Origin of the sequence: Pseudooctadecabacter sp. (genome assembly GCF_965657175.1) — a bacterium.
Classification (GTDB): domain Bacteria; phylum Pseudomonadota; class Alphaproteobacteria; order Rhodobacterales; family Rhodobacteraceae; genus Octadecabacter.
The window spans coordinates 113,985-156,606 of sequence record NZ_CBFHNH010000007.1 but is presented as its reverse complement, the minus strand read 5'-3'; the positions used below and the strand labels follow the sequence as shown (position 1 = coordinate 156,606).

The window sequence follows — 42,622 nt, the reverse complement described above, 5'->3', positions numbered from 1 at the left end:
TGGGACAAAGCCTGACAGACATACAGCTAGGTGCGCTTCTGGATGCTTTCATAGACAAACACCCTCAGTTCAAAGGAGTTCTGAATACAGGGCAAGCCTTAAGGTTAATGAACATAGATAGTCAGATAGCGAACATGGTTATTGACCACTTCACGCAAAAGGACATTCCAGTTCTCTGCATCCATGACAGCTTCATAATACAATACGACAAGGAACCTGAACTTCGCCGTATCCTAGATCAAGCTACTCATCAGGTTACCAATTACACCATTAACCACGACATCAAGAATGAACGTAACAGCCATCACGGAAAGGTAACTGGTAACATAAGGGGATATGAAGAACCTGTAGTGGTTGAATACCATACGCCTATCCGTATTGACCCAACCAGTCAGTATTTTGATAGGAAGGCTAAGTTCACTAAATGGCTAGAACTATCTGAGTGTAAACAGAGTGAGTAGTGCTAGTAAGAGTAAGGACTTAAAGGCTGTCTCCTATGCCTCTCCCATTACTAGAGGAAATAGAGATTGTCGTTATAACACAGAGCAATGAGTTGCAGATAAGGATTGGGAAATGACCACTAAAGGCAATACAACCGATCTTATGCAATTCATCTCAAAACAGATGCGGATGGCTCAGGTTTACCAACCTGTCATGATTAAGGCTTTGTTGGAGAACGGCGGGGAAGCTACGACGGAAGAGATTGCAACAAGTCTGCTCTCTTACGACCAGTCTCAAGTTGAGTATTACACACTGCGCACCAAGAATATGGTTGGCAAAGTCCTGACCAAAAATGGTGTTGTTGAGCCAATCAAAGATGGTCGTCAGATTACAGGTTATCGCCTGACTGAAGCGACCCACACAGACGCCCAGAGAGCCTCCCTACAAGCCATGTGTGATGAAGCTATCAACGCATACATAAGCAAGCGTGGTGAGGCCATATGGGGCCATAGAGGGCCAGACAGTGGCTATGTATCAGGCAGCACCCGTTACAACGTACTTGAACGTGCAAAACACCGCTGTGAGCTATGCGGAGGACATGAGGATCAGGTCGCCCTTCACGTCGATCATATCATTCCAAGGTCTAAAGGTGGCCCCGACCTCTCTTTTAGAAGTTCGGAGCTCCCCCCACACTATCTCATGTTATGCCAATACAGGTAATTCATTAGGTGTTCCTTGCAAACTGCCGGCTTAATGAAACTTGGAATGATAATGCCCCTCGCCGTTACATTAGCGTCACCTTACCGGTGGAAATGTCGTACATCGCACCGACGATGGCAAGCTCACCCGCTTCAACCATGCCAGATAGAACTTCGCTTGAGTTGAGGATGTTCTGAACTGCTATCGCCACATTTTTATCCGCAACGCGCTGCACGAATTCGCCATCTGAAGAGCTGCGCACTGCCACGGGGCCTGCTGCTGCGACGGCGGGTTCGATGTTCTTCAGCGTCGCTGTAAGGTTTCCCAGTTCGACTTGATCAACCGCGCCCTTGACCGCACCACATTCCGTATGGCCCAGCACGACGATAGACTTGGCACCGGAGACAAAGCAGGCAAATTCTAGACTGCCTATAATGTCGGTATTAACGAAGTTACCTGCGACACGAGCGGTAAAAATGTCACCGATATTTTGGTCGAAGACCAACTCCGGCGGCACTCTGCTGTCAATGCAGCCTACGATAGCTGCAATTGGGTGCTGTCCTTCGGAGGTTAGCCGTATCTGGGCGGCGAGGTCGCAATTAACCATGTTGCCTGACACGAACCGCGCGTTGCCCGCCATCAATTCATCCACTACGCCTTGTGGCGTGAGGGAAGCCTGCCGTTCTGCCGTTGGCATCGTGCACACATTTGCCTTGGCCCGTGTGGCAGTTAGTCCCACGGCAGTCGCCGCAACGGTGTTGTAGAAAAAGTTGCGTCTTGAAATACCCATTTTGTATGTTTCTCCGCGTGTTACTAGAGATGATGTTTGCTCACGATTATACCAACCGTTATGAAGCCCGGGCAGCAGGTACGCTAACGGGCTGTTAGAAATAGTGTCTATACGTTCCTTGTTATGTCAAGCTTTTCGAGTGTGCTAACGTTAAACACGCCAACCCTGACCTCCCACCACCGTGCAAGTCGATCAATGAAATAAACGACAACAATGCAAATGAAAGGGCCATTAGAGCCGCTAAGCGAGTGTATGCACGTTTGTGAAAACCTGTGAGCTAGGTCACAAAGTTTCACAACAACGGAATGCCTCACGGTAGTTAGCTGTTTCACGCGCTGGGCAAGCTAGGGGCGTTCATGTTTAAAACGGTTCAATAGCATTTTGTTGGGGGCGTGTGTGGGTAAAGCGTGTGGGTTAAACGTGTGGGTAAGTCCATTCGACACCAGCCACGAATCCCTTTGTTTATATGGCAAATGTAATCATACAGGGGTTGTGGCGGAGGCTCAGGGATTCGAACCCTGGGAGGACTTTCACCCTCGTCGGTTTTCAAGACCGGTGCATTCGACCACTCTGCCAAGCCTCCGCTGGTGGCCATCTTTAGGGGCTGTTGTTTGATTCTAAAAGGTTGAACATGCACCCCATGATGCAGACAGCGTTCAGTGGGGAAATCCGCCGAAATAGCTGGCAAACCCTTCCCTCGCAGGGGCTTGGACGCTAGTGTTTGCGCAAGGTACGCATCAACTCGTTCAAATCGACAATGACAGGGGTCCGTCAAGGGCACAGCGAACGGGCAAACCGGCGCAAATATGAGGGCAAATTATGTCGGGCAAGACATTGGTATCTTTGAATAAACTTGGGGCGCCCCTGGCGCTTGTGTCGGTCATGGCCCTTGCGGCGTGTGATGAGAACGGCGAATTCGCCTTCCCCACCTTGGGCCAAGCTGCGGAAAACGAAACCGCCGTAACGACATCCCAAAGCGTGCAATTGGTCGAACGCGACGTCGAAGCACCCGATGCCTTTCAGGTCACCGAACCGGGCCTGTGGGACGGTCGCCCATCGCTGGGCGGCGTCTGGGTGGCGCATCCCGACGTCTCCGAACCGGAACGCGTAATCATCCGAAACCAGACCAATGGCACCTTTGTCATTGGTGCGCTGTTCCGGCGCGAACGTGAAAACCCCGGTCCGGCCTTGCAGGTGTCGTCTGATGCGGCCTCCGCGCTGGAGATGCTCGCCGGGGCACCCGCCACGTTGCAAGTCACCGCGTTGCGTCGCGAAGAAGTTGCCGAACCCCCGCAAGCGCAGGCTGTGTCCGATTTTGAGGCCCCGACTGACATCGCGGCCCCCGCCGTGTCCGCCGCACCGCTCGATGCGCCCGATCCGATCGCAGGCGCTGCCGCGGCGATTGATGCGGCTGAGGCGACGGTGCCGACTGCATCTCCGGCCCCGGCCCCCACACCCGCCCCTGCGCCGACCGCGTCCAACCTTGCGAAACCGTTCATCCAGCTTGGCATCTTCTCAGTCGAAGCGAACGCCACCGGCACCGCCGACCGCATGCGCGCCAATGGCATTTTGCCCACGGTGCTGGAACAAACCAGTCAGGGCCGCACGTTCTTCCGCGTGATTGTCGGCCCCGCCACATCCGAGGCGGAGCGCGCAGAACTGCTGCGTCAGGTCAAAGCGCAGGGCTTTGAAGACGCCTATTTCGTAACCAACTGACCCTAGAGACGAGGTTTCATGCTCCGTTTTCTTGCTGCCCCCCTTGCTGCCCTCGCGCTGACCACGTCTTCGGCCCATGCGCAGGCCTTCGACACCCGCGCCACGGCTGCCTTTGTGATGGACCAGACGACCGGCACAGTCCTTCTGGACAAAAACGCGGATGAGCCTTTGCCGCCAGCGTCCATGTCGAAACTGATGACGACCTATATGGCGTTTGAGGCGATTGCCGATGGACGGTTGAGCGTTGATGAACGTCTGCCGGTGTCCCAGCACTGCATGGATTACGGCGGTTCAACCATGTTTCTGGACACCACCGACAGGGTTCGGGTTGAGGATCTGCTGCGCGGTGTGATCGTGCTGTCGGGCAATGACGCGTCATGCGTGCTGGCCGAGGCGTTGTCGCCCGTGGGCACCGAAGCGGGTTTTGCCGCGATGATGACCGACCGCGCACGGCAGTTGGGCATGATGAATTCCACCTTCGCCAATTCCAACGGCTGGCCTGCGGTCGGCCACCGGATGTCCATGCGGGACCTTGGCATTTTGTCCAGCCGTCTGATCACTGACTATCCGACGTTCTATCCGCTTTTTGCGGAAGAAACCTTTGACTACGACGGCGAACACCCCGCCAATGTGCGCAACCGCAATCCGCTGTTGGGCCTTGGCATCGGCGTAGACGGGTTGAAAACCGGCCACACCCAAGAAGCCGGTTACGGCCTTGCCGGATCGGCCAAGCAAGGGGACCGGCGCGTGATCTTTGTCATCACCGGTCTGGACAGCGCGCAGGCGCGTGCCGAAGAAAGCGAACGTATCGTCAATTGGGCCTTCCGCCAATTTGCCCAGCGTGATCTGGCACAGGGCGGCCAGCGCCTCGCCGAGGCCGAGGTCTGGATGGGCGAAGCCACCACCGTAGGCCTTGCCCTTGTGGACGATTTGTCCTTGCTCGTGCCCAACACCGGAAACGCCACGATTGAGGCTGAGGTGGTCTATAACGGCCCCGTCGAAGCCCCGATTGCCGCAGGCGACACGTTGGGTGAACTTGTCATCCGCCTTGAAAACCTGCCCGAAACCCGCGTGCCCTTGGTGGCTGACGCCGATGTGGCCGCCGGCGGATTCAACACCCGTTTGCGCACCGCGGCTGAGGTTCTTGTGGCGCGCATGATGGCCGACGACGCCCCCACAGCCGAAGCTGTGGCGGACTAATCCCGTGGCGCGCAGCGGCCATTCTGGTCTGTTCATCTCCTTTGAGGGCATCGACGGGTCCGGCAAATCCACCCAATCGCGCCTGCTGGCCGACCGGCTGCCCGATGTGCTCCACACCCGTGAACCGGGCGGCAGTGCGGGGGCCGAAGAAATCCGCGCCCTGCTGCTAACGGGCGATCCCGACCGGTGGTCCGCTGAAACCGAAATCCTGCTGTTCACAGCGGCCCGTCGCGATCATCTGGAAAAGACGATCCAGCCTGCCTTGGACGCTGGCCGCACCGTCATTTGTGACCGCTTTGCCGACAGCACCCGCGTCTATCAAGGCGCCACGCGCGGCGATCTGCGCGCCACGGTGGACACCCTGCATTCCGTGATGATCGGGCGCGAACCGGATGTGACATTCATCATCGATATGGATCCCGAAACGGCCCTCGCACGTGGTTTGGCGCGCAAATCCGGCGAAGACCGGTTTGAAGACATGGGGCTGGCCTTTCAGGAAACCCTGCGTCACGGGTTTCTGGCCTTGGCCAAGGCCGACCCCGACCGCTGCATCCTCATCGACGGCAACCGTGAACCCGCCGCCATCGCCGCCGAAATCGCAGCCCATGTGGCCGACCGTGTGGCACTTGCCTGATGGCCACCGCCCCCGAAGACCGCCCCCTGCCCGACCAGATCGAAGGCGCCCCCCATCCGTCTGAAACCGCCATTCTCTACGGCCAATCCCGCGCCGAGGCCGATTTTCTTGAGGCGTTCACCACAGGGCGGCTTCATTCCGGCTGGCTGATCACCGGCCCCCAAGGCGTGGGCAAGGCGACACTGGCGTGGCGCATGGCCGCGTTTTTGCTATCCCAACCGCTGGTGGCCGAGGACGACATGTTCGGCGCACCGCCCCCGCCCACGTCATTGGACGTGGACGACGCCCACCCTGATATGGCGCTGATCCGATCAGGCGCGCACCCCCGTCTGTTCACCCTGCGCCGCGCCTGGGACGACAAAACCGACAAATTGAAATCCGTCATCACCGTCGACGAAGTCCGTAAGCTGAAGAACTTCTTCGGAATGTCCGCCACCGATGGCGGCCGCCGTGTGGTGATCGTTGACCCCGCGGATGACATGAACGTCAACGCCGCCAACGCGATCCTCAAACTGCTTGAAGAACCACCCGCTGATGCGGTGATCTTGCTGATTTCCCACGCGCCGTCCCGCCTTCTGCCCACCATCCGGTCGCGCTGTCGCGAATTGCGCTGCGGCCTGCTGTCCGCCGAAGACATGACGACCGCCCTTGCCCAATCGGGCATCAACACCGACGCGGGCGAAGCGCTTGCCGCATTGTCCGGCGGGTCCGTGGGGGAGGCGATCCGCCTGACCAATCTGGACGGCTTGTCGGTCTATTCCAACCTCGTCTCTCTCTTCTCAACCCTGCCCAATTTCGACCGCCCCCGCGCGTTGGCCATGGCCGACAAATGTGTCGGCAAAGCAGGGGCCACGCGGTTTGAGTTGACGCTGGATCTGATCGACAAATTCCTCACCCGAACAGCGCGCGCAGGCCTGCACGGCCCCCCCGATATTCAGGCTGCACAGGGCGAGGCGCTCTTGCTGTCGAAACTCTCCCCCAACGATTTCGCCGCACGCCGCTGGGCGCAGGTGGCGCAAACCGTGTCCGACCGCACCCGCCATGGCAAGGCGGTCAATCTTGACCCTGCCGCGCTGGTCCTAGATACGCTGTTTAGGATCGAAAAAGCCGCGCTGGACGTGGCTGCCGTTTAGGGACCCCCATGACCACACCGCAGATCGTCGACAGCCACTGCCATCTGGATTTTCCGGACTTCGACGACGAACGCGCCGCCGTGATTGACCGCGCCGTGGCCGCAGGGGTCGCGCGCATGGTCACCATCTGCACCAAACTGCGCCTTGAACCACAGGTCCGCGCCATCGCGGAGGCCCACGCGCCCGTCTTCTATGCCGCAGGCACCCACCCCATGTCCGCCGCAGACGAACCCTTGGTGTCGGCCGAGGATTTGATCGCGCTGGCCGCCCACCCGAAGTTCATAGGCATCGGCGAAAGCGGGTTGGATTACCATTACACCGCTGACACGGCTGAGGTCCAAAAGACCTCGCTCAAAATCCATATCGAAGCCGCTCAAGAGACCGGCCTGCCGCTGATCATCCACAACCGCGCCTCTGACGATGATATGATCTCCATCTTGACGGACGGCATGGCCGCAAAGCCCTTTTCCTGCGTGATGCATTGTTTTTCCAGCAGCGCGAAACTGGCCGAAGCCGCCATCGACATGGGCTTTTACCTCAGCATGTCGGGCATCGCCGCCTTCCCCAAATCCAGTGATCTGCGCGACATCTTCGCGAAGGCCCCTGTGGACCGTATCTTGGTGGAAACCGACAGCCCCTATCTGGCCCCGCCGCCCCACCGTGGCAAACGCAATGAACCGGCCTTTACCGCCCACACCGCACAAGTCGGCGCAGAGGTGTTCGGCCTCGACTACCCAGACTTCGCCGCCCAAACCACCGCCAACTTCGACCGCCTGTTTTCCAAAGCGGCGGAGTGGCGACCATGACCACAACCCTCCGCATCTTAGGCTGTGGTTCTTCGGGCGGCGTGCCCCGCTTGGGCGGTCACTGGGGCGCATGTGATCCGAAAAACCCCAAAAACGTCCGCAAACGCTGTTCCCTTCTGGTCAGCCGCGAAGGCCCCAACGGCACAACCCGCGTCCTCATCGACACCTCACCCGATCTGCGCCAACAGCTGCTGGATGCTGACGTCGGCGAACTCGACGCGCTGGTCTACACCCACGCCCACGCCGATCATGTCCACGGCCTCGATGATATCCGCATGATCGTCTACAACATGCGCCAACGCCTGCCCGTCTGGGCAGACGGCGACACCGGCAACCAACTGCTGGCGCGTTTTGGCTACGCCTTCGTGCAACCCGCAGGGTCCAGCTATCCCCCGATTTGTGACCTCAACACAATCAAGGGCGACGTCACCATCGACGGCGCCGGCGGCCCCATCACCCTGACACCGTTTGAAGTCGAACATGGCAACATCGACGCCCTTGGTTTTCGCATCGACAACGCAGCCTACCTGCCAGACGTCTCCGACATCCCAGAGAACGTCTGGCACCATCTCGAAAACCTCGACCTGTGGATCGTGGACGCCCTGCGCCGCGACCCGCACCCGACCCACGCGCACCTTGCAAAAACACTTGAATGGATCGACCGCGTTCAGCCCAAACGCGCCGTCCTCACCAATATGCACATTGATCTGGACTACCAGACCTTGGTTGATGAAACCCCCGACCACATTCAGCCCGCCTATGACGGTCTGACCCTGACCCTTGCGGACTAGCACCGCCCCCCGTCTTCATCTGGCCCGAAAAACTCCCCCCGGAGGGCCGGCCAGCCACAACCACCGCCCTCCCGGACAGCACCGCCAAAATTACATAATTTTGCCCCCCCGCCCGCCGCAGGCGCAATCGGGCCCGCCGCTGGTGCTGACATGACCGATATTCTCACCATTATCCTCCCGGTCTTTATCGTCTTGGCCTTCGGCTACGCAGCCGTTTGGGGAAAACTGTTCAGCGACGATCATGTCGATGGCCTCATGCGTTTTACGCAAAGCTTCGCCATCCCCTGTCTTCTTTTTCGCGCCATCTCGACCCTCGATCTGGGGCAAAACTTCAACGCGCCTATTCTGGTCAGCTTTTACACAGGCGTCGTTGCGGCCTTTCTTCTTGGCCTTGCCGCCGCGCGTCTTCTTTTCAACCGCACATGGGAAGACAGCGTCGCCATCGCGTTCTGCTGCCTGTTTTCCAACAGCCTCCTGTTGGGCCTGCCCATCACCAAACGCGCCTATGGCCCCGATGCACTGCTGGGCAATTATGCGATCATCGCGATCCACGCGCCCTTTGGCTACATGCTGGGCATCACCGCGATGGAGCTTGCCCGTGCCCGCGGCACGGCCCTGCATCATCTGCCCGCCAAGGTCGGGCGGGCCATGTTCTCCAATGCGCTGGTCTTGGGCATAACTGCGGGCCTTATCGTCAATCTGGGCCAAATCCCCCTGCCGTCCGTTTTCACTGAAGCCGTTGATCTGATGACCCGCGCGGCCCTTCCGGCGGCGCTTTTCGGCTTGGGCGGCGTCCTCTACCGTTACCGACCCGAGGGCGACATGCGCACGATCCTGTTTGTCTGCGTTGTGTCCCTCATCGTGCATCCAACCATCACCTACACGCTTGGCACAACCGCCAATCTGACCACCGACGCGCTGCGGTCGGCGGTCGTCACGGCCTCCGTGGCGCCGGGCATCAATGCCTATGTTTTTGCCAATATGTATGGTGCCGCAAAACGGGTCGCGGCCTCATCGGTGCTGATCGGGACAGCACTTTCGATCATAACCACATCCGCGTGGCTGACGATCCTGCCTTAACTGCGAAAACCGCTTTATGTTACCGCAAACAACGCTATGTAGCGGGCAACTTCAACGACTCACGCAGAGGGGGCAGCCATGACCGATTGGTGGCGCGACGCGATCATTTACCAAGTCTACCCGCGGTCCTATCAGGACAGCACCGGCGACGGCGTGGGCGACCTGAACGGCATCACCCGCCGCCTGCCCCATATTGCCGATCTGGGCGCCGACTGCGTCTGGCTGTCGCCCATCTTCATGTCCCCGCAAAAGGACATGGGCTATGACGTCAGCGACTACTGCAAAATTGACCCTCTCTTTGGCGATCTGGATGATTTCAAACGTCTGATCGACACGGCCCATGATTTGGGTCTGAAAGTCATCACCGATCAGGTGCTGTCCCACACCTCAGACCAGCACGACTGGTTCAAAGCGTCGCGCAAGGACCGCACCAACGCCAAGGCCGATTGGTATGTCTGGGCCGATCCGCTTCCCGATGGATCCCCCCCGACCAACTGGCACAGCCACTTTGGCGGACCCGCGTGGGAGTTTGATCCAGGGAGGGGGCAGTACTACCTGCACAATTTCCTTGCCTCCCAACCGGATCTGAATTTCCACAATCCGGACGTGGTCGATGCCATCCTTGAGACGTGTAAATTCTGGCTCGACTTTGGGCTGGACGGGTTCCGTCTGGATACAGTGAACTACTACTTCCACGACCAAAAACTGCGTTCCAACCCCGCCGCCAATGCGGCCCCACAGGTCATGGCCACCGACCTTTATGGGATGCAAAAGAACATCTACAACAAGACGCGCCCAGAAAATCTGGGCTTTCTGGAACGTCTGCGCGCACTGACGGATCAGTACGACGACATCATGATGGTCGGTGAAGTGGGCGAAATGGGCGATCGGTCGATTGAGATTATGGGCGAATACACCCAAGGCACCGACCGGCTGCATATGGCCTATTCCTTTGCGATGCTGGGCCCTGATTTCAACGCCAAACACTTTCGGAATTGCATTGAAGGCTTCCAAAAAGGCGCGCCTGACGGCCACCCCTATTGGTCGTTCTCAAACCATGACGTGCCGCGCCATGTCACCCGCTGGCTGGACCACGCCACGGATGAGGACGCCATCGCGCGTATGGCCGTGGCCATGTTGATGTCGTTCCCCGGCACCATCGGCATCTATCAGGGGGAGGAGTTGGGTCAGACCGAAACCGACCTCACCTATGATGAGCTGACCGATCCGCCAGCCCTGCGCTATTGGCCCGCGGTCAAAGGCCGTGACGGGTGCCGCACGCCGATGGTCTGGGAAAAGGACGCGAAAAACGCCGGATTCTCGGACGGCACCCCGTGGTTGCCCGTCAAAGCCCCGCAGGCGGCCAATGCGGTCGACCAACAGGGCGACAAGAGCGTGCTGGCCTACTACATAGACGTCATTGCCTTCCGCAAAGCCTCCGCCGCGCTGTCTGGCACCAAGACAACCTTCATCGACTTGGACGAACCTCTGTTGGCGTTCCACCGCATCAGTGACTCGGAAACGCTGACCTGCGTGTTCAACCTGTCCGCAGATGACCATAGCCTAGCGGTCAGCGACACGGAGATCACTGGCCCCAACAACGCTAGCCTCGACGGCACAACGCTCACTCTGCCAGCCAATGGCTACGCTTATCTGACGGGCAAAGTGACGCTGATTTAGGTTATTACGTCAGGCGCTGAGCGGCCGGTCATTGCGGCCAGATCGGACAGTGCCAAGGCGGCCTCGTTGATGGGCTTCAACACCTCAGCGGGGTCAAGACCGAAGCGGCTGGCGTCGGTTTCCAGCTGTTCGAGGTAGAGCCGGATCGTGGCCCCCACGGTGCCTGTGCCGGACAAGCGGAACACCGCACGGCCCCCGCCCACAAACCCGATCCGCAATCCTTGGGCCGCCGCATGGCTGCCATCCACCGGATCGTCATAAGCAAATTCATCGGCCCATTCGACGGTTTGGCCTGCCACGTCGCTGCCCGCCAAACCGGGCAGTTTGTTGCGCAGGGCGTCAAACATTGCGTTGGCTTTCTCAGCCTCAACATCTTCGTAATCATGGCGGGTGTAGTAACACCGCCCGTAGTCGCGCCACATCTCATCCATCAGGTCGGCCACGGACATCTTGGTTTCTGCCAGAATGTTCAGCCACAACAGCACCGCCCACAGCCCGTCCTTTTCACGGACATGGTCGCTGCCCGTGCCTGCGGATTCTTCCCCACATAGCGTGACCTTGCCCGCATCCAGCAGCGTGCCGAAAAACTTCCACCCCGTGGGCGTTTCATAACAGCCGATCCCCTTGGCCGCCGCCACCCTGTCCACCGCACCAGAGGTCGGCATCGACCGCGCGACCCCAGCCAGCCCCTTGGCATAGCCCGGTGCCAGATGCGCCTTGGACGCCAAAAGCGCCAATGAATCAGACGGCGTCACATAGGCACCACGCCCCACGATCATATTGCGGTCGCCATCCCCGTCGGAGGCCGCGCCAAAATCTGGCGCATCATCGGCGTACATCACGTCCATCAGATCTTTGGCCCATATCGGGTTGGGATCAGGATGGCCGCCGCCGAAATCCTCGGACGGGACGCCGTTCATGACCGTGCCCTTGACAGCCCCCAAACGGCCTTCAAGGATGGCGGTGGCATAAGGGCCGGTCACCGCGTGCATGGCGTCGAATTTCATGGCGAAGCCACCGGCGAACAACGCAGCGATTGCGTCGAAATCGAACAGGTCTTCCATCAAGGCGGCGTAGTCGGTGACCGGATCGACGATCTCAACCACCAGATCGCCAAGGTGGCTTTCACCCAAAGTGCCAAGGTCCGCGTCCGTGGCCTCAAGAATGTGGTATTCCGCGATGTCCTGCGTGCGCGCGAAAATTTCAGCGGTAATTTTCTCACTCGCTGGGCCGCCGTTTGCGCCGTTGTATTTCAGCCCGAAATCCGCGTCCGGCCCACCAGGGTTGTGGCTGGCCGAGAGGATCAGACCGCCGCTGGCGCCCCGCTTGCGGATCAGGTGCGACGCTGCGGGGGTGGACAAAATCCCGCCCTGCCCCACGATGCAGCGCGCCGCACCGCCCGCGGCCGCCATGCGTAAAATCACCTGAATGGCGCGGTCGTTGAAATACCGCCCGTCACCGCCCACGACCAAGGTCTTTCCAGCCACACGACCGGTGCCGTCAAAGATCGCCTGCACGTAGTTTTCAAGGAAATGCGGTTCCATAAACACCTTCGTGCGCTTGCGCAGCCCCGACGTTCCCGGTTTCTGGCCTGCAATGGGCTGGGTCGTAACGGTCGTGTGGGTCATGGTCGTCTCCTTGGGATTATGGGTCGTCTGCGCGGGCCTCTACAAAGACTACAACAGAATTTGCAGCGATTGTCGTGCCTTCAAAGCGACCAATGGTATCGGGTTCGGCGGTGTCGAAGGCACGCTGCCACATGAAATCGTCGCGCGCCTGCGGCAGGGCCACATTCACCGCGTCGCCTGCGTTCATCACCACCAGCAGCGCGCCTTCGCGTTCAACGTATTCGGGCGTGCCCGAGGCTGTGCGCAATTCAGCCACGATGGACTTCAAGCTGGCGTCGTTCCAATCGGCGGCCCCCATGGGTTCGCCGTCCATACGGCGCCAGAACAAATCCGGTGCCCCGTCAATCAGGCGGGGGCGCGAATGCAGGAACCGGCGCTGGCGCAGGATGGCGTGGGATTTGCGAAAGGCGATGGCCTTTTGACAAAAGGCCAAAAAGTCGGGGTCGGCGTCGGACCAGTTCACCCAACCGATCTCATTGTCTTGGCAGTAGGCGTTGTTGTTGCCGCCTTGGGAATTGCCCAATTCATCCCCCGCCAGCAGCATGGGCGTGCCTTGCGACAGCATCAGCGTGGCGATCATGTTGCGCCGGCGGCGCGCGCGCGCCTCCGCCAGATCACCCGACGGGCCTTCGTGGCCCATATTGTCGGAATGGTTATTGGAATGGCCGTCGCGGTTGCCTTCGCCATTGGCGTCGTTGTGTTTGTCGTTGTAGCTGACCGTGTCCATCAGCGTGAACCCGTCATGGGCCGTCAGAAAATTGACAGATGCCGTGGGCGCGCGCCCGTCGTGGTCGAAATACGGGGCCGAACCTGCAAGCCGTTCCGCCATGGCGCGCACCATCCCGCCGTCCCCACGCCAGAACTGGCGGGTGTCGTCGCGGTATTTGTCGTTCCATTCCACGAAAGGTGCGGGATAGGCACCCAATTGGTAGCCGCCTGGCCCCAGATCCCACGGCTCCGCGATCAGTTTCACGCGGTTCAACACGGGATCCTGCCGGATGGCGCGAAAGAACGGCCCGTCGCGGTCAAACTGCCGGTCCGTGCGTCCCAGCGAGGAACACAGATCAAAGCGGAAGCCATCAACGCCCATGACTTCGACCCAATAGCGCAGGCTGTCCATGACAAGCCGCAGGGCGAAGGGGTTTTCGAAATTCAACGTGTTCCCGCAGCCGGTGAAATCCGTGTAGAACCGTTTGTCGTCTTCCAACAGGTAATAGCTGGCATTGTCGAGGCCACGGAACGACAGGGTCGGCCCCAACTCATTGCCCTCGGCGGTGTGGTTGTAGACCACATCCAAAATCACCTCGATCCCGGCAGAGCGGAACCGCGCAACCATCTGTTGAAATTCCGCGATCTGGGCGTGCTGCATATAACGCGGATCGGGGGCGAAGAACCCGTAGGTCATGTAGCCCCAGTAATTCGTGAGCCCTTTGTTGACTAAGAACTGGTCATTCAGGAACGCCTGCACGGGCAGCAATTCCACCGCCGTCACGCCCAGTTTTGTCAGGTGATCCAACATCGGCTCGGACGACATGGCCAAAAATGTGCCTGGTGCGTTCACGTCGCGGCGCTCAGCGGTCAGGCCTTTGACGTGGGCCTCATAAAACACGGTGTCGGACATGGGCGTCTGCGGGCGTTGCGCGCCGCCCCATGTGAACGCAGGGTCCACGACCACACAGCGGGGCATATAGGGCCCGCTGTCGGTGCGGTCCATCACCATGTCCTTCGTCTTGGCCTTTAGGTCATAGCCAAACAGCGCATCATTCCACGTGGGATGACCGGTCAGCTGTTTGGCATAAGGATCAATCAGCAGCTTGAACGGATTGAACCTGTGACCCTCTTCGGGCTTATAAGGCCCCTGCATCCGAAACCCGTATTGCTGGCCCGGACGCATCCCCGGCAGGTAGCCGTGCCAGACGTGGCCTTCGCGTTCGGGCAGCCGCACGATCTGGCTTTCATTGCCGTCTTCGTCGAACAAACACAGGCTGACCTGCGTGGCATGGCGCGAAAAGACGGCGAAGTTCACCCCATCCCCATCGAATGTCGCACCAAGGGGCGAGGAGACCCCCGCGCGGATGGCAAAATGACCTGACATATTTAGCCTTTCAGGGCTGACCTGTACAAAGCGGCGTAGGCTGCGGCGGAGGTTTCCCAACCCACGGGCTGTTTCATCCCGTTGCGCTGCAGCATCGTCCACGTTGTTTTGTCTTTGAACAGATCGCAGGTGCGCGTCAATGCGTTGGCAAAGGCATCCGCCGTAATCGGGCTGAATTGAACACCCGTTGCTGCTTTTGCAGCCAAAGCGGCTGGATTTGCGGTGATGACGGTATCGGCCAGCCCACCGGTCAGGGCCACGATGGGCACCGTTCCATAGCGCAGCCCGTAAAGCTGGGTCAGCCCACAGGGTTCAAACCGAGACGGCACCAAGATCGCGTCGCCCCCCGCCATCATCCGGTGCGACAGCCCTTCGTCATAGCCGATTTTCACCGCCACGTTGGGATCATGGGTTGCGCGTTCCAGCAAGGCGACCTCAAGCTCCGTATCGCCAGACCCTAGCAACGCAAGCTGTCCGCCCCGCCCGGTCAGCGCGCCCAGCGCCTGAAGCAGCAGGTCGATCCCTTTCTGGTGCGTCAGCCGCGACACCAACACGCACAACGGCCCGTCGCTGTCGGGCAGTCCGAATTCCGCGCGCAAGGCGGCCTTCGCTTTGGCTTTGCCTTTGGGGGCTGTGTAATTGGCGACCTCAGGATCGGTGGCAGGGTTCCAGACCTCGGTGTCGATCCCGTTGACGATGCCCGACAGATCATCTTTGCGCGACTGCAGCACGCCATCCATGCCCATGCCGAAATGCGGCGTCATCAGTTCTTCGGCATAGGTGCGCGACACGGTGTTGATTTTCGCAGCCCCCGTCAGACCCGCCTTCAGCGCGGACACCTGCCCCCAGAATTCAAACTTGTCAGACGAAAACCGCCAGTTATCAAGGCCCAGTGCGCCCATACGGCTGGCATCCGTGTTGCCGTGAAAAGCGATGTTGTGGATGGTGAAAACAAAGGGCACCGTGCTGCCCATTTCATGCAGGTATTCAGGCGTCAGTCCCGCCTGCCAATCGTGCCCGTGCACGATGTCCGGCGTCCAGCCCGCAGCACCTTGAACGGCAATATGGGCCGCCGCAAAACACAAGGCCGCAAAGCGCGCGTCGTTGTCTTTATGATCGCGCCCTTCCTCGGTCACGTAAGGCCCGCCGGTGCGGTCGTAAAGATGATGCGCGTCCAAGATCAGCAGATCAAGCCCCGCGACCTTGGCCGCCAGAACCCGCGCAGGCCCGCCAAACAAATCCTTGAACGACACGACAGCCTTGGCCTTGCCGACCTTGGCCATCACCGACGGATAGCCCGGCAACAAAGTGCGCATCTCAATGTCTTGCACTTTCAGCGCGCCGGGCAATGCACCGGCCACATCGGCCAACCCGCCCGTTTTCACCAACGGCGCACATTCTGATGCGACCGAAAGAACCCGTGTCATTGTGCAGCCGCCCTCGCATCCAGCATGTCTTGGGTGATCAGGGTCACGCCCTTGTCGGACACGCGGAACCACTTGGCGTCTTCCTTGGGGTCTTCGCCCACCACGAGGCCCTCAGGGATGGTCACATCGCTGTCGATCACCACTTTGCGCAACCGCGCGTGGCGGTTCACCGTCACGTTGGGCAGCACCACCGCGTGATCCAAAACCGCGTAGGAATTGGTGTGCACATTGGTGAAGAGGCACGAATTGCGCACCTCGGTCCCCGAAATAATGCACCCGCCCGAAATCATGCTTGAAATCGCCATGCCGCGCCGGTCTTTTTCATTGTGAATGAATTTGGCGGGCGGCACGCTTTCGCTGTAGGTCCAGATGGGCCAGTTTTTGTCCCACAGGTTCAGGTCCGGCGTGAAATCTGTCAGGTCGATATGCGCCTCCCAGAAGGCGTCAACCGTGCCGACGTCCTTCCAATAAACCGGCGCGCCCTCGGACCGCACACAGCTTTCGTCATAGCGGTGCGCCATGGCCTTGCCGGATTTCACAATATCAGGGATCAGATCGTGCCCAAAATCGTGTGAGCTTTCGACATTGCTGTCATCATCCGTCAGCAGCTTGCGCAGGAAATCCCAGTTGAAAACGTAAATCCCCATGGACGCCAGCGCCTTGTCCGGGTCTTCGGGGGTGCTGGGCGGATCGGCGGGTTTTTCCAGAAAGGACGTGATCTGGCCTGTGTCGTCCGTGGCCATGACGCCAAAGGCCGTAGCCTCCATTCGTGGCACGGTGAGGCACCCGACAGTCACATCCGCCTTGGTTTCAACATGCTGGCGCAGCATGATTTCATAGTCCATCTTGTAGATGTGATCGCCCGCAAGGATGATTACGTAATCCACATCATAGCTGTCGATGATGTCGATGTTCTGGGTCACCGCGTCCGCCGTGCCCTGATACCAGTTTTCATTGTTGCCCCGCTGGGACGCGGGCAAAACATCAAGAAATTCATTCCGTTCCGCACGAAAGAACGTCCAGCCACGTTGCAAATGCCGGATCAGGCTGTGTGCCTTATACTGCGTGGCAATCGCCATCTTGCGGATGCCGGAGTTGAGCGCATTGGACAGAGCAAAGTCGATGATCCGCGCCTTGCCGCCAAAGGGCACAGCCGGTTTCACGCGGCGGTCGGTCAACTCTTTCAGACGGCTGCCGCGCCCTCCGGCCAGCACGAACACCATGGACCTTTGTGTCAGTCGTTTCTGTTCCATCTCGTTTCCCCTCCAAGGTTATTGTTTGGCGTGGCGCAGGACCACCACGCTCAAAGGTGGCAGGACGATCTCGACCGAATGGTCATGACCGTCGCGCGGTTCGGGGCGCGACCTGACGCCGCCCAGATTGCCGCGATTTCCGCCGCCGTAATTTGCTGAATCGCTGTTGAGGACTTCGTCCCATTGACCCGGCTGAGGCACGCCGATGGCGAACCCCTCACGCAACACAGGTGTGAAGTTGCACATCACCACCACCGGCGCGTCGCCGTCGTGGCCGTAGCGCACATAGCCCAGCGTCGATTGGCCTGCATCGCCGTTAAGCCAAGCAAACCCCGACGGGTCACAATCCTTTACATGAAGCGCAGGTTCGGACGCATAGAGCCGGTTCAGATCACGCACCAATTCGCGGACACCTGCATTGGCGGGCTGATCGGCAGCCCCCCAGTTCAGTTCGGCGTTGTGGTTCCATTCCTCAGGCTGGGCAAATTCGCAGCCCATGAACAAAAGCTTCTTGCCCGGATGGGTCCACATATAGGCATAATAAGCCCGCAGGTTGGCGAAAGGGTCATCCCCCTCACCGGGCATCTTTTCAATCATTGACCCTTTGCCGTGCACGACCTCATCATGGCTGATGGGCAGAATGAAATTCTCAGAATATTGCCACATCAAGGGGCGGGTCAGATCGTCGTGGTGATACTGGCGATAGATCGGGTTCTTTTCGATATAGGACAGGGTGTCGTTCATCCACCCCATGTTCCATTTGTACCCGAACCCAAGGCCGCCTGTGTCGACGGGCTTCGACACGCCTGGAAAGGACGTGCTTTCCTCGGCCACAGTCATGACATCAGGGTGTTCGCCGTAAACGGTCGCGTTCATCTCTTGTAGAAAAGCGATCGCCTCATAATTCTCGTGGCCGCCGTCCTTGTTGGGGACCCACTGCCCCTCTTCGCGCGAATAATTGCGGTAAAGCATGGACGCCACGGCATCCACGCGCAGGCCATCCAGATGGTATTCTTCCATCCAGTAAAGCGCATTGGCGACCAGAAAATTGCGGACCTCCGTGCGGCCATAATTGTAGATCAGCGTGTTCCAGTCTTGGTGGAACCCTTCGCGCGGATCGGCATGTTCATAAAGGTGCGTGCCATCGAAATGGGCGAGACCATGTGCGTCGGTCGGGAAATGCCCCGGCACCCAATCGAGCAACACGCCAAGGCCCGCCTTATGCGCGGCCTCAACGAAATCGCGGAACTCATGGGGCGGTCCAAAACGGATCGTGGGCGCATAAAGCCCCACGGGCTGATAGCCCCATGATCCGTCAAAGGGAAATTCGGAAATGGGCAGCAGTTCAATATGGGTGAACCCCATGTCCTTCACGTAAGGCACCAGATCACGGGCAAGTTCCTTATACGACAGCGGCCTGCCGCCATCGTCATACCGCCTGCGCCACGACCCTAGGTGAACCTCATAAATCGACACGGGCGCATCGACTGCGCCTTTGGCGCGCCGCTGAGCCATCCAATCGCCGTCGTCCCAGCCGTAGCCGTCGATATCGCGCACGACGCTGGCCTGTTCAGGGGGATGTTGCGACCCAAAGCCCACCGGATCGGCCTTTTGCACCAGCGACCCGTCGGCCCCCAGAACCTCATATTTATAAAGGTCCTGATCACCCACACCGGGTAGGAAAACCTCCCACACGCCAGAATTGCCCAAGGGCCGCATCACATGGCGGCGCCCGTCCCAAATGTTGAAATGCCCCACGACGGACACCCGCCGCGCATTGGGGGCCCAGACGGCGAAATGTGTGCCTTCGACGCCCTCATGGGTCATCACATGCGCGCCCAGCGCGCGCCAAAGCTGTTTGTGAGTGCCTTCACCGATCAGATACTGGTCAAAATCGCCCAAGACAGGGCCGAAGGCGTAAGGATCGGCGGTCATGACCTCCGTCCCATCTGCATACCGGATCACCAGTTCATAGGCTTTGCCGGGCACGGCGGCGGCAAAGACATCGCCCGACACACGGGCCAGCGGCGTGTCTTTCGCACCCACACGGGCTGTAACCTCAACCGCATCTGGCTGAAAGGTGGTCACCCAGCGTCTGTTCTTGAATTTATGGGGTCCAAGGACATCAAAGACCCGTCCATGACGGCCCGCGCCCAGCGCGTCCAATGCCTCAGATGTCAGATGATCTGGCAAGGCCTGATCGCGTGTCGTGCCGGTCGTCGCAGGTTTTGAACCTGTCGCCATAGTGCCCCCGAGGTCTTCATGTACAATTCATGAAACGCCACGCTACACAGAAAAGTTCCGTCGCGCAAAGCAAGCAATGCGTCTGTCGGACCTGTAAGGGGGATGGTGCGGTCGGGGGGACTCGAACCCCCACGAGTGTTACCTCACAGCGACCTCAACGCTGCGCGTCTACCAATTCCGCCACGACCGCACAGTCTTAGGCTAGGTGGGGGTGCTTTAGACAAACCTTTCCCCCACCTCAAGAGCAAAATGCCCACGCTTTGGGAAATGAACAACTGGCCTTCAAGCGGCAAGATGATTGACAGACCTCCGCTGCCCGCAAACCCGTCCCCGCATCGCCTGCGCCGATGTTGATCGGGGCCTGAAGGACCGGACGTCTGGACTTGATATGACCTTTCGAATTGGCGAAGTCGTTTGGATTGCCTATGTCTTGACGAACCCGATGCCTGACCTTCCAACAGGCGTGCCCAACTGGCGGATGTGCTATGTGAATGGCTTGACTTCGTATCCCGCGTTTCGAAACGTGTTGGCCCAAATGACCCGGGTTGCGCAGGTAACGAATGTCACGCGGCTGGCGCTTCACGTTTTATGCGCCTCAGGCGACACCGCTTCTGAGGAGATGCCTGTCGACACTGCCAATGTGGCCAAGTTAAAGGAGGCGGGGCTGCTGCCCTGCAGATAAATGGTAGAATGGATCACCACCGACGGGCTGACCCCCTACGAGGACGCCGTCGCCTTCATGGAAGCCCGCGCCGATGCCATTGCCCAAGGCGAGGCCGATGAATGCGTCTGGCTGGTTGAACACCCCCCCCTTTACACCGCCGGAACCTCGTCCAAGGCGGCGGACCTGACGGACCCTGACAGGTTTCCCGTGCACATCACCAAACGCGGTGGGCAATATACCTACCACGGGCCAGGCCAACGGGTGGCCTATGTGATGCTGGACGTGGGCAAACGCGGGCGCGATGTGCGCCGCTTTGTGCAAGACCTTGAACATTGGGTCATCGCGACGCTCGACCGTTTTAACGTCAAAGGCGAAATCCGCGAAGGACGCGTCGGCGTTTGGGTCCAGCGCGAAGACAAACCGCTGACCGCATTGGGACCGGCAGAAGACAAGATCGCCGCCATCGGCATCCGTTTGCGCAAATGGATCAGCTTTCATGGCATCTCAATCAATGTCGAACCCGATCTGGACCATTTCAGCGGCATCGTGCCCTGTGGGATCACGGACCACGGGGTCACATCACTGGTTGATCTGGGGCTGCCTGTGACCATGGCCGATGTGGACGTGGCCCTGCGTCAGACCTTTGAGGACGCCATCACCCCGCGTGACGCGGACGAGGACGGCGGCCCTTGACGGGAACAGATTTTCCCGAACGGCGTTAATAAACGAAGCCAACCGAAAGTCCCCGCCATGACGCTTGCCGAACTGCTCTTTAAGGTGTGTGTTTTCGTGCTTTTGGTGCTGACATTCGTGCCGTTCCTTAAATATCCCCACGGCCTGATCCGCGGGCCGGAATTTGTCCGCCTTCAGGTGATGTTGGCGGCCCTCGGGCTCGCCGTGGTGTCGCCCTTCGTGCTGGCGGGGCGTGCGTTGATCGTTGCCGATGCGGTGCTGGTCGTTTGCATTTTGGTCAACCTGATCTTTGTTCTCAAATTCACGCCGCTGTGGCCCAAACAATCCGCTACGGCTGATGCGAAACTGATGCGGGACACAGACCGGCACCTGACGGTGCTGACGGCAAACGTGAAGATGTCCAACCGTGACTACGGTGCAACGTTGGACTTGGTGCACCGCGAACGCCCTGACATTCTGGCCTTGATCGAACCGGACCAGAAATGGATCGACGCCATGGCCCCGCTGCGCGATCATTTCGCCCATGTGGTCGAACACCCCGCCGACACCGGCTACGGTCTGGGGCTCTATTCCAATTTGACGCTGTCGGACACGCAGGTCCGCGATCTGGTCACAACGGGGGTGCCGTCGATCACGACGCAGGTCACGCTCGCCTCTGGTGATCGGGTCGCGCTCTATATCATTCATCCGGAGCCCCCCACAGCGCAGGACGCAACCACAGGACGCGACAGCGAAATCGCCGCCGCAGGGCTGGAAAGCGCCAAGCGCGAGCTGCCTTCAATCATCGCGGGCGACTTGAACGATGTGGCATGGTCCCACACCACGCGCCGGTTTCAGCGCATCACCGGCCTGCTGGACCCGCGCGTGGGACGGGGATTTTTCAACACCTTCAATGCCTTCTACCCTGTCTTTCGGTGGCCCTTGGATCATTTGTTCCACGATCCGCGCTTTCGCTTCGTCGCCATGCGGCGCCTGCCCAAGATCGGGTCGGACCACTTCCCGATCACCTTCACATTGGCCCTGGCCGACACCGAAAAAGGCACAGCCCCCCCTGCGGAACACAACGAACGTGCGGCGGTGACGCACATGATCGAAGACGAAAAACAATCGGACCGCGCGCCCATCGGAACCGATTGGGAGGCCCGTGACTGACCCGAGTGGTCGCAGGTTTCTGCCCAAAAACAGCCTCAATGATTTGTTAAACCCCTTTGTAGTAATGAGTTCAGCAGATCGCGCGCGCCGCGCTCAAAGGTATGTTTCGGCCAATGACCCAGATGCAAAAACCCGCCCAACGCGTTCTCTATATTGCGTTTTTTGCGACTTTGATGGCCTACAGCCTGATGTTGTCCGTGGCCGCAGGTGCAGCGTCGCAATCGGCCGATCTTTATGCCAGCTGGGTCGCGGCAGAATTCATCCAAATGGGCCAAATGGACCAAATCTACCCCGACGTGGCGGACGGATTTACCATGAAAACGCCATCGGACTGGTGGCCGCATGTTTCTGCAATCTATCCCGAAGCGCGCATTTTCCCCTACCTTTATCCGCCACTGTGGGCGGGGCTGCTGGCCCATGTGACCGACATCACTTCATTCGAAGTGTTGGACAGCGTGTTCCTTGGCCTGAATCAACTTCTCCTGATCGCGACGATCTTTCTGGTCAGCCGCATGTGCCGGACCACAGGCATCGCGCAACTGGCCTTTGTTGCCTTGACCTACACCGGCCTGACCTTGTCGTCGCCGGTGACCACAGCACTTGCGGAAAACCAGCCGCAGCTGCTTGTCAGCTTTCTTGTGGTTTTCGCCTTTGAACGCGCACAGTTCGGACAGGTCCACCTGTCCGGTGCCCTGTTGGCACTGGCGGCGGCAATCAAACTTTATCCGGTGATGTTCGTGGCGATCTATCTGGGTCGCCGCCAATGGCCCGCTTTGTTCAGCTTTGCCATCACCGGTGCGGCGCTTGGCGTGCTGTCGATCATTGTGGCAGGATGGGCGCTTCATCTGGACTATCTGCATCTGGTCAGTGCCCTGACCGGATCGGTCATCGTCAGCGATGTGTCTATGTCGCTCGATGCCTTGGTGTCGGGCACGTTGTTCACAGATCATCTGGTCCGTGTCACGCCGGACAATATGGCTGGCACGGACCGGGGCTGGAACATGACCCAAAAATGAGAGCTTTGGCGGATCGCCTCTGTCTTGGCCAACCTTTGCGCACTGGCCGCCGTGGCGCGGCTGGCGGCCCTGCGCCCCCGCGACCCGCTGGTGGTGGCTGTGGCGGCCATGGTCTTCGCGTGGCTCAGCCCGTTGAGTTGGTCCTACACCTATCTGACCGCATTCGTCTTTCTGGGCGCCTTGGCGCTGCGATTGGGCCCAATAGGCTATGCCATCATCACCCTTCTGGGCCTTTATTTTCATCGGGCCGCACCTGTGGGGCTTCTGGGGATGCTCAACGACCATCTGACCGTCGCTTGGGCGGTGTCGATCACTGTTATCGCAGCGCTCGGGGTCGCATGCGTGTGGGCCACCCTGCGCCGCCCCGCGACAAACGCGCCCACCCATGCCCCTGCGCCATTTTTACCCATGTAAAAACCGCTCTGGGCGCTTGCCCTGTGGGCCTGTGCGCCATAGAACCACTTCAAAGCCATCGGGCTGAGTCTGTCAGTTCGATCACGATTAGCCACGCAAGAGGGAGCGCACCATGGTAGACGCAGCCGTCCACGACCATGAGCATGAAGACAACCGCGGGTTCTTTACCCGTTGGTTCATGTCCACCAACCACAAAGACATCGGTATTTTGTACCTGTTCGTATCGGGTTTCGTCGGGTTCTTGTCCGTCGCCTTTACGATCTACATGCGGATGGAGCTGATGAACCCCGGTGTTCAGTACATGTGCCTTGAAGGCGCGCGTCTGTTCCCTGCCGCATTGGATGAATGTACGCCGAACGGACACCTGTGGAACGTCATGATCACCTATCACGGCGTCCTGATGATGTTCTTCGTTGTTATTCCTGCGCTGTTTGGCGGGTTCGGCAACTATTTTATGCCCTTGCAGATCGGCGCGCCCGATATGGCGTTCCCCCGTCTTAACAACCTGTCGTTCTGGCTGTTCTGCACCGGTGTGGCGCTTGGCGTTGCATCCATCCTGGCGCCCGGCGGCAACGGTCAGCTTGGCTCCGGCGTGGGCTGGGTTATGTATCCGCCGCTGTCGACGAATGAGGCCGGCATCTCAATGGACCTCGCGATCTTCGCGGTTCACGTCTCCGGTGCCTCGTCTATCCTTGGCGCGATCAACATGATCACGACATTCCTGAACATGCGCGCCCCCGGCATGACGCTGCACAAGGTGCCGCTGTTTGCTTGGTCAATCTTCGTGACCGCATGGCTGATCCTGCTGGCCCTGCCCGTGCTGGCCGGTGCGATCACCATGCTGCTGATGGACCGCAACTTCGGCACGACCTTCTTTGATCCTGCCGGTGGCGGTGACCCCGTTCTTTACCAGCACATCCTGTGGTTCTTCGGTCACCCTGAGGTGTACATCATCATTGTGCCCGCCTTCGGCATCATTTCCCACGTGATCTCTACCTTCTCGCGCAAGCCCATCTTCGGCTACCTGCCGATGGTCTATGCGATGGTCGCCATCGGCGCGCTGGGCTTTGTTGTCTGGGCGCACCACATGTACACGGTCGGCATGTCCCTGACCCAGCAGTCCTACTTCATGCTGGCAACCATGGTCATCGCGGTGCCCACCGGCGTTAAGATCTTCTCGTGGATCGCGACGATGTGGGGCGGGTCCGTGGAATTCAAAACACCCATGATGTGGGCTTTTGGCTTCCTGTTCCTGTTCACCGTGGGTGGTGTGACCGGCATCGTTCTGTCGCAGGCCGGCGTCGACCGCGCCTATCATGACACCTACTACGTCGTTGCCCACTTCCACTATGTGATGAGTTTGGGCGCCGTCTTCGGCATCTTCGCGGGCATCTACTTCTACCTGCCAAAAATGGCTGGCCGGATGATCCCCGAATGGGCAGGTCACACGCACTTCTGGCTGATGTTCATCGGCGCCAACATCACGTTCTTCCCACAGCACTTCTTGGGCCGGAACGGGATGCCACGCCGCTACATCGACTACAACGAGGCGTTCGCGCTGTGGAACTACGTGTCCTCCATCGGTGCCTTCATCGCCTTCGGCAGCTTCTTGTTCTTCATCGTCATGCTCTTCAAGACACTCCTGTCCCCGAAGAACGCGACCGAGAACAACCCGTGGAACGAATTTGCGGATACGCTGGAATGGACCCTGCCGTCCCCTCCACCAGAGCACACGTTCGAAATTCTGCCCAAGCAGTCCGACTGGGACAAACAGCCAGGTCACTAAGACCCGCTTGATCAAACAAAAGGGCTCCGGTGACACCATCGGGGCCCTTTTTCTTTGCGTCCCCCCTACCCCCGGCGACCGAAAATTCTAGAGTTTTCTACACCGCCAAAATTCCGGAATTTTGGCCCCGCGCAAAGGGAACGCTGATGCCGTATGAATGGATCAAATCCGAAGACCCCGATGCCCGGTCCACCCCCGTGGCCGAAGTGCATCTGTGGCCCTACCGGTCCCTGCTGCGCCGTGATTTCGTGACCTTCATGGCCGCCACCGCGGCCATGGTGTTGTTGCCGCTGATCGCGGTCATGGGCTCCCCCGTTTTGTGGGGGCTGTTGCCATTCTTCGCACTGGCCGTCGGCGGCATTTGGTACGCCCTTCAGCGCAACCAAAAGGACGGTGAGATCCTCGAAGAACTGCGCATCTGGCCCGATCACATCAGCCTTGACCATCACCACCCCCGTCGCGGCCACCTCACATGGGAGGCAAATCCCTATTGGGTGCAGGTCAAACTCGACCCCAAACATGAGAAAATCCCGAACTATCTTACCCTCAAAGGTAGCGACCGTGAAGTTGAACTCGGCGCCTTTTTGTCAGAAGACGAACGTGCGGCCCTTCATGAAGAGGTCACGACGTCACTCAAGCTGGCGCTGGAAGCTGCGGCCCGTTAGGCTCCCCCCATTCCAACCGGAAAGCCCCACAATGCGCGCCCTTGCCCTGATCCTCATCGTCCTGATCGCCGCCCTGCACCTTTACATTTCATGGTTCGAAATCTTTGCGTGGGAGGCGCGCGGACCCGCGATTTTCTCGACCCTTGATCCCGCGCTTTTTGCGCCAACGACGGCCATTGCGGCAAATCAGGGCCTTTACAACGGATTTCTGGCCGCAGGTTTGCTGTGGTCGCTGACCATCGCGGACCGTGCGTGGCAAGCCCGCGTGGCCAGCTGTTTTCTGATCTTCGTGGCAGTCGCTGGTGTCTTTGGCGCGCTGACCGTGTCGCCGACGATTGCCTTGGTGCAGACGGTCCCTGCGTCCCTCGCCCTTGGGGCGCTTTGGATGTCGCGGCGATAGCGCCGGTTTCACGTTGCTCGCGCGACCTGTCCCACGTAGAACCGCAACATGACGCGACAACGCACCTTGTCCCTCCGCAATTGGGCCGAACTCTTTGTCCTTGGCCTGATCTGGGGCGGCAGCTTTCTGGCGATCCGTCTGGCGTTGGATGAGGTCCCTTTTGTCACCTCTGTGGCGCACCGCGTCTTTTGGGCGGCCCTGATCCTGTGGGCCTATGTCGCGTGGCGACGTCTGCCGCTGCCTACGGGCCGCGATTGGGCGGTGCTGTTTGTCATGGGTGTTCTGAACAATGTGATCCCCTTCAGCCTGATGGCGTGGGGTCAGCTTTATATCCCCACGGGGCTTACGTCCGTTTTCAATGCAGGCACGGCTATTTTCGGCGTGGTGGTCGCCGCCCTGTTGTTGGCCGACGAACGGTTGACGACACGCAAAGCGGTTGGGTCGTTGATCGGGTTTTTCGGGGTGGCCACGGCCATCGGGTTGGACAGCCTGCGGGATTTTGACGTCACATCACTGGCCCAACTGGCCGTCATCGGCGGGACGATTTCGTATGCTTTCGCAGGCGTCTGGGCGCGGGTGCATATGGGGCATCTGACACCGCAAGTGGCCGCCGCCGGAATGCTGACGGGGTCGTCCATCGTCATGGTGCCCGCAGCTTTGATCATCGACGGCGCGCCGTCCTTTGCGCTCAGTCCGACAACATTCGCCGCGATCGGCTACTACGTGGTCTTTGCGACCGCCGGTGCCTACCTGCTGTACTACCGAATTTTGAAAACGGCCGGATCGGCCAATACGATGATCGTCACCTTGCTGATCCCGCCGGTGTCGATCTTGCTGGGCTCTTGGGTTCTGTATGAAACTCTGTCGCCAAATGTCTACGTGGGGCTTGGATTGCTGGCCGTGGGCCTTGCGATCCTTGACGGGCGGCTGCTGCGCCGGTCCTAGTCTTTGGCCTCGGGCAGATCGTCATGATCTGTCGATGCCATGTCCTCAAGTTCCGCTTCGGTCATGCTATCATACATCTCTTTTGAGGCACCCTGCAGATCACCAACCTTGGTGTCGCCCCGCTTGGCAGACAAGGCCGCACCTGCGGCCTTTTGCTGGGCTTTCGACTGCGCTTTCATGAGGTCGTCTTTTGTTGGCCAATGACGGACAGGTCTTCCAATTCACGCAAAGTAAGGTGGGAAAACATTTGGGCCTGACGGCTGGTGAGATCGTTCACATTGAACTGTCCCAAACGCGCCAAAAGGGCGGCCCGTGCGTTCTGTCGGTGACGCTGAAAATGGCGCATTCTGTCCCCCCGAAATTTTCGTCTTTTAAGCGAACGCGGCAGGGACCAAAGAGTTCCAACTTATATTGGCGTTATCCCAATTTCTCTTTCACCATGGGCCCGACCTTCCCGAAATCCATCTGGCCGGTGTATTTCGCCTTCAGAACGCCCATAACCTTCCCCATGTCGCGGATGCTGGAGGCACCGACTTCGGCCATGGCGGCATCAATAGCGCTTGCGGCCTCGTCCTCAGACAGCTGGCGGGGCAGGAATTCCTCGATGATCTTGATTTCCTCACGCTCTTTTTCGGCCAGCTCCAAACGGCCACCCTCTTCGTAGATTTTGGCGCTTTCTTGGCGTTGCTTGACCATCTTGCCCAAGATCGCCAGCACCGCGTCATCGCCGACACCTTCATCGCGACCATCGGCGCGGGCTTCGATGTCGCGGTCCTTGATGGCCGCATTGATCAGCCGCAACGTCGACAGCTTGTCGGCCTCTTTGGCTTTCATCGCATCTTTCATGGCCGCCGAGACCCGTGCGCGCAATTCCATATCATCCATCCAAGTTATTCGTGTGAGCGGTAACAGCGGGCACCCTAGACCGAACACCCCCAAGAAAACAAGGTGCCACGGATCATTCTGACCTGACGTCCGATCCCGCTTGACCGCCCCCCAGCCACCCCGTAGAACGCGGACAATTTGGCTGCGCCCAGATGCCATGGGTGCCGCATCTTGCGCACATTTCGGGGGATTTGAGCAATGACAGACCAGAAAAAACCAACAGCCTGCCTTGTCTTGGCCGACGGCACTGTCTTTTACGGGATGGGCTTTGGCGCAACGGGGCAGACCGTCGCGGAACTGTGTTTTAACACGGCCATGACCGGCTATCAGGAAATCATGACCGACCCGTCTTATGCAGGCCAGATCGTGACCTTCACCTTCCCGCACATCGGCAACACCGGCGTCACCCCTGAGGACGACGAAACCGCCGATCCCGTGGCCTCCGGCATGGTGGTGAAATGGGACCCGACGACGCCCAGCAACTGGCGGTCTGTGGAACAGCTCGAAACATGGCTGGAAAAGCGCGGCCGCATCGGGATCGGCGGTATCGATACACGCCGCCTGACCCGCGCGATCCGCCAGCAAGGCGCGCCGCATGTGGCCATGGCCCATGACCCCGACGGCAATTTCGATATTGAGGCAATGGTCGCCGCCGCGCGCGATTTTGCAGGCCTCGAAGGTCTGGATTTGGCCAAAGACGTCACCTGTGCGCAATCCTACCGCTGGGATGAAATGCGGTGGGCTTGGCCCGAAGGGTTCAAACGCCAGACAGACGCCGTACACAAGGTCGTGGCGATTGACTACGGGGCAAAACGCAACATCCTGCGGTGCCTCGCGTCGGCGGGCTGTGACGTCATCGTGTTGCCCGCGACGGCCACCGCTGAAGAGGTCATGTCCCACAACCCTGACGGCGTGTTCTTGTCCAACGGTCCGGGCGATCCAGCGGCCACAGGCACATACGCCGTGCCCATGATCCAAGAGGTTTTGACAAAAGACGTGCCCGTCTTTGGCATCTGTCTGGGCCATCAAATGTTGGCACTGGCCCTTGGGGCCAAGACCATCAAGATGAACCACGGCCACCACGGCGCGAACCATCCGGTCAAGGATCAAGACACCGGCAAGGTGGAAATCACGTCCATGAACCACGGCTTTACGGTGGATGCACAATCGCTGCCGGATGGCGTGCGCGAAACCCATACGTCGCTTTTTGACGGATCAAACTGCGGCATCGCCGTGGACGGACGCCCTGTCTTTTCTGTCCAATACCACCCCGAGGCTTCCCCCGGTCCCATGGACAGCTACTACCTGTTTGAACGGTTTGCCGCCGCGATGGCCGACCGTGCCGGTGTCTCTGCCTGAACCTTTGCAGGTTAATGCCAATTTAACCGCCCGTTAACTGTTCCCCCCCAAGGTCGGGGTGGGACAGATGAAACGAGGACGGAATGGCTTTGACATTCAGCACCGGTCGCAGGCAGGCGACTGCGGCGCACATAGATGTGGCGGCCCGCGTGGCCGAACCCCGCAGCACGGCGGATATCCTGCGTCCCTCGGGCGTTGAGGCCGCGCGGCAAGCGGCCCAAAGCGACCGTGCACGCCGCGATGTTAAGGCCTTGGCGGGCACGCTTTATCCTGGCCAGCCGGACATGACCCTCGCCTCGGCTGAGGCGCGACGCCATCGCACAAGCCTGATCGATCTGCAATCAAACCCCGCTGATCCGCGCCTTGTCGCGGTCTTTGGGGCGAAACGCTGCCTTAAACATCGGGTGTTGCCGTGGCGCAAAGTTGCGAACCGTGTGACCGTGTTGGCCGCAAACGTCGAAGATTTCCTCAAAGTGCGCGATGTGCTGACGGTTCTTTATGGCCATGTGCATCTGGCGATCATCACCCCTGCCCAGATGGACCGTGCCTTTGCACGTTTGTGCCACACGACGCTGATGGACAACGCCGAACTGCGCACCACCGCACAGGATTCATGCCGCGATTGGGATGCGGGCAAAGCGTTCAGATGGGGGGGCGGCGTGGCCATCGCCATTCTGGCCTGTCTGATCCTATGGCCGCAAACCAGTTTTCTAATTCTGTGCGGCTGGGCCGTGTTCACCTTGGTCTTAAACACCGCCCTCAAATCCGCAGCGGCCCTGTTCCACCTGTTCCCGAAGCCCGCCGAACAAACCGTCACGGTCGAGCCGCAAAACCTGCCCATTGTCACCATCATGGTCCCATTGTTCAAAGAACGCGACATCGCGGGGGCCTTGGTTCAACGTTTGTCAAAAATCGATTACCCGACAGATAAGCTCGACCTGTGTCTGGTGCTTGAGGCCGATGACGGGACGACGCAAAACGCCCTCGCCGAGGCTGATCTGCCCTATTGGATGCGCGCGATCCGCGTGCCGCTGGGGACGTTGCAGACCAAGCCGCGGGCCCTCAACTACGCGCTCAGTTTTGCGCGCGGGTCCATTATCGGGGTCTATGACGCCGAAGACGCGCCCGACCCCGATCAAATCTACAAAGTCGCGGCGCGGTTTGCCACGGCCCCGCCGCAGGTCGCCTGCCTTCAGGGCCGCCTTGATTTCTACAACAGTCATTCCAACTGGCTGGCACGCTGCTTTACCGTGGAATATGCCGCGTGGTTCCGCATCATCCTGCCGGGGCTAGAGCGGATGAAACTGGCGATCCCGCTGGGTGGGACCACTTTGTTTTTCCGCCGCGATGTGCTGGAATCTTTGGGCGGTTGGGATGCGCATAACGTAACCGAAGATGCTGATCTGGGCATCCGCCTGAATCGTCGCGGCTACCGCACAGAAATCATCGACAGCACCACCCAAGAAGAAGCAAACGCCCGTGTCTGGCCTTGGGTCAAACAGCGGTCCCGTTGGCTCAAGGGATATGCAATCACCTACGGCGTTCACATGCGCGACCCGGTTCAGTTGTGGCGCGATCTGGGGGCGTGGCGGTTTTTCGGCGTGCAGCTGTTGTTCATGGGCACCATCAGCCAGTTTCTGCTCGCGCCGTTGCTGTGGTCTTTCTGGCTGATGTTGCTGGGCCTGCCCCACCCGCTGACAGGGGTGCTGTCACCGCCCGTGGCGATCACCTTTGCCAGCATTTTCCTGATGACCGAGGTGATCAACATCACCGTATCGGCCCTTGCCGTGACCTCCGCCAAAAAACGAGAGTTGATCGTCTGGACGCCGACGCTGCACTTCTATTTCCCGCTGGCCGCAATCGCCGCCTATAAGGGGGTCATCGAGCTGGCAACCAAACCCTTTTACTGGGATAAAACCAGCCACGGCATTTTCGCGCCGACGCAGCCCAAACGCACCTTGGGGGATCGCCTCAGTGGGCCGCCTCAACCGCTTCCGCATCCAGTCGCAGGCGAATGATGAAGGCCTGCGAGATGTGATCGCGCAACGCCTTGTCGGCGGCATCGCCATCACCGGCCTCAATCGCTTTCACGATACGTTCGTGTTCTTCCAAGGTGTCCGCAGGGCGGCCCTGAACGGCGATGGATGTGGACGCCAACAGCGCCATGGACCGGTGCACCAAATCCAGCTGTTGCACCAAAAACCGGTTGTGACTGGCCAGATGGATCTGCTTGTGAAACCGCCGGTTGGCGCGGCTCATGGCCTCAGGGTCATGGGTCAGCTTGCGGTCGGCCTCTAACATATCGCGCAGCACGGCCAGTTCTTCTGGCGTGGCATGACGTGCGGCCAGCCGTGCGGCCAAGCCTTCAAGCGATCCGCGCACGACATAAAGTTCGCTCAGCTGGCTGTGATCAAGGGAGGCCACGATCAACGACCGTCCGTCCCGCGTCAGCAGGCTTTGGGTTTCAAGCCGTTGTAAAGCCTCACGAATTGGGGTTCTGGAGACACCGAACCGTTCGGCCAGTTCACTTTCCACCAGACGCGATCCGGGCTTGTAAGTGCCTGTATCAATCGCCTCTAGGATCAATTCATAGGCGTCTTTGACGGGTGGTCTGGCGTTGGTCATGGCGTCCTCCATTGGGCTGGCGTTGTACACCACGGTATCCATTCGTATCAACCCTCTCGATTTCCCAACCGAAGCGAACTAAACGGGGCCTATGGTAAAAGCTGATTTTTCACATGTGCAGGTCTGGGTCTTCGATCTCGATCACACGCTCTACCCGCCGGACCGGGGCCTGTTTTCGCAGATCGAAGTGTTGATGACGGACTATGTGGCCCGCACCCTCAACGTCGATGAGATCGAGGCAAACCGTCTGCGCGACCACTACTGGGAATTGCACGGCACGACCCTAGCGGGGCTGATGGCCGAACACGGGCTGGACCCCGACCCGTTCTTGGCGGCTGTTCACGATATCGATTTTTCGGTGCTGTCCCCGAACCCCGCCTTGGCCGACGCGATTGCCGCCCTGCCGGGTCGCAAGATCGTCTACACCAACGGCACGCGCCCCTACGCCCACGATGTGCTGCGCGCACTTGGCATGACCGGCCTGTTCGATGCGGTTTACGGGGTAGAACACGCGGGCTATCGGCCCAAACCGGATCAAGCCGCGTTTGAGGCTGTCTTCGCCCTCGACGCCCTCACCCCCACCAAAGGGGCATTCTTCGAAGACAGCATCCGCAACCTGACCGTGCCCCACGCCCTTGGCATGCGCACGGTCCATGTGGCCCCCGACGCAGAACCGCACCCCCATGTTCACCATCACACCAGCAATCTGACGGCCTTCTTGTCGCAGCTGGTCTAACGGGCTTTGCGCACAACCGCACGCGGCCTATCTATGGATCATGACTGATACAGACATCTTCATTTCGGGCGGCGGTGTCGCAGGACTGACAGCTGCCGCGGCCTTCGGGGCGGCAGGCTTTACCGTGACCATCGCGGACCCTGCCCCGCCCATCACAGACGCCGCAAGCGAAGGCGCGGACCTGCGCACCACCGCCTTTTTGCAGCCCGCCCGCGATTTTCTGGACGCGGCGGGCGTCTGGGACCGGCTAGCCCCCCATGCCACGCCCTTGCAAGTCATGCGCATCGTCGATGCCGGTGGCGAAGACCTGACCCCGCGCGTCACCCGCGATTTTGATGCCGCCGACATCGGGGACCTGCCCTTTGGCTGGAACCTGCCCAACTGGCTTTTGCGCCGCGAATTGACCGCCCGGCTGGATGATTTGCCCAATGTGACGTTCCTGTCAGGCACCGGGTTCAAGGCGATGCTGACCCGCACGGCACACGCCCGTGTGACCCTGACCGATGGGACCAAATTGACCGCCAAGCTGGTCATCGGCGCCGACGGGCGCAGCAGCCCCGTGCGCGAAGCGGCGCAAATCACTTCAAAAACAAAGCGTTACGGACAAAAGGCCGTCACCTTTGCCGTCACACATGACGCGCCCCACAACAACATTTCAACCGAAGTGCACCGCACCGGCGGCCCCTTCACGCTGGTGCCCCTGCCCGATCATGATGGCAAACCCTGCTCTGCGGTGGTCTGGATGGAAGACGGGGCGGAGGCTTTGCGCCTCGCCGCTTTGCCGGACGAAGATTTCAACGCCGCCGCCACCGCCCGCAGCGCGGGCGTCAACGGCCCGCTGACACTGGTGAGCCGCCGGATGGTCTGGCCGATCATCAGCCAGATGGCAGACCGCATCACCGCCGAACGCGTGGCCCTCGTGGCTGAGGCCGCCCACGTCATGCCGCCCATCGGCGCGCAGGGTTTGAACATGTCACTGGCCGATCTGGCCGCGCTTTTGGATGTGGCCAAGGACAATCGTGACGCCCTTGGGGATGTGGTGATGCTGGACGCCTACGCGCGCAAACGGCACGGCGATATCAAACTGCGGGTGACGGGCATCGACCTTCTCAACCGCGCATCGCAGGCTGAAAATCCGCTCCTTCGGAATTTGCGCGCCAAGGGGGTTGAGGCACTTCATGGCCTCACGCCTCTGCGCAAAGAACTGATGCGGCTCGGCCTTGGGGCCAAGGGCTAAACGGTCACGTCCCAGTCGACTGGAATTTTTCCATCAGATAGGGGCCTGACCGCACCGGCGGATAGGCGTTTGACCCATCCAACGGTGCAATCTCAACATCCCAACCGGGCTGGTGGAAATAGGCCAAGGATTTGCGCGCTGGCTGGTGCGGCACGGCGACCACGCGGTGCAAGGTGCTGACCCAGCGGTCTGCCGTCCAGCGCGCCATCAAATCCCCGATGTTGATGACGAATGCCCCCTCGGGCGCTGTCACATCAATCCACGCGCCCGCCTGTTGGACCTGCAATCCCCCACGTCCGGCCTGCGGCAACAGGATCGTCAACGTCCCGTAATCCGTATGCGCGCCCGCCCGCTGCTGATCCGCCTCGGGCACATCCCCGGTGGCGGGGTAGTTCAAAGCACGCAGCGCCGAAATCGGTTCCGTCACGGCGGCGTCGAAGGCATCTTCGGGCAACTCCAAAGCCGCCGCAAAACTGCGCATGACACGGGCGGCCAAATCCTCCATCGCGACGTAGTATTGATCCCACGCCGCCTGAAACCCCGCCAAATCCGGATAGGGGGTGGCGCGATAACAAAAGGCCCGTGCCTGCGCGCCCGCGTTTTGCGGCACCCTTAGCGGGCCGCCGTTGAAGCTTTCCTTCAGGTCAGGGGGGGTCTTCACCCCTTTGGAGGCCGCCAAAGCCTCCTTCAGCGGACCAATCCAGCCATAGGGCGCACCAGGTTCGGGCGGTGCGACCTTGGCTTTGTCTGCGGCATCGAGGGTAAAGAAGTCATGGACCGCCGCCCACATGCCGCTGACAACCTGCGCTGGCACACCATGGCCTGTCAGAACCAGAAAGCCGGTTTCGCGGCACATCTGATCCAACTCAGCCGCAATACGCTGCCGCTCGGCACCCTCGCTGGCCTCAAATGCGGCCAAATCAAACGTCGCCAATCCCATCGCATCCTCCCCAGCGGGCCTTATCCACAAGGCGTGAACAGACCCGCAATAGGGCTTCAACAGCCCCGTTCCCCGTGACATACTGAATGAAACAAAAACCAACAGGCCCCACCATGTCCGACGATCTTCTCTCCGGCAAGACCGCGTCTGCCTCTGATTATGACGCTTCCTCCATCCAAGTGCTGGAGGATATGGAACACGTCCGCCTGCGGCCTGGCATGTATATCGGCGGCAAAGACGACCGCGCGCTGCACCACATGGTGGCCGAAATCGTCGACAACTCCATGGACGAAGCCGTGGCTGGGCACGCCACCTGGATCGAGGTTGAACTGCACGAAAACGGCCATGTCACTGTGCGCGACAATGGCCGCGGCATCCCCACCGATCCGCACCCCAAAGACCCGTCCAAATCCGCACTTGAGATCATCTTTTGCACGCTGAACGCGGGCGGCAAATTCTCAGGCGACAGCTATCAGACGTCAGGCGGTCTGCACGGTGTTGGGTCATCTGTGGTGAACGCCCTGTCCGACCATTTGAGGGTAGAGGTCGCGCGGAACAAAGAACTGATGATGATGGAATTTTCGCGCGGCGTGCCACAGGCACCGCTTGCGAAAATCGGTGCGGCCCCCAACCGGCGCGGGACATCCGTGACCTTCCATCCGGATGCCGAGATTTTCGGGTCCCTGAAACTCAAACCCGCGCGGCTGTTCAAAATGGCGCGGTCGAAGGCGTATCTGTTCTCCGGCGTGGAAATCCGCTGGAAGACGGGCATCAACGACGGTGAAACCCCGCTTGAGGCGACGTTCAAATTTCCCGGTGGTCTGGCCGATTATCTGAACGAAACACTGGCCGGGGCCACGACCTATTCGGAGAAGCCCTTCTCTGGCACCGTTGATTTCACCGAGAAATTTCAGGTCCCCGGCAAGGTCGAATGGGCCATCAACTGGACACCCACCCGCGACGGGTTCATCCAGTCCTATTGTAACACCGTTCCCACGCCCGAGGGCGGCACCCATGAGGCGGGGTTTTGGGCCGCAGTCCTCAAAGGCATCAAGGCCTACGGGGAAAGGGTGAACAACCGCAAGGCCGCGATGATCACCCGTGAGGATTTGACGACCGGTGCCGGTGCGCTGGTATCCTGTTTCATCCGCGATCCGGAATTCGTGGGCCAGACGAAGGACCGCTTGGCGACCACGGACGCCCAACGCATGGTACAACTGGCTGTAGCCGACCATTTCGACAATTGGCTGGCGTCGGACACGAAATCCGCTGGTGCGATCCTCGATTTTCTTGTGTTGCGCGCCGAAGAGCGTGTGCGCCGCAAGCAAGAGAAAGAGACCGCGCGAAAGACCGCGACCAAAAAGCTGCGTCTACCGGGCAAGCTCGTCGATTGCTCCGCCACCAACCGCGACGGGACCGAGTTGTTTATCGTTGAGGGCGACAGCGCCGGAGGCTCCGCCAAGATGGCGCGGGACCGCAAAACGCAGGCGCTTTTGCCGCTGCGGGGTAAGATTTTGAATGTTCTGGGGGCTGCGTCCTCCAAATTGAATACGAATGCCGAAATCAACGACCTGACCCAGGCGCTTGGGGTGCAGCTGGGGGCGAAATTCAACGTAGATGACCTTCGTTACGATAAGGTTATCATCATGACGGATGCGGACGTGGACGGCGCCCATATCGCGGCGCTGCTGATGACGTTCTTCTTTAGCCAGATGCGCCCGATGATCGACGCGGGCCACCTCTACCTCGCCTGTCCGCCGCTCTTCCGCGTCACCCAAGGCGCACGCCGCGTCTATTGTCTGGATGAGGCGGAGAAGAACGAAGCCTTGGCCAAGGGTCTGGGCGGAAACGGAAAAATGGACGTGAGTCGCTTTAAGGGTCTGGGTGAAATGGACGCCAAGGACCTCAAAGAAACGACGATGGACCCCGCATCACGCAAGTTGATCCGCGTGTCCATTGACGAAGACGAACCGGGCGAAACCGGCGATCTGGTGGAGCGCCTGATGGGCAAAAAGCCGGAGATGCGGTTCCAGTATATTCAGGAGAATGCACGGTTTGTTGAGGAGTTGGATGTTTGAGGGAAAGGTCCTCTAAATGCTGCACGATGATCTTGCCAAACTAGCCATCGAGTACACCTACGCGCGTGCAAAGAGCTTCGCTTCGAATGAATTTGGTAATTTTGTCAGGCATGACATTCCCATTTCCGCAAAAGAGCAGCTTCTCTTCCTTCCTTACGACCTCAAAGTAAAAGCTAGTGTTGGGGCCGGAAACTGGGCCGCCGTTCCTTGGCTTGGATTTTTCGATCCTTTGATTACCGAAAGCGCCAGGAAGGGATTTTACGTCGTCTACCTCATTAATGCGCAAACCGCAGAAATTACCCTGTCCTTAAATCAAGGAACAACCGCCGCTTATCAGAGCTTTGGAGAAAAGGCTGGACGTGACTATTTGCGACGCAATGCGGTTGAAATGAGCGCTCGAGTGCCGGAGTTTGCAGAGCAATTCAGAACTGATGCCATCGATCTAGGTTCGGAAGACTCCTTACCCCTAGGATATATGGCGGGCCATGCCTTTGGCAGGACCTATCACGCACGCAATTTGGACAAAGAACTCTTCTATAAAGACTTTGGGAAAATGCTGGCGGCCTACGAAACTCTGGTCGATAAAGGGGGCACAACGCCAGACGACGTGATGATGGAAGAAGCGGGTTCAAACGATGTGTTTGAAAGCCGAAAGCTCATCCTAGCTCGGCGTATTGAACGCGCCCCAAACGTCAGAGGTCCCGTGCTTCAGAAGCGCGGAGCAATTTGCGAAGGGTGTCGTCTAGACCCCCAAAAGCAATACAATTTTAATGGGCCCCTCAAAAACACTCCCCTAGATGTCCACCACGCCAAGCCAATTTCTGGACTGGCCGAAGGCGAAACACGCCGCTACCGGGTCCCAAATGACTTTTTGGTGCTGTGCCCGACGTGCCATCGAATGATCCACAAGCAGAAGGATCCATCCGATTTAGAAGAGCTTAGGCGCTGTCTTTCGTTTCGCCACTGATGGAACGAAAGCGGCTTAAACCCCCTCAAATCTTTGGTGGGAATAGGGTGGTGCGTCACATTGGGGGGCTGAATGTTTAACCCGCTCTTTCCCTTTCCCGCGCGCCGTCATACCCTCCTCCTCATGCGCATCCTTCTCCTCTTTCTCTTCCTCATCGGCTGCGGGCGTGGTCTGACGGAGGCGGAGCGGGTGCTGGCCGGTGGCCTCATGGGCGATGCGCTCGACACAGCCCCGATCCGACTGATTGAGGCGCCGATTGGCAACACCACGCGCACCTATGCGGCCCGCCCGCAAACCACCTGTCGTGAGAAAATCGCGCCGCCGCCCACTGGCCCGACCATCCAGACCCGCACCGCGGGGGCCGTGGCGTGGACCCATGTTCTGACCAGCCCCGACTGGACGATCCCGGATTACGCGACAGGCTACCCCGACCGCATCTACCTTGTGGCGGCGATGTTTTTTGCCCATGAAATGGTGCATGTCTGGCAGTGGCAAAACCGCGATGTGACGGGCTATTCCCCGTTCAAAGGGCTGGCCGAACACCGCCCCGGCGTGGACCCCTACCTCTTTGATCCTGCGGCAAATGTCCGCTTCCTCGACATGGGATACGAACAACAGGCCGCACTGGTGGAGGAGTTTATCTGCTGCCGCACGCTGGCCCCCGAAGGCGCGCGCACTGCACGGCTGCACGCGACCTTGGCGCAGGTCCTGCCCGTGCGCCCCATACACGAAACGCCAAAGCCCAGTGAGGTCCTTGGCGTCTACGAGAATGCAGATTTACGTGGGGTCTGTGACTAACGCCTACCCTTACCGAACGGCAAGGTTAGACACCTGCGCGCGGATGTTGGACCCGGTGTCGTCGCTGTCCGCAGACACCGCGATGCCCACCAAAGCGCCCGGCTGACCGCCAAAGGCAGAGGCGAAATCACTGGCCAGATTGACAGATTCCGAATGGCTGCCGGTGCCCGCCGACCGAAGGATCACATTGGCCCCTTGGCCCGGCGCATAGGGCGAATTCTGGATCGATCCGCGCGCATGGTTCCCCCCCCAAACATACTGCAAAATGCGCACGTTGGGATTGCCATTCAACTGACGAATATTCGCACCTTCCATGTTCACCGCATCAGCCTCGGGCAGGAACACAAAATAGATCGAGATGTTACGATCATCGCCGCCCTTACGACGCAGATCGGTGGCGGGCACAGACTGACTAACTGCCCAGTTCCAAGACGCCGCTGTGGCGCCCCAATCTGACCGGTTCGTACGGGTCCACGCCAGTGACACAGCCCCGTCCGATGCGATGGTCATCGAATTTCCGTTAAAGCTGTAGTCGTTGGAATTGAAGACTTGCAAACGCTGTTCGTTCCAGCTCCCGCCAAAGGAAATGGGACCGGCCACTGCCGTAGACGCCGCGACGGCAAGCGGAAGAACAAGGGACAGAAGACGCATAAAACTACCTTTCGTCGGGTTGATCGCAACTTGGTCAAAGCCACGGACAACCTCAATCGAAGGTTTCAAATCTCACGCGATTGTCAGGTGGACGAGAGCGCTCGGCACGCGGACCACAGCGCGTCCGGCACGTCGATTTCCCCCATGGGTCGGCGGTTCTGGCCGGGGATGCGCGCGCCGTCTTGGGCGGCGACGGCGTCAGACACGCGGGCCAGACGGGCGGCGAAATCCGCGCCAGGTTCCATCAGGATGTAGAACTGGCCCAGATCATGGGGTTTGCCATCGGGCAGTTTCAGCCCGCTGACATCCAGCGAATTGACCGATCCGGTCATGCCAGCGGCCAACACCTCAGCCATCAGGCCAAAGCCCCAGCCTTTGTAGCCCCCCGCCGACACCAGCGCGCCTTTCAGGGCAGCCTCAGGGTCGGTGGTGGGTTGGCCGTCCGCGTCCACGGCCCAGCCGAGGGGGATTTTCTCACCCGCCGCTTTGGCCATGGTGATCTTGCCCAGCGCCACAGCGGAGGTTGAGAAATCCCAGTGCATGCCGCCGTTGGGAACGGACATGGAGATGGGGTTCGTGCCGACGACCGCCGCATTGCCGCCCGGAGGTGCAACCACGGGTGAGGCATTGGTAAATCCGATCCCGACCAGCCCCGCATCCGCGATCTGTTCGGTGAAGAACCCCAGCGATGTGCAGGTGTGCGCATGGGCCACGGCCATTGTGGCCACACCGTTTTCGCGTGCGGCTTCAACGGCGTGCGGCAGGCCGCGGGTAAAGGCCGGCTGGGCAAAGCCGAACTTGGCGTCAGCCACCACTGTGCCCGCTTTGGGCCGTGTCACGACAGGGTCCACCTGCCCATCCACGCGGCCTGATGCAAGCTGGGTGCAATAGCTTTCAAGGTAGTAGAGACCACAGATGACATTGCCGAAGGCTTCGGCACGGGCCACGGCGCGGGCCACTTCGCCGGCCTGCCACGCTGCCGCCCCATGGGCGGTCAGGGCCGCTTTTGCGACCTCTTCAATTTCGGAAACGAAGACTTTCATGGCGCAAATCCTTCTGTAAGTCGCCCTTGGTCAAGGCGGATGGCGCGGTCCATGCGGGCGGCCAAGTCTAGGTTGTGGGTGGCGATCAAGGCTGACAGGCCGGAGGCGCGGACAAGGTCCATCAACGCCTCAAACACGCGGTCCGATGTGCCGGGGTCCAAGTTGCCGGTGGGTTCATCCGCCAACAAAAGCTTAGGTTTGTTGGCCAGCGCACGGCAGAACGCCACCCGCTGTTGTTCGCCGCCCGACAGGGCCGCGGGGCGGTGGCTGGCGCGTTCGGCCACGCCGACACGCCCCAGCAGGTCCATCGCATGGGCCTCGGCCTCACCCTGCGCGATGCCGTTGGCCAGTTGCGGCAGGACAATGTTTTCCAGCGCCGTGAATTCGGGCAGCAGGTGGTGGAACTGATAGATAAAACCCACATCATTGCGGCGCACAGCAGTACGTTTGCGATCGCCCAGTTTGGTCAGGTCTTCGCCCCCAATCGCCACAGTGCCCGCATCAGGCGTATCGAGAAGCCCCGCAATGTGCAGCAACGTGGACTTACCCGCCCCCGATGGGGCGACCAAGGCCACGACTTCGCCCTTGGCGACCTGCAGGGACACTTCGTGCAGCACCTGCACCTCAGTGGGTTTGCCGATATTGTAGGCCTTTTGAATACCGTCGAGTTTCAGGGTCACATCATTCATAGCGCAGCGCCTCAACAGGGTTCATGCGCGCGGCACGTCGGGCCGGAAAGATCGTCACGATCCACGACAGCGACAAGGACAGACCAATCGCCAAGAGAACGTCTTCCAACTCCAGCTTTGAGGGAATGTCGTAGATGCCGCGGATCGACGGGTCCCAGACGCCGCCGCCTGCCACGTAGTTCACCAGCGCAAAAATAGTGTCGATGTAGATGGCAAAAAGACACCCGAGGATGACGCCCAACAGCGTCCCCACCGTGCCCAGTCCCGCGCCACAAATGAAGAATATCCGCATGACGGACCCCTCGCTTAACCCCATGGTGCGCAGGATGCCGATGTCGCTGCCTTTATTTTTGACCAGCATAATCAAACCACTGATGATGTTCATCGACGCAATCAGCACGAGGATCGCCATGATGATGAACATCACATTGTCCTCAACTGTCAGGGCGCGCAGGTAGGCGCCTTCGTTGTCTTTCCACGAATAGAGGAAACTCTCCGGCCCAAGGCTGCGGTATATAGGCTGTATCCACTCCTCAACCCGGTCGGGGTCCTCGACGTAAATCTCAATCTCATCATGGACGCCGTCGCGGCTGAAGAAAGATTGCGCGTCTTCCAGCGGCAGATAAATGCGGCTGATGTCGGTCACATAGCGGCCTGTTTGGAAGATATAGACCACGTCATAGGTCTGGCGGCGCGGTGACCGGCCCCCTGCGGTTTGCACGCCCGTGGCTGATAGCAGGCTGATGCGGTCGCCCACCTGCGCGCCCAAATTGCGCGCCACGCCAGAGCCAAGGGCGATGCCACCGCCCGTGTCGGACGCGCCAAAATCCTCCAGACTGCCGCTGCTGTCTTGGGGGTTTCGCACCAAAGGCACGTCCAGCAAATCGGCCTGCGTGATGCCGTAGACCTGCACAAAGGACGACCGGTCCGCGATGGTCGCCAACCCTTCGGCGCGCACGATGGGGGCGGCGCGGGTCACGCCTTCGATCTGGCGCAGCTCTGCGGCCAATGCGTCGCCGTCTTGCAAGGTGTCGACGCGGCGCATGACCTCAACCGTTTGGTCGCCTTGGGTCACAGTGATGGTTTCATTGTAATTTTGGCGCAAGGTCAGATGGGCGTTCGCGCCCACGATCGTGTCCACGAAATCCGCGCGAAACCCCGACCGCACGGCCAGCACCGCAATCAAAGCAAAGACCGCCAGCGTCACACCAATCAGCGAAATCCACGTCATCACGCTGACCCCGCCCTCGGCGCGTTTGGCG

Annotated in this window: 40 protein-coding genes and 2 tRNA genes (1 of these 42 running past the window's edge); 25 read left to right on the top strand and 17 right to left on the bottom strand. The window is 59.7% G+C overall.

The annotated features are described in order from the left end of the window. Together ACTG36_RS08480 and ACTG36_RS08475 are read left to right on the top strand one after the other, a co-directional pair. Window positions 1-461 (top strand): hypothetical protein (locus ACTG36_RS08480; protein WP_439142003.1); only part of this gene is annotated, 461 nt, incomplete at its 5' end. Window positions 462-573: 112 nt separating this feature from the next. Beyond that, a complete protein-coding gene (locus ACTG36_RS08475) occupies window positions 574-1,161 on the top strand; it encodes an HNH endonuclease (protein ID WP_439142001.1) in 588 nt (195 codons plus the stop codon). 64 nt (window positions 1,162-1,225) lie between these two features. Here ACTG36_RS08475 and ACTG36_RS08470 read toward each other — a convergent pair whose 3' ends face one another. Then, window positions 1,226-1,930, bottom strand: coding sequence for a carbonic anhydrase family protein (locus tag ACTG36_RS08470; protein WP_439141999.1), 705 nt, complete (start codon window positions 1,928-1,930; stop codon window positions 1,226-1,228). A gap of 493 nt (window positions 1,931-2,423) precedes the next feature. Continuing rightward, window positions 2,424-2,513: transfer RNA gene (locus ACTG36_RS08465), tRNA-Ser, on the bottom strand. Window positions 2,514-2,749: 236 nt separating this feature from the next. Here ACTG36_RS08465 and ACTG36_RS08460 point away from each other — a divergent pair. From ACTG36_RS08460 to ACTG36_RS08425, 8 genes are all read left to right on the top strand, one after another. Then, window positions 2,750-3,646, top strand: a complete 897-nt coding sequence (locus ACTG36_RS08460; protein ID WP_375281397.1) for an SPOR domain-containing protein — start codon at window positions 2,750-2,752, stop codon at window positions 3,644-3,646. An 18-nt stretch (window positions 3,647-3,664) separates the two neighbouring features. Beyond that, a complete protein-coding gene (locus tag ACTG36_RS08455) occupies window positions 3,665-4,846 on the top strand; it encodes a D-alanyl-D-alanine carboxypeptidase family protein (RefSeq protein ID WP_375281396.1) in 1,182 nt (393 codons plus the stop codon). 4 nt (window positions 4,847-4,850) lie between these two features. Further along, window positions 4,851-5,480 carry a dTMP kinase gene (tmk, locus tag ACTG36_RS08450; RefSeq protein WP_375281395.1) on the top strand — a complete coding sequence of 210 codons (630 nt, stop codon included), beginning with the start codon at window positions 4,851-4,853 and terminating at the stop codon, window positions 5,478-5,480. Then, a complete protein-coding gene (locus ACTG36_RS08445) occupies window positions 5,480-6,613 on the top strand; it encodes a DNA polymerase III subunit delta' (RefSeq protein ID WP_375281394.1) in 1,134 nt (377 codons plus the stop codon). The genes tmk and ACTG36_RS08445 overlap by 1 nt, the downstream gene beginning before the upstream one ends. An 8-nt stretch (window positions 6,614-6,621) precedes the next feature. Then, complete coding sequence (locus ACTG36_RS08440) at window positions 6,622-7,419, top strand: TatD family hydrolase (protein WP_375281393.1); 798 nt, start codon at window positions 6,622-6,624, stop codon at window positions 7,417-7,419. Continuing rightward, window positions 7,416-8,210: an MBL fold metallo-hydrolase gene (locus tag ACTG36_RS08435; RefSeq protein WP_375281392.1), complete on the top strand. Its 795-nt coding sequence runs from the start codon at window positions 7,416-7,418 to the stop codon at window positions 8,208-8,210. The genes ACTG36_RS08440 and ACTG36_RS08435 overlap by 4 nt, the downstream gene beginning before the upstream one ends. 150 nt (window positions 8,211-8,360) lie before the next feature. Beyond that, the gene (locus ACTG36_RS08430) at window positions 8,361-9,290 is read left to right on the top strand and encodes an AEC family transporter (RefSeq protein WP_375281391.1); all 930 of its coding nucleotides are present in this window, start codon (window positions 8,361-8,363) and stop codon (window positions 9,288-9,290) included. A 78-nt stretch (window positions 9,291-9,368) separates the two neighbouring features. Next, the gene (locus tag ACTG36_RS08425; protein WP_375281390.1) at window positions 9,369-10,970 is read left to right on the top strand and encodes an alpha-glucosidase; all 1,602 of its coding nucleotides are present in this window, start codon (window positions 9,369-9,371) and stop codon (window positions 10,968-10,970) included. Here ACTG36_RS08425 and ACTG36_RS08420 read toward each other — a convergent pair. The 6 genes from ACTG36_RS08420 to ACTG36_RS08395 all read right to left on the bottom strand — a co-directional run bounded on the left by ACTG36_RS08420 (window position 10,967) and on the right by ACTG36_RS08395 (window position 19,807). Next, a complete protein-coding gene (locus ACTG36_RS08420; RefSeq protein WP_375281389.1) occupies window positions 10,967-12,598 on the bottom strand; it encodes an alpha-D-glucose phosphate-specific phosphoglucomutase in 1,632 nt (543 codons plus the stop codon). The two genes, ACTG36_RS08425 and ACTG36_RS08420, sit on opposite strands and share 4 nt — an antisense overlap. Before the next feature lie 16 nt (window positions 12,599-12,614). Beyond that, complete coding sequence (gene glgX, locus ACTG36_RS08415) at window positions 12,615-14,693, bottom strand: glycogen debranching protein GlgX (protein WP_375281388.1); 2,079 nt, start codon at window positions 14,691-14,693, stop codon at window positions 12,615-12,617. Between the two features lie 2 nt (window positions 14,694-14,695). Continuing rightward, the gene (gene glgA / locus ACTG36_RS08410; protein ID WP_375281387.1) at window positions 14,696-16,120 is read right to left on the bottom strand and encodes a glycogen synthase GlgA; all 1,425 of its coding nucleotides are present in this window, start codon (window positions 16,118-16,120) and stop codon (window positions 14,696-14,698) included. After that, window positions 16,117-17,373, bottom strand: a complete 1,257-nt coding sequence (glgC, locus tag ACTG36_RS08405; RefSeq protein ID WP_375281386.1) for a glucose-1-phosphate adenylyltransferase — start codon at window positions 17,371-17,373, stop codon at window positions 16,117-16,119. The genes glgA and glgC overlap by 4 nt, the downstream gene beginning before the upstream one ends. Window positions 17,374-17,391: 18 nt before the next feature. Further along, window positions 17,392-19,617 (bottom strand): 1,4-alpha-glucan branching protein GlgB, encoded by a 2,226-nt coding sequence (gene glgB / locus ACTG36_RS08400; protein WP_375281385.1) that lies wholly within the window; start codon window positions 19,615-19,617, stop codon window positions 17,392-17,394. A 103-nt stretch (window positions 19,618-19,720) separates the two neighbouring features. Then, a tRNA-Leu gene (locus ACTG36_RS08395) sits at window positions 19,721-19,807 on the bottom strand. Between the two features lie 492 nt (window positions 19,808-20,299). Here ACTG36_RS08395 and lipB point away from each other — a divergent pair. The 8 genes from lipB (at window position 20,300) to ACTG36_RS08355 (ending at window position 27,352) form a co-directional block, all read left to right on the top strand. After that, window positions 20,300-20,974, top strand: coding sequence for a lipoyl(octanoyl) transferase LipB (gene lipB, locus ACTG36_RS08390; protein ID WP_375281384.1), 675 nt, complete (start codon window positions 20,300-20,302; stop codon window positions 20,972-20,974). A gap of 57 nt (window positions 20,975-21,031) precedes the next feature. Then, complete coding sequence (locus tag ACTG36_RS08385) at window positions 21,032-22,126, top strand: endonuclease/exonuclease/phosphatase family protein (protein WP_375281383.1); 1,095 nt, start codon at window positions 21,032-21,034, stop codon at window positions 22,124-22,126. Window positions 22,127-22,239: 113 nt separating this feature from the next. Then, window positions 22,240-23,142: a glycosyltransferase family 87 protein gene (locus ACTG36_RS08380; RefSeq protein ID WP_375281382.1), complete on the top strand. Its 903-nt coding sequence runs from the start codon at window positions 22,240-22,242 to the stop codon at window positions 23,140-23,142. Between the two features lie 24 nt (window positions 23,143-23,166). Then, window positions 23,167-23,556 (top strand): hypothetical protein, encoded by a 390-nt coding sequence (locus ACTG36_RS08375; protein WP_375281381.1) that lies wholly within the window; start codon window positions 23,167-23,169, stop codon window positions 23,554-23,556. A gap of 112 nt (window positions 23,557-23,668) precedes the next feature. Continuing rightward, window positions 23,669-25,342 carry a cytochrome c oxidase subunit I gene (gene ctaD / locus ACTG36_RS08370; RefSeq protein ID WP_375281380.1) on the top strand — a complete coding sequence of 558 codons (1,674 nt, stop codon included), beginning with the start codon at window positions 23,669-23,671 and terminating at the stop codon, window positions 25,340-25,342. A gap of 146 nt (window positions 25,343-25,488) precedes the next feature. Next, window positions 25,489-26,007 carry a DUF2244 domain-containing protein gene (locus tag ACTG36_RS08365; RefSeq protein ID WP_375281379.1) on the top strand — a complete coding sequence of 173 codons (519 nt, stop codon included), beginning with the start codon at window positions 25,489-25,491 and terminating at the stop codon, window positions 26,005-26,007. A 31-nt stretch (window positions 26,008-26,038) separates the two neighbouring features. Next, window positions 26,039-26,407: a DUF1304 domain-containing protein gene (locus ACTG36_RS08360; protein ID WP_375281378.1), complete on the top strand. Its 369-nt coding sequence runs from the start codon at window positions 26,039-26,041 to the stop codon at window positions 26,405-26,407. A 48-nt stretch (window positions 26,408-26,455) separates the two neighbouring features. Continuing rightward, entirely contained in the window at window positions 26,456-27,352 is an 897-nt protein-coding gene (locus tag ACTG36_RS08355; RefSeq protein ID WP_375281377.1) for a DMT family transporter, read from the top strand. Here ACTG36_RS08355 and ACTG36_RS08350 read toward each other — a convergent pair. The 3 genes from ACTG36_RS08350 to ACTG36_RS08340 form a co-directional block, all read right to left on the bottom strand. Continuing rightward, a complete protein-coding gene (locus tag ACTG36_RS08350; protein ID WP_375281376.1) occupies window positions 27,349-27,531 on the bottom strand; it encodes a DUF3008 family protein in 183 nt (60 codons plus the stop codon). The genes ACTG36_RS08355 and ACTG36_RS08350 overlap by 4 nt on opposite strands. Next, on the bottom strand, window positions 27,528-27,698 hold the full coding sequence (locus ACTG36_RS08345; protein ID WP_375281375.1) for a hypothetical protein: 171 nt from the start codon (window positions 27,696-27,698) through the stop codon (window positions 27,528-27,530). The genes ACTG36_RS08350 and ACTG36_RS08345 overlap by 4 nt, the downstream gene beginning before the upstream one ends. Window positions 27,699-27,769: 71 nt before the next feature. Next, window positions 27,770-28,228 carry a GatB/YqeY domain-containing protein gene (locus tag ACTG36_RS08340; protein WP_375281399.1) on the bottom strand — a complete coding sequence of 153 codons (459 nt, stop codon included), beginning with the start codon at window positions 28,226-28,228 and terminating at the stop codon, window positions 27,770-27,772. Window positions 28,229-28,435: 207 nt separating this feature from the next. On the opposite strand from ACTG36_RS08340, the gene carA reads away from it, so the two are divergent. Together carA and ACTG36_RS08330 are read left to right on the top strand one after the other, a co-directional pair. Then, the gene (gene carA, locus ACTG36_RS08335) at window positions 28,436-29,596 is read left to right on the top strand and encodes a glutamine-hydrolyzing carbamoyl-phosphate synthase small subunit (RefSeq protein ID WP_375281374.1); all 1,161 of its coding nucleotides are present in this window, start codon (window positions 28,436-28,438) and stop codon (window positions 29,594-29,596) included. 83 nt (window positions 29,597-29,679) lie between these two features. After that, a complete protein-coding gene (locus ACTG36_RS08330; RefSeq protein ID WP_375281373.1) occupies window positions 29,680-31,614 on the top strand; it encodes a glycosyltransferase family 2 protein in 1,935 nt (644 codons plus the stop codon). On the opposite strand, the gene ACTG36_RS08325 is transcribed toward ACTG36_RS08330, so the two are convergent. Continuing rightward, window positions 31,568-32,221, bottom strand: coding sequence for a GntR family transcriptional regulator (locus tag ACTG36_RS08325; protein WP_375281398.1), 654 nt, complete (start codon window positions 32,219-32,221; stop codon window positions 31,568-31,570). The genes ACTG36_RS08330 and ACTG36_RS08325 overlap by 47 nt on opposite strands. A 91-nt stretch (window positions 32,222-32,312) precedes the next feature. On the opposite strand from ACTG36_RS08325, the gene ACTG36_RS08320 reads away from it, so the two are divergent. Further along, complete coding sequence (locus ACTG36_RS08320; protein ID WP_375281372.1) at window positions 32,313-32,957, top strand: pyrimidine 5'-nucleotidase; 645 nt, start codon at window positions 32,313-32,315, stop codon at window positions 32,955-32,957. Between the two features lie 40 nt (window positions 32,958-32,997). Then, window positions 32,998-34,194 (top strand): UbiH/UbiF family hydroxylase, encoded by a 1,197-nt coding sequence (locus ACTG36_RS08315; RefSeq protein ID WP_375281371.1) that lies wholly within the window; start codon window positions 32,998-33,000, stop codon window positions 34,192-34,194. A 4-nt stretch (window positions 34,195-34,198) separates the two neighbouring features. On the opposite strand, the gene ACTG36_RS08310 is transcribed toward ACTG36_RS08315, so the two are convergent. Beyond that, the gene (locus tag ACTG36_RS08310; protein WP_375281370.1) at window positions 34,199-35,134 is read right to left on the bottom strand and encodes an isopenicillin N synthase family dioxygenase; all 936 of its coding nucleotides are present in this window, start codon (window positions 35,132-35,134) and stop codon (window positions 34,199-34,201) included. A 113-nt stretch (window positions 35,135-35,247) separates the two neighbouring features. On the opposite strand from ACTG36_RS08310, the gene ACTG36_RS08305 reads away from it, so the two are divergent. The 3 genes from ACTG36_RS08305 to ACTG36_RS08295 all read left to right on the top strand — a co-directional run bounded on the left by ACTG36_RS08305 (window position 35,248) and on the right by ACTG36_RS08295 (window position 38,977). Next, window positions 35,248-37,212 carry a DNA gyrase/topoisomerase IV subunit B gene (locus ACTG36_RS08305; protein ID WP_375281369.1) on the top strand — a complete coding sequence of 655 codons (1,965 nt, stop codon included), beginning with the start codon at window positions 35,248-35,250 and terminating at the stop codon, window positions 37,210-37,212. 16 nt (window positions 37,213-37,228) lie between these two features. Further along, window positions 37,229-38,179, top strand: coding sequence for an MrcB family domain-containing protein (locus ACTG36_RS08300; RefSeq protein WP_375281368.1), 951 nt, complete (start codon window positions 37,229-37,231; stop codon window positions 38,177-38,179). A 72-nt stretch (window positions 38,180-38,251) separates the two neighbouring features. After that, window positions 38,252-38,977, top strand: coding sequence for a hypothetical protein (locus tag ACTG36_RS08295; RefSeq protein WP_375281367.1), 726 nt, complete (start codon window positions 38,252-38,254; stop codon window positions 38,975-38,977). A gap of 9 nt (window positions 38,978-38,986) precedes the next feature. Here ACTG36_RS08295 and ACTG36_RS08290 read toward each other — a convergent pair whose 3' ends face one another. The 4 genes from ACTG36_RS08290 to ACTG36_RS08275 all read right to left on the bottom strand — a co-directional run. After that, the gene (locus ACTG36_RS08290; RefSeq protein ID WP_439141988.1) at window positions 38,987-39,628 is read right to left on the bottom strand and encodes a DUF3047 domain-containing protein; all 642 of its coding nucleotides are present in this window, start codon (window positions 39,626-39,628) and stop codon (window positions 38,987-38,989) included. Between the two features lie 83 nt (window positions 39,629-39,711). Then, window positions 39,712-40,671, bottom strand: coding sequence for an Ldh family oxidoreductase (locus tag ACTG36_RS08285; protein ID WP_375281364.1), 960 nt, complete (start codon window positions 40,669-40,671; stop codon window positions 39,712-39,714). After that, on the bottom strand, window positions 40,668-41,360 hold the full coding sequence (locus ACTG36_RS08280) for an ABC transporter ATP-binding protein (protein ID WP_375281363.1): 693 nt from the start codon (window positions 41,358-41,360) through the stop codon (window positions 40,668-40,670). The genes ACTG36_RS08285 and ACTG36_RS08280 overlap by 4 nt, the downstream gene beginning before the upstream one ends. After that, on the bottom strand, window positions 41,353-42,622 hold the 3' portion of the coding sequence (locus ACTG36_RS08275; protein ID WP_375281362.1) for an ABC transporter permease. It continues 62 nt past the right edge of the window; only the last 1,270 of its 1,332 coding nucleotides appear in the window; its start codon lies beyond the right edge, outside the window; the stop codon is at window positions 41,353-41,355. Before ACTG36_RS08275 ends, ACTG36_RS08280 begins: the two co-directional genes overlap by 8 nt.

Bases quoted from the DNA above. Each gene is read 5' to 3' on its own strand.
- ACTG36_RS08475 (WP_439142001.1), top strand. From the start codon at position 574: ATGACCACTAAAGGCAATACAACCGATCTTATGCAATTCATCTCAAAA.
- ACTG36_RS08470 (WP_439141999.1), bottom strand. From the start codon at position 1,930: ATGGGTATTTCAAGACGCAACTTTTTCTACAACACCGTTGCGGCGACT.
- ACTG36_RS08460 (WP_375281397.1), top strand. From the start codon at position 2,750: ATGTCGGGCAAGACATTGGTATCTTTGAATAAACTTGGGGCGCCCCTG.
- ACTG36_RS08455 (WP_375281396.1), top strand. From the start codon at position 3,665: ATGCTCCGTTTTCTTGCTGCCCCCCTTGCTGCCCTCGCGCTGACCACG.
- ACTG36_RS08445 (WP_375281394.1), top strand. From the start codon at position 5,480: ATGGCCACCGCCCCCGAAGACCGCCCCCTGCCCGACCAGATCGAAGGC.
- ACTG36_RS08440 (WP_375281393.1), top strand. From the start codon at position 6,622: ATGACCACACCGCAGATCGTCGACAGCCACTGCCATCTGGATTTTCCG.
- ACTG36_RS08435 (WP_375281392.1), top strand. From the start codon at position 7,416: ATGACCACAACCCTCCGCATCTTAGGCTGTGGTTCTTCGGGCGGCGTG.
- ACTG36_RS08430 (WP_375281391.1), top strand. From the start codon at position 8,361: ATGACCGATATTCTCACCATTATCCTCCCGGTCTTTATCGTCTTGGCC.
- ACTG36_RS08425 (WP_375281390.1), top strand. From the start codon at position 9,369: ATGACCGATTGGTGGCGCGACGCGATCATTTACCAAGTCTACCCGCGG.
- ACTG36_RS08420 (WP_375281389.1), bottom strand. From the start codon at position 12,598: ATGACCCACACGACCGTTACGACCCAGCCCATTGCAGGCCAGAAACCG.
- glgX (WP_375281388.1), bottom strand. From the start codon at position 14,693: ATGTCAGGTCATTTTGCCATCCGCGCGGGGGTCTCCTCGCCCCTTGGT.
- glgA (WP_375281387.1), bottom strand. From the start codon at position 16,120: ATGACACGGGTTCTTTCGGTCGCATCAGAATGTGCGCCGTTGGTGAAA.
- glgC (WP_375281386.1), bottom strand. From the start codon at position 17,373: ATGGAACAGAAACGACTGACACAAAGGTCCATGGTGTTCGTGCTGGCC.
- glgB (WP_375281385.1), bottom strand. From the start codon at position 19,617: ATGGCGACAGGTTCAAAACCTGCGACGACCGGCACGACACGCGATCAG.
- lipB (WP_375281384.1), top strand. From the start codon at position 20,300: ATGGTAGAATGGATCACCACCGACGGGCTGACCCCCTACGAGGACGCC.
- ACTG36_RS08385 (WP_375281383.1), top strand. From the start codon at position 21,032: ATGACGCTTGCCGAACTGCTCTTTAAGGTGTGTGTTTTCGTGCTTTTG.
- ACTG36_RS08380 (WP_375281382.1), top strand. From the start codon at position 22,240: ATGACCCAGATGCAAAAACCCGCCCAACGCGTTCTCTATATTGCGTTT.
- ctaD (WP_375281380.1), top strand. From the start codon at position 23,669: ATGGTAGACGCAGCCGTCCACGACCATGAGCATGAAGACAACCGCGGG.
- ACTG36_RS08365 (WP_375281379.1), top strand. From the start codon at position 25,489: ATGCCGTATGAATGGATCAAATCCGAAGACCCCGATGCCCGGTCCACC.
- ACTG36_RS08360 (WP_375281378.1), top strand. From the start codon at position 26,039: ATGCGCGCCCTTGCCCTGATCCTCATCGTCCTGATCGCCGCCCTGCAC.
- ACTG36_RS08355 (WP_375281377.1), top strand. From the start codon at position 26,456: ATGACGCGACAACGCACCTTGTCCCTCCGCAATTGGGCCGAACTCTTT.
- ACTG36_RS08350 (WP_375281376.1), bottom strand. From the start codon at position 27,531: ATGAAAGCGCAGTCGAAAGCCCAGCAAAAGGCCGCAGGTGCGGCCTTG.
- ACTG36_RS08345 (WP_375281375.1), bottom strand. From the start codon at position 27,698: ATGCGCCATTTTCAGCGTCACCGACAGAACGCACGGGCCGCCCTTTTG.
- ACTG36_RS08340 (WP_375281399.1), bottom strand. From the start codon at position 28,228: ATGGAATTGCGCGCACGGGTCTCGGCGGCCATGAAAGATGCGATGAAA.
- carA (WP_375281374.1), top strand. From the start codon at position 28,436: ATGACAGACCAGAAAAAACCAACAGCCTGCCTTGTCTTGGCCGACGGC.
- ACTG36_RS08330 (WP_375281373.1), top strand. From the start codon at position 29,680: ATGGCTTTGACATTCAGCACCGGTCGCAGGCAGGCGACTGCGGCGCAC.
- ACTG36_RS08325 (WP_375281398.1), bottom strand. From the start codon at position 32,221: ATGACCAACGCCAGACCACCCGTCAAAGACGCCTATGAATTGATCCTA.
- ACTG36_RS08320 (WP_375281372.1), top strand. From the start codon at position 32,313: ATGGTAAAAGCTGATTTTTCACATGTGCAGGTCTGGGTCTTCGATCTC.
- ACTG36_RS08315 (WP_375281371.1), top strand. From the start codon at position 32,998: ATGACTGATACAGACATCTTCATTTCGGGCGGCGGTGTCGCAGGACTG.
- ACTG36_RS08310 (WP_375281370.1), bottom strand. From the start codon at position 35,134: ATGGGATTGGCGACGTTTGATTTGGCCGCATTTGAGGCCAGCGAGGGT.
- ACTG36_RS08305 (WP_375281369.1), top strand. From the start codon at position 35,248: ATGTCCGACGATCTTCTCTCCGGCAAGACCGCGTCTGCCTCTGATTAT.
- ACTG36_RS08300 (WP_375281368.1), top strand. From the start codon at position 37,229: ATGCTGCACGATGATCTTGCCAAACTAGCCATCGAGTACACCTACGCG.
- ACTG36_RS08295 (WP_375281367.1), top strand. From the start codon at position 38,252: ATGTTTAACCCGCTCTTTCCCTTTCCCGCGCGCCGTCATACCCTCCTC.
- ACTG36_RS08290 (WP_439141988.1), bottom strand. From the start codon at position 39,628: ATGCGTCTTCTGTCCCTTGTTCTTCCGCTTGCCGTCGCGGCGTCTACG.
- ACTG36_RS08285 (WP_375281364.1), bottom strand. From the start codon at position 40,671: ATGAAAGTCTTCGTTTCCGAAATTGAAGAGGTCGCAAAAGCGGCCCTG.
- ACTG36_RS08280 (WP_375281363.1), bottom strand. From the start codon at position 41,360: ATGAATGATGTGACCCTGAAACTCGACGGTATTCAAAAGGCCTACAAT.